General features: G+C 70.0%; 44 protein-coding genes, 3 tRNA genes and 2 pseudogenes (1 of these 49 running past the window's edge). 20 read left to right on the forward strand and 29 right to left on the reverse strand.

The genetic code is table 11. The features are described from left to right. Positions 1 to 668: the 3' portion of a sensor histidine kinase gene (locus DW296_RS06345; protein ID WP_240743015.1), read on the forward strand. It extends 601 nt beyond the left edge of the window; 668 of the gene's 1269 nt are visible here — the last part of the coding sequence; the start codon falls outside the window, past its left edge; the stop codon is at positions 666 to 668. Then, positions 665 to 1333, forward strand: a complete 669-nt coding sequence (locus DW296_RS06350; RefSeq protein WP_136051546.1) for a response regulator — start codon at positions 665 to 667, stop codon at positions 1331 to 1333. Before DW296_RS06345 ends, DW296_RS06350 begins: the two co-directional genes overlap by 4 nt. A gap of 7 nt (positions 1334 to 1340) precedes the next feature. On the opposite strand, the gene DW296_RS06355 is transcribed toward DW296_RS06350, so the two are convergent. The 4 genes from DW296_RS06355 to DW296_RS06370 all read right to left on the reverse strand — a co-directional run bounded on the left by DW296_RS06355 (position 1341) and on the right by DW296_RS06370 (position 4478). Further along, a complete protein-coding gene (locus tag DW296_RS06355) occupies positions 1341 to 2294 on the reverse strand; it encodes an aldo/keto reductase (RefSeq protein WP_136051584.1) in 954 nt (317 codons plus the stop codon). A gap of 281 nt (positions 2295 to 2575) precedes the next feature. Beyond that, complete coding sequence (locus DW296_RS06360; RefSeq protein WP_136051547.1) at positions 2576 to 2962, reverse strand: hypothetical protein; 387 nt, start codon at positions 2960 to 2962, stop codon at positions 2576 to 2578. A 450-nt stretch (positions 2963 to 3412) separates the two neighbouring features. Further along, a tRNA-Thr gene (locus DW296_RS06365) sits at positions 3413 to 3485 on the reverse strand. A gap of 42 nt (positions 3486 to 3527) precedes the next feature. Continuing rightward, a complete protein-coding gene (locus tag DW296_RS06370; RefSeq protein WP_136051548.1) occupies positions 3528 to 4478 on the reverse strand; it encodes a DsbA family protein in 951 nt (316 codons plus the stop codon). A gap of 228 nt (positions 4479 to 4706) precedes the next feature. Here DW296_RS06370 and DW296_RS06375 point away from each other — a divergent pair, with 228 nt between their 5' ends. Both DW296_RS06375 and DW296_RS06380 read left to right on the forward strand, forming a co-directional pair. After that, positions 4707 to 5810: an ABC transporter ATP-binding protein gene (locus DW296_RS06375; RefSeq protein ID WP_060921924.1), complete on the forward strand. Its 1104-nt coding sequence runs from the start codon at positions 4707 to 4709 to the stop codon at positions 5808 to 5810. A gap of 77 nt (positions 5811 to 5887) precedes the next feature. Next, on the forward strand, positions 5888 to 7189 hold the full coding sequence (locus DW296_RS06380; protein WP_025104313.1) for a DUF4032 domain-containing protein: 1302 nt from the start codon (positions 5888 to 5890) through the stop codon (positions 7187 to 7189). 36 nt (positions 7190 to 7225) lie between these two features. Here the strand turns inward: DW296_RS06380 and DW296_RS06385 are convergent, their stop codons facing one another. The 5 genes from DW296_RS06385 to DW296_RS06405 form a co-directional block, all read right to left on the reverse strand. Next, a complete protein-coding gene (locus tag DW296_RS06385; protein ID WP_060921926.1) occupies positions 7226 to 7867 on the reverse strand; it encodes an NAD(P)-dependent oxidoreductase in 642 nt (213 codons plus the stop codon). A gap of 14 nt (positions 7868 to 7881) precedes the next feature. Then, positions 7882 to 8886, reverse strand: coding sequence for a 23S rRNA (guanosine(2251)-2'-O)-methyltransferase RlmB (rlmB, locus tag DW296_RS06390; protein WP_136051549.1), 1005 nt, complete (start codon positions 8884 to 8886; stop codon positions 7882 to 7884). Beyond that, a complete protein-coding gene (gene cysS / locus DW296_RS06395; protein WP_136051550.1) occupies positions 8879 to 10285 on the reverse strand; it encodes a cysteine--tRNA ligase in 1407 nt (468 codons plus the stop codon). Before cysS ends, rlmB begins: the two co-directional genes overlap by 8 nt. A 9-nt stretch (positions 10286 to 10294) precedes the next feature. Continuing rightward, a complete protein-coding gene (gene ispD, locus DW296_RS06400; protein ID WP_136051551.1) occupies positions 10295 to 11542 on the reverse strand; it encodes a 2-C-methyl-D-erythritol 4-phosphate cytidylyltransferase in 1248 nt (415 codons plus the stop codon). 68 nt (positions 11543 to 11610) lie between these two features. Further along, positions 11611 to 12093, reverse strand: coding sequence for a CarD family transcriptional regulator (locus DW296_RS06405; protein ID WP_045255828.1), 483 nt, complete (start codon positions 12091 to 12093; stop codon positions 11611 to 11613). Positions 12094 to 12227: 134 nt separating this feature from the next. Here DW296_RS06405 and DW296_RS06410 point away from each other — a divergent pair, with 134 nt between their 5' ends. Continuing rightward, the gene (locus DW296_RS06410) at positions 12228 to 12698 is read left to right on the forward strand and encodes a DNA modification methylase (RefSeq protein WP_136051552.1); all 471 of its coding nucleotides are present in this window, start codon (positions 12228 to 12230) and stop codon (positions 12696 to 12698) included. 58 nt (positions 12699 to 12756) lie between these two features. Here the strand turns inward: DW296_RS06410 and DW296_RS06415 are convergent, their stop codons facing one another. Next, positions 12757 to 13440 carry a response regulator transcription factor gene (locus DW296_RS06415; protein WP_060921932.1) on the reverse strand — a complete coding sequence of 228 codons (684 nt, stop codon included), beginning with the start codon at positions 13438 to 13440 and terminating at the stop codon, positions 12757 to 12759. Beyond that, positions 13437 to 14661: pseudogene (locus DW296_RS06420) on the reverse strand (sensor histidine kinase). The gene DW296_RS06415 and the pseudogene DW296_RS06420 overlap by 4 nt, the downstream one beginning before the upstream one ends. 214 nt (positions 14662 to 14875) lie before the next feature. On the opposite strand from DW296_RS06420, the gene phoU reads away from it, so the two are divergent. Then, positions 14876 to 15574, forward strand: coding sequence for a phosphate signaling complex protein PhoU (gene phoU / locus DW296_RS06425; RefSeq protein ID WP_025104304.1), 699 nt, complete (start codon positions 14876 to 14878; stop codon positions 15572 to 15574). A 79-nt stretch (positions 15575 to 15653) separates the two neighbouring features. On the opposite strand, the gene DW296_RS06430 is transcribed toward phoU, so the two are convergent. After that, positions 15654 to 16403 (reverse strand): phosphoglyceromutase, encoded by a 750-nt coding sequence (locus DW296_RS06430; RefSeq protein WP_136051553.1) that lies wholly within the window; start codon positions 16401 to 16403, stop codon positions 15654 to 15656. Between the two features lie 59 nt (positions 16404 to 16462). On the opposite strand from DW296_RS06430, the gene DW296_RS06435 reads away from it, so the two are divergent. Together DW296_RS06435 and DW296_RS06440 are read left to right on the forward strand one after the other, a co-directional pair. Beyond that, positions 16463 to 17284, forward strand: coding sequence for a class I SAM-dependent methyltransferase (locus DW296_RS06435; RefSeq protein ID WP_136051554.1), 822 nt, complete (start codon positions 16463 to 16465; stop codon positions 17282 to 17284). Positions 17285 to 17424: 140 nt separating this feature from the next. Then, a complete protein-coding gene (locus DW296_RS06440) occupies positions 17425 to 18942 on the forward strand; it encodes an amino acid permease (protein ID WP_136051555.1) in 1518 nt (505 codons plus the stop codon). A gap of 12 nt (positions 18943 to 18954) precedes the next feature. Here the strand turns inward: DW296_RS06440 and ygfZ are convergent, their stop codons facing one another. The 3 genes from ygfZ to DW296_RS06455 form a co-directional block, all read right to left on the reverse strand. Then, positions 18955 to 20070: a CAF17-like 4Fe-4S cluster assembly/insertion protein YgfZ gene (gene ygfZ / locus DW296_RS06445; protein ID WP_136051556.1), complete on the reverse strand. Its 1116-nt coding sequence runs from the start codon at positions 20068 to 20070 to the stop codon at positions 18955 to 18957. 12 nt (positions 20071 to 20082) lie between these two features. Then, the gene (locus tag DW296_RS06450; protein WP_136051557.1) at positions 20083 to 20685 is read right to left on the reverse strand and encodes an FABP family protein; all 603 of its coding nucleotides are present in this window, start codon (positions 20683 to 20685) and stop codon (positions 20083 to 20085) included. Positions 20686 to 20832: 147 nt separating this feature from the next. Then, positions 20833 to 21123, reverse strand: a complete 291-nt coding sequence (locus DW296_RS06455) for a hypothetical protein (RefSeq protein ID WP_168428992.1) — start codon at positions 21121 to 21123, stop codon at positions 20833 to 20835. A gap of 74 nt (positions 21124 to 21197) precedes the next feature. Here DW296_RS06455 and DW296_RS06460 point away from each other — a divergent pair, with 74 nt between their 5' ends. The 8 genes and pseudogenes from DW296_RS06460 (at position 21198) to DW296_RS06495 (ending at position 30471) form a co-directional block, all read left to right on the forward strand. Beyond that, positions 21198 to 21881, forward strand: coding sequence for a winged helix-turn-helix transcriptional regulator (locus DW296_RS06460; protein ID WP_025104297.1), 684 nt, complete (start codon positions 21198 to 21200; stop codon positions 21879 to 21881). 45 nt (positions 21882 to 21926) lie between these two features. After that, positions 21927 to 24095, forward strand: coding sequence for an RNA degradosome polyphosphate kinase (locus tag DW296_RS06465; protein ID WP_136051559.1), 2169 nt, complete (start codon positions 21927 to 21929; stop codon positions 24093 to 24095). Continuing rightward, positions 24092 to 25078 (forward strand): NUDIX hydrolase, encoded by a 987-nt coding sequence (locus DW296_RS06470; RefSeq protein ID WP_136051560.1) that lies wholly within the window; start codon positions 24092 to 24094, stop codon positions 25076 to 25078. The genes DW296_RS06465 and DW296_RS06470 overlap by 4 nt, the downstream gene beginning before the upstream one ends. A 213-nt stretch (positions 25079 to 25291) precedes the next feature. Continuing rightward, positions 25292 to 26394: pseudogene (locus DW296_RS06475) on the forward strand (phosphate ABC transporter substrate-binding protein PstS). A gap of 107 nt (positions 26395 to 26501) precedes the next feature. After that, the gene (gene pstC / locus DW296_RS06480) at positions 26502 to 27485 is read left to right on the forward strand and encodes a phosphate ABC transporter permease subunit PstC (RefSeq protein ID WP_071328849.1); all 984 of its coding nucleotides are present in this window, start codon (positions 26502 to 26504) and stop codon (positions 27483 to 27485) included. Position 27486: 1 nt separating this feature from the next. Continuing rightward, entirely contained in the window at positions 27487 to 28584 is a 1098-nt protein-coding gene (gene pstA / locus DW296_RS06485; protein ID WP_136051561.1) for a phosphate ABC transporter permease PstA, read from the forward strand. A gap of 28 nt (positions 28585 to 28612) precedes the next feature. After that, positions 28613 to 29392: a phosphate ABC transporter ATP-binding protein PstB gene (gene pstB, locus DW296_RS06490; RefSeq protein ID WP_025104291.1), complete on the forward strand. Its 780-nt coding sequence runs from the start codon at positions 28613 to 28615 to the stop codon at positions 29390 to 29392. A 266-nt stretch (positions 29393 to 29658) separates the two neighbouring features. Beyond that, positions 29659 to 30471: a hypothetical protein gene (locus DW296_RS06495; RefSeq protein ID WP_136051562.1), complete on the forward strand. Its 813-nt coding sequence runs from the start codon at positions 29659 to 29661 to the stop codon at positions 30469 to 30471. 117 nt (positions 30472 to 30588) lie between these two features. On the opposite strand, the gene DW296_RS06500 is transcribed toward DW296_RS06495, so the two are convergent. From DW296_RS06500 to DW296_RS06520, 5 genes are all read right to left on the reverse strand, one after another. After that, complete coding sequence (locus DW296_RS06500; RefSeq protein WP_136051563.1) at positions 30589 to 31473, reverse strand: aminodeoxychorismate lyase; 885 nt, start codon at positions 31471 to 31473, stop codon at positions 30589 to 30591. A 166-nt stretch (positions 31474 to 31639) separates the two neighbouring features. After that, positions 31640 to 32269 (reverse strand): DNA-directed RNA polymerase subunit beta, encoded by a 630-nt coding sequence (locus DW296_RS06505; RefSeq protein ID WP_136051564.1) that lies wholly within the window; start codon positions 32267 to 32269, stop codon positions 31640 to 31642. 29 nt (positions 32270 to 32298) lie between these two features. Next, the gene (locus DW296_RS06510) at positions 32299 to 33075 is read right to left on the reverse strand and encodes an anti-sigma factor (RefSeq protein ID WP_136051565.1); all 777 of its coding nucleotides are present in this window, start codon (positions 33073 to 33075) and stop codon (positions 32299 to 32301) included. Further along, positions 33072 to 33674 carry an ECF RNA polymerase sigma factor SigK gene (gene sigK, locus DW296_RS06515; protein ID WP_177173817.1) on the reverse strand — a complete coding sequence of 201 codons (603 nt, stop codon included), beginning with the start codon at positions 33672 to 33674 and terminating at the stop codon, positions 33072 to 33074. Before sigK ends, DW296_RS06510 begins: the two co-directional genes overlap by 4 nt. Before the next feature lie 31 nt (positions 33675 to 33705). Further along, a complete protein-coding gene (locus DW296_RS06520; protein WP_136051566.1) occupies positions 33706 to 35421 on the reverse strand; it encodes a cytochrome c biogenesis protein DipZ in 1716 nt (571 codons plus the stop codon). Between the two features lie 167 nt (positions 35422 to 35588). Between DW296_RS06520 and DW296_RS06525 the strand changes: the two genes are divergently transcribed. Both DW296_RS06525 and DW296_RS06530 read left to right on the forward strand, forming a co-directional pair. Next, entirely contained in the window at positions 35589 to 36248 is a 660-nt protein-coding gene (locus DW296_RS06525) for a fasciclin domain-containing protein (RefSeq protein ID WP_136051567.1), read from the forward strand. 135 nt (positions 36249 to 36383) lie between these two features. Further along, positions 36384 to 36456 (forward strand) — tRNA-Lys (locus DW296_RS06530). A gap of 8 nt (positions 36457 to 36464) precedes the next feature. Here DW296_RS06530 and DW296_RS06535 read toward each other — a convergent pair. Beyond that, on the reverse strand, positions 36465 to 36929 hold the full coding sequence (locus tag DW296_RS06535) for a hypothetical protein (protein WP_136051568.1): 465 nt from the start codon (positions 36927 to 36929) through the stop codon (positions 36465 to 36467). A 157-nt stretch (positions 36930 to 37086) separates the two neighbouring features. Between DW296_RS06535 and DW296_RS06540 the strand changes: the two genes are divergently transcribed. Continuing rightward, positions 37087 to 37632 (forward strand): type 1 glutamine amidotransferase domain-containing protein, encoded by a 546-nt coding sequence (locus tag DW296_RS06540; protein WP_136051569.1) that lies wholly within the window; start codon positions 37087 to 37089, stop codon positions 37630 to 37632. 3 nt (positions 37633 to 37635) lie between these two features. Here DW296_RS06540 and DW296_RS06545 read toward each other — a convergent pair whose 3' ends face one another. Next, positions 37636 to 38154 (reverse strand): CGNR zinc finger domain-containing protein, encoded by a 519-nt coding sequence (locus DW296_RS06545; protein ID WP_136051570.1) that lies wholly within the window; start codon positions 38152 to 38154, stop codon positions 37636 to 37638. 25 nt (positions 38155 to 38179) lie between these two features. Between DW296_RS06545 and DW296_RS06550 the strand changes: the two genes are divergently transcribed. Continuing rightward, positions 38180 to 38398 carry a hypothetical protein gene (locus DW296_RS06550; protein WP_136051571.1) on the forward strand — a complete coding sequence of 73 codons (219 nt, stop codon included), beginning with the start codon at positions 38180 to 38182 and terminating at the stop codon, positions 38396 to 38398. Here DW296_RS06550 and DW296_RS06555 read toward each other — a convergent pair. The 7 genes from DW296_RS06555 to topA form a co-directional block, all read right to left on the reverse strand. Then, entirely contained in the window at positions 38379 to 38912 is a 534-nt protein-coding gene (locus DW296_RS06555; RefSeq protein ID WP_136051572.1) for a DUF1697 domain-containing protein, read from the reverse strand. The two genes, DW296_RS06550 and DW296_RS06555, sit on opposite strands and share 20 nt — an antisense overlap. Continuing rightward, entirely contained in the window at positions 38909 to 39490 is a 582-nt protein-coding gene (locus tag DW296_RS06560) for an isochorismatase family protein (RefSeq protein WP_136051573.1), read from the reverse strand. Before DW296_RS06560 ends, DW296_RS06555 begins: the two co-directional genes overlap by 4 nt. Before the next feature lie 78 nt (positions 39491 to 39568). After that, positions 39569 to 39641 (reverse strand) — tRNA-Thr (locus DW296_RS06565). 69 nt (positions 39642 to 39710) lie between these two features. After that, on the reverse strand, positions 39711 to 41264 hold the full coding sequence (locus DW296_RS06570; protein ID WP_205807862.1) for an alpha/beta hydrolase: 1554 nt from the start codon (positions 41262 to 41264) through the stop codon (positions 39711 to 39713). Continuing rightward, a complete protein-coding gene (locus DW296_RS06575; protein ID WP_136051574.1) occupies positions 41261 to 42418 on the reverse strand; it encodes a DNA polymerase III subunit delta' in 1158 nt (385 codons plus the stop codon). Before DW296_RS06575 ends, DW296_RS06570 begins: the two co-directional genes overlap by 4 nt. Before the next feature lie 86 nt (positions 42419 to 42504). Beyond that, entirely contained in the window at positions 42505 to 43134 is a 630-nt protein-coding gene (gene tmk, locus DW296_RS06580) for a dTMP kinase (RefSeq protein WP_136051575.1), read from the reverse strand. Further along, positions 43131 to 46001: a type I DNA topoisomerase gene (topA, locus tag DW296_RS06585; RefSeq protein WP_136051576.1), complete on the reverse strand. Its 2871-nt coding sequence runs from the start codon at positions 45999 to 46001 to the stop codon at positions 43131 to 43133. The genes tmk and topA overlap by 4 nt, the downstream gene beginning before the upstream one ends. Positions 46002 to 46326 lie beyond the last annotated feature (325 nt).

The following is a 46326-nucleotide window of genomic DNA, read 5'->3' on the forward strand; positions in this document are numbered from 1 at the left end:
TGGAGCGGGACCAGCAGGCGCAGCTCGCCGCGGCGGCGGAGCGGGCACGGATCGCGCGGGAGATGCACGACATCGTGTCGCACTCCCTCACCGTGGTCGTGGCACTGTCCGAAGGGGCGGCCGCAACCCCGGACCGTGAGCAGGCGCGTGCGGCGGCCACCTCCGCGGCGGACACCGCCCGCAGCGCGCTCACGCAGATGCGGGCGATGCTCGGCGTGCTGCGAGACGACGACGCCCCGCTCCTCCTCGCGCCGGTCTCCCCCGCCTCCCCACAGGAGACCGTCGCGGCGGCGCAGCGGACCGGCTATCCGGTCACCCTCGCCACGGCGGGTCACGCGGAGGTGTCGTCCGACGTCGCCCACGCGCTCGGCCGGATCGTGCAGGAGGGGCTGACGAACGCGATGCGGCACGCACCGACCGCTTCGTCCGCGTCCGTGCGCCTGGAGTATGCGCCCGCTACCGTGGTCATCGAGATCGTCAACGACGGTGTCACGGGTTCTCCCCGAGAAGGGGGTTTCGGCCTCCGGGGTCTCCTGGAGCGTGCCGCCCACGTGCGCGGCACACTGGAGTCGCGGCCGGACGGGTCAGGCCGATGGATCCTCCGTGCCGTCCTACCGACATCGTCCGAGGCTCCGGCCGTGACGCCGAGCGGAGAGAGGAAGACATGACTTCGCCCATCCGTGTGCTCCTGGTCGACGATCAGGAGCTGATCCGCCTCGGGTTCCGCATGGTGCTGGAGGCGGAACCCGACATCGTCGTGATCGGGGAGGCGGGGGACGGGAAGGCGGCGATCGCGCAGAGCGCCGCACTCGCCCCCGACCTCGTGCTCATGGACATCCGGATGCCGGAGCTCGACGGGATCGCGGCGACGACCGCCATCGTCGGCGCTCATCCCGAGACGAAGGTGCTCGTCCTCACGACCTTCGATCTGGACGAGTACGCCTTCGGCGCGATCCGGGCCGGTGCCAGCGGGTTCCTCCTGAAAGACGCCCAGCGTCAGGAGATGCTCTCCGCCGTCCGTGCCGTCCACCGCGGAGACGCCGCGCTGGCGCCGCGGGTGACCCGCGTGCTGCTGGAGCACGTCGGCTCGCAGCTCGGAACCAGCGCTCTCGACGAGGTCGACGACGCCGGGTACCGCTCCCTGACCGAACGCGAGCGCGAGGTGTTCATCGCGCTCGGCCGAGGGCTCACCAACGCCGAGATCGCGACGTCCCTCTACGTCGGCGAGTCCACGGTGAAGACGCACGTCGGGCGCATCCTGGCCAAGCTCGGGGCGCGAGACCGGATCCATGCCGTGATCCTCGCGCACCGGCTCGGTCTCGTCGGTCGGTGAGAGCGGGTCAGCCCTGCGCCGGCGTCCAGGCCGAGACGCGGTTCAGGCGCTCGACCTCCTCGGTCGACAGCTCCAGCCGCGCTCCGGCGAGCAGATCCGGCACCTGATCCACCGTCCGGGCGCTCGCGATGGGGGCGACCACGGTCGGCTGCGCGCGCAGCCAGGCCAGGGCCGTCGCGGCGACCGAGGCGCCGTGCGCTCCGCCGATCTCGTCGAGCGCGTCGATGATCCGAAGTCCCGCCTCGGTGGCGTACTTCGCGGCACCGGTCGCTCGCGGGGACTCCGCTCCCTCGGCGTCCGTCGAGCGGTACTTGCCGGTGAGGAAGCCGCTCGCCAGCGCGTAGTACGGCACGAGGCTCAGCCCGAACTCCTCGGCGACGGGGATGATGGTGTCCTCGACGTCGTTACGGTGCACGAGGTTGTAGTGCGGCTGAACGGCGACCGGTCGCGCGACGCCGAGGCGGTCCGCGATGTCGATCCACTGACGGATGCGGTCGGCCGTGTAGTTCGACACCGCCACGTGCCGCACGAGCCCGTCCGTGACGAGGGCGCCGAACGCCTCGACCGTCTCCTCCAGCGGCACGGACTCGTCATCGAAGTGGGCGTAGTAGAGGTCGATCTCGTCCACTCCGAGGCGAGCGAGCGACGCCTCGGCCGCACGACGGACGTTTCCGGCCGACAGACCGCGGAAGGCCGGGTGCTGGCTGACCTTGGTTGCGACGACGACACCCTGGGGCCGCCGCGACGCGAGCCATGCCCCGATGATCGTCTCGCTCTCGCCGCCCTCGTTGCCGGGAACCCACGCACTGTAGGAGTCCGCCGTGTCGATGAAGTCGCCGCCGCCTTCGACGAAGGCGTCGAGGACGGCGAAGGAGGCGTCACGGTCGGCGGTCCAGCCGAACACGTTGCCGCCGAGGGCGAGAGGGAAGACGTCGAGGTCACTGGAGCCGATGCGGGTCATACCGGTGACAACCGCTGCGAGCGGCGCGAACATTCCCGGAGGCGGAACACGGAGATGCGCAGGTGGCCGGGGCGGGGTGCCGACCACCTGCACCCCAGTAACATAACACCCTCCGAAGTGATACGCGATATGCGGGGCGCTTCGTCGACGAGCAGATCGCCGCGCTCCGAGGCATAAGACGGACTCGCGTCAGCAGGCGGCGCTGTCGACGCCGGATTCCTCAGGGGTTTGTGCGGCTCTTTGGGAGTCTGAGCTCGATCGATAAGGGAGTGGCAGCGTGACTATCCCAGCCGACTGTTTCTGGCATCCGGGTGAGCGATAGTCGGTTCCTCATCTTTCGATTTAGCGCGCTCGGCAGCCTCCGCGATGGCCCCCTCAGCCATGGAACGGAGCTTTGCTGAGTCATCTGGCGCCCGCAGCCACTGCGCGACGACGCGCTCGACGGTGGCGTGCATCTTCCCTGCAAAGAATGCGTATCCCAACTCTCCCAAGTCGCCAGGCTCACTCTGGTCGATGTCCCAGAGAACGCTCTGTAGCTCGGATGTTCCTGCCTCCGCTGACTGCGTGAGCTCTACGGAGAAGATCGCTCTGGCCGCGCTGAGGCCGGCCCTGTCTTCGATCGTTGCGGCGGGCTCGCCCGTCCAGCGCCGCGCCGACCACTCAAACACCAGCCGAGCCAGCCTTCGCCGCTCATCACGTGACGCGGCAGCAGTATTGCTTCGTGGATCTCCTTGGTCAGCCGATTTGAGCCCCGAGTAACGAACAACGCCACAATCGCAACAGCTAGTGAGGCAACACCAAGCAATATCGGTACGACAACATTGGATATCCAGTCGAACCACGTTGGGTCAGGCGTCATGTCCCGCACTCTAGCGGGGGCCGACCTGATGGATGACCGCGTGGAACCCTCCACTCACGACGGGTACGAATGGAAGCCCTCGCTCGTCGCCTGTGCCACGCGCACTTTCAGGCCACGTGGAATGCGGACGGACTCGGCAGCACGGGCGAGTCACGTTCGGGCCATCGACCCGGGCGCGGTCACCGCTCGATTCCGATACGGGTGAGCCAGCTTGTGAAAGAAGGTCCGGCGTCGCTTGCTCACGCAAGCTACCCGAGAGAGCCGACTACGGGACTCGAACCCGTAACCCCCGTATTACAAGTACGGTGCGCTACCAATTGCGCCAAGTCGGCGGATGCCATCACAGCTTAGCGATGGCAGGGACGCGCGGCGGACTACTCCGCCGGCGCCGAGGTGGCCGTCGGGGTCGGCGTCGGAGTCGCCGACTCGTAGTAGGCCTCGCTGGCGACCGACATGACGAACGTCGACAGCTCCTGCGGGTCGTCCAGCGCGCCGACGTAGGCCTCGCCGTTCACGACGATCATCGGTGCGGCCGTGAGCACGAGGTCGTCGGAGCCGGGGAGCGGCCCCTCGAGCGCGCGGGTCGTCGCCTCCTTCGCCCAGCTGACGTAGTCGCCGTCCTGGATGCAGGAGCGCACGGTCTTGGCGTTGTCCACGCCGACGGCACCCGCGAGGTTGGCGAGCTCCTCGTCGGACATCCCGTCGCTGCCCACATCGGGCTGGTCGTCGAGGAGGTCGTGGTTGAACGCGTAGAACTGGTCCGGCGAGTGCGTCGCCACGCAGGCGGCCGCGGCGGCGGAACGCAGCGAGTACTTGGTGCCGTTGGAGCTCGCGGTGAGCAGAGCGACCGGGTGGTAGCTGACGGTCGCGGCGCCGTCCTCGATCCACTGGGCGAGCAGACGGGCGTTGGCACGCTCGAACTTGCCCGCGTCGGGCGAGAGGTAGTCGACGTAGACGTGCACCTCGACGGCGCCGGCCGCGGACGGCTCCGGTGACGGCGTCTCGCTGGCGCCGGCTTCGCTGGGCTCGGGGTCCGGCGTGGGGGACGCGGTGCCGGCGATCGCAGCGGAGGCGATGTCGGTCACCACCACGCCGTCGGCCTCCATGCCGCTCGGGCTGAGCTGCGGCTTGGACGTCTGCGAGGTCACGGCGAGCGTCACGGCGGTCCCGATCGCACCGACCGCGATGATCGCGACCGCACCGATGATGATCCGTCGCATGAGACGCGCCCGCGACTGCTGGGCATGCACCTTCTGTGCCTTCTCCCGCACGGCCTCACGCGAATTGCGAGGGGCGGGGACGTTCGGCGTTTCGTCGCTCGACATCGTTCCTCTTGAGTCTCAGGGGGTCCGGGTTGGCCCCGACCACCGTCGGGCGGTGATCGCCGCTGCGCACGGCCGGTTTCGATGCTAACCAGTGAGGCTGAGAAATACCCAGGTGCGGCCGTTCGTGCCATACTGATCCCGACCCGATGGAGGGTCACGGCGGGTCGCTCCGCCGCTTCATTCACTACGGATCGTCCGGCACGTACCTGCCGGTGAAGGAGAAACACGATGGCATCTGTGACTTTCGACGAGGCCACCCGCCTGTACCCCGGCGGCACCCGTCCGGCTGTCGACAAGCTCAACCTCGAGGTGGGAGACGGCGAGTTCCTCGTCCTGGTCGGTCCCTCCGGTTGCGGTAAGTCCACCTCCCTCCGCATGCTCGCCGGCCTCGAAGAGGTCAACTCCGGCCGCATCCTCATCGGCGACCGCGACGTCACCGACGTGCCGCCGAAGGACCGCGACATCGCGATGGTGTTCCAGAACTACGCGCTGTACCCGCACATGACCGTCGCCGAGAACATGGGCTTCGCGCTCAAGATCGCCGGCGTCGGCAAGGAGGAGCGCGCCGCGCGTGTCCTCGAGGCTGCGAAGCTCCTCGACCTGGAGCAGTACCTCACCCGCAAGCCGAAGGCCCTCTCCGGTGGTCAGCGTCAGCGTGTCGCCATGGGTCGCGCGATCGTCCGTCAGCCGCAGGTCTTCCTCATGGACGAGCCGCTGTCGAACCTCGACGCGAAGCTCCGTGTCCAGACCCGTACGCAGATCGCGTCGCTGCAGCGTCGTCTCGGCGTCACCACGGTCTACGTCACGCACGACCAGACCGAGGCGCTCACCATGGGTGACCGCATCGCCGTGCTCAAGGACGGTCTGCTCCAGCAGGTCGGCTCGCCGCGCGACCTGTACGAGAAGCCGGAGAACGTCTTCGTCGCCGGCTTCATCGGCTCGCCCGCGATGAACCTGTTCTCGGCCGACCTGGCCGACGGCGGCGTGCGCTTCGGTACCGAGATCGTCCCGCTCGACCGCGACACCGTCGGCCGCGCCAACGGCTCGCAGGTCACGGTCGGCGTCCGCCCCGAGGACATCACCGTCGGCCCGGCCGACGGCCAGGGCCTGTCGGTCGTCGTCGACCTCGTCGAGGAGCTCGGCGCCGACGGCTACCTCTACGGCCACACGGAGATCAACGGCAAGCGCACGGACCTCGTCGCCCGCGTCGACGGCCGCAACCACCCGAACGCCGGGGAGACCGTCACCCTTGCCGCGAACCCGGGTCACGTGCACGCGTTCGACCTCGAGTCGGGCGACCGCCTGAACGACAAGCCGGTCGTCTCGGCCTGATCGGACACTCCACCGCGGCGCGGGCTGACTTCGGTCGCCCGCGCCGCGTCGTTTCCCCGGCACCCTCAGGAGCCCCCATGCAGGAATCCCTCCGGATCACCGCCAAGACGGTCGACCCCGGTCTGCTCGCTCTGCCCTGGTCGACGCCTCTGGAGAAGTGGCCGTCCGAGCACATCGTCTCCCTCCCCAAGGGCCTCTCGCGCCACCTCGTCCGCTTCGCCGACCTCTCGGGTCGCGTCGTGGCCGTCAAGGAGACGACGACCGAGATGGCCCGCCGGGAGTACGAGATGCTCGGCAACCTGTCGCGACTCGACGTGCCGTGCGTGGAGCGCGTCGCGGTGATCGCGGGGCGCACCGACTCGTCGGGGGCGCCGCTCCCCGCGGCACTGGTCACCTCGCATCTGCGCTTCTCGATGCCGTACCGGGCCCTCTTCACCCGGGTGCTCCGCCCGGACACGGCCACGCGCCTCGTCGACGCGCTCGCCCTGCTGCTCGTGCGTCTGCACAACGTGGGCTTCTACTGGGGAGACGTCTCGCTCTCGAACACGCTGTTCCGCCGGGACGCCGGGGCGTTCGCGGCGTACCTCGTCGACGCGGAGACCGGAGAGCTGCATGAGGAAGGCCTGACGGACGGACAGCGCGCCTATGACCTGGACCTCGCCCGCACGAACATCGCCGGCGAGATCATGGACCTCGCCGCGGGCGGTCGCCTGGAGCACGGCGTCGACGCCGTCGCCATCGCGGACGGCATCGTGTCCTCCTACCGGTCGCTGTGGGCCGAGCTCACCGCGCAAGAATCCTTCTCCGCCGCCGAGACCTGGCGCATCACGGAACGCGTCGAGCGGCTGAACGCCCTCGGCTTCGACATCGACGAGATGTCGATGTCGACGACCGCCGACGGCACCGTGGTGGAGATCCAGCCGAAGGTCGTCGATGCCGGGCACCACCAGCGCCGGCTCATCCGTCTCACCGGCCTCGACGTCGAGGAGAACCAGGCCCGGCGGCTCCTCAACGACCTCGACGAGTTCCGTGCCCGCTCCACCAAGCAGTGGGCGGACGAGGAGATGTACGCGCACGAGTGGCTCACGCGCGTCTTCGAGCCCGTCGTGCGAGCCATCCCCTATGACCTGCGCGCCAAGCTGGAGCCGGCCGAGGTGTTCCACCAGGTGCTCGAGCACCGCTGGTACCTGTCGCAGGCGCAGGGACGCTCTGTCGCCCTCGCGGAGGTGCTGACGAGCTACATCAACGACGTGCTCCGCCACCGGCGCGACGAGGCCACCATCATGGGGCCGCCGACCGAGACGATGGGCCTCCCCGTCGTCACCGGCACGCTGGCGCTCGGCGACGACGACGAGGTGGACTGGCGGGACCTCGTCTGAGACCGTGCCCGCCGGTCGGCGCCGCGCCCGACGGCGTCAGTAGCCGACGGTGAACCGCTCGCGGTGGTGGTTGCCCTGCTCGATCTCGTCGACGATCGCGACGGCGAAGTCCGCACCGGAGATGTACGACTTCCCGTCCTCGTCGCGGACGAGCACGTCACCACCGTCCCGGTAGTGTCCGGTGCGCTCCCCCTCGGCCCATGGCCCGAAGACCTCGGCCGGGTGCACGAAGAACCAGTCCAGGCTCTCCGCGGTGCGCTCCAGGAGCGCGAGCGAGTCGATGCCGACCTGCGCCTCGTGCTTGTACTCCTCGGGGAACCCCTGATCGAACAGTCGGGGGCCACCGGGCGCGACGAGGCTGCCGCCCGCGCCGCCCACGACCCCGAGCCGGGTCTCGGTGCCGTCGAGCAGCGCGACCACGTTCGTCAGCGCCTCGAGGACACGGTCCTCCATGTCGCCGCGCGGCGAGAGCGCGGAGACCACGGCATCGGCCCCCGCGAACGCCTCGGTCAGCGTCGCGGGGTCGAGCGCGGACCCTTGCACATAGGCCGCACCCGCGACCGGATCCGCCGGAGTCGAACGCGAGATGGCGACGACCGCGTGATCACGGCTCACCGCCTCCGCAACGATGTGGCGTCCGGCGTAGCCGGTTCCTCCCAGGACGATGATGCGGGCCATGGTGTTCCTCTCGGTCAGCCCGCGGCGCGGACGGTCGCGACCTGGTAGAGCGCGACCGAGGCCGCGATGCCGGCGTTCAGCGACTCGGTCGCCGCGGAGATGGGGATGGAGACGATCTGGTCGCAGGTCTCGGTCACGAGGCGGGACAGACCCTTGCCCTCCGAGCCCACGACGATGACGACGGGGCGGTCCGCCAGCTCCAGCGCCGGCAGCGAGACGTCGCCGTCGCCGTCGAGTCCGAGCACGAACACGCCCTGCTTCTTGAACTCCTTGAGCTGCGTGGTGAGGTTCGAGGCCAGCGCGACCGGGATGCGGGCCGCCGCGCCCGCACTCGTCTTCCACGCCGCGGAGTTCACACCGGCGGAACGGCGCTGGGGCAGGATGATGCCGTGGCCTCCGAACGCCGCCGTCGAGCGGATGATCGCACCGAGGTTGCGGGGGTCCGTGATGCCGTCGAGAGCGACGAACAGCGGCGTCTCACCGCGGTCGATGACCTCTTCCAGGAGGTCCTGCGGGTGGGCGTACTCGTACGGCGGCACCTTGAGGGCCACACCCTGGTGCACGCCGTCGAAGCCGGCCATGCGGTCGAGTTCCTGACGGGTGACCTCGAGCACCGGGATGTCGCGGTGGGTCGCGATCGACAGCATCTCCTTGACGCGGTCGTCCATCTCGACACGCTGCGCGATGTACATCGCGGTCGCGGGGATCTTCGCGCGCAGGGCCTCGAGCACCGAGTTGCGCCCGGTGACCGTCTCGGTGTCGTTGGTGTTGTCCTTCGACCGGGCGTTGCGGTTCGGGTTGCCCCCGGAGGCGGGACGCCCTCCGGGCTTGCCCTTGCCACCGGCGGCGGCGAAGCGCTCGGCCGCGGCCTTGCGCTTGCCGGCGGGGTGCCACGCGCGGTCCTCCGCCTTCGGCGTGGGGCCGCGCCCCTCGAGCGCCTTGCGCCCGAGACCGCCGGTGCCCTTGGTCGGGCCCTTCTTGTTTCCCTTGCTCGCGCCGGGGCGCCCTGGCTTAGCCATCGATACTCCAATGAGTTCCGGCCGGAGTGTCCTCCAGCGTGATTCCTGCGGCGGCGATCGCGTCTCGGATGCGATCCGCCGCCGCCCAGTCCTTCTCCGCGCGCGCGGTGGCGCGCTGCGCGATCATCTCCTGCACCAGCGCGTCGAGCGCCGCTGCCTGCGCATCCCCGGCCTTCCGGAATCCCGCGTCCTCCACGAGGCCGAGCACACCGGTCATGGCGAGCACCGCCCGCGCCGCGTCCAGAGCCGCCGCGGTGTCCCCCGCGTCCAGAGCCGAGTTCCCGGCCCGCACGCTCTCGTGCACGACGGCCAACGCCTGGGGCACGCCGAGGTCGTCGTCCATCGCCTCGACGAAAGCGCCGGGCAGGCTCTGCGCGTCACCGCCGCCGAGCCCTTGATCGGTCCCCCGGAATGCGCGATCGAGGAACGAGCGGATGCGGCCGAGCGCCGCCTCCGCCTCGGTCCAGGACGATTCCGAGAGATCGAGGCTCGACCGGTAGTGCGCAGCGGCGAGGGCGTAGCGCACCACGAGCGGGTCGCGCTCGGCGAGCACATCCCGCGCGAGGGTGAAGTTGCCGAGGGACTTCGACATCTTCTGGCCGTCGACGGTCACGAGACCGTTGTGCACCCAGTAGCGGGCGAAGCCGTCACCCGCGGCCGTCGACTGCGCCAGTTCGTTCTCATGATGAGGGAACCGCAGATCCAGACCGCCGCCGTGGATGTCGAACTCCGCGCCGAGGTAACGCTTCGCCATGGCCGAGCACTCGATGTGCCAGCCCGGACGCCCCGGCCCCCACGGCGACGCCCAGGTCGCATCGGCGGGCTCGTCGGGCTTGGCTCCCTTCCACAGGGCGAAGTCCTGGGGGTTGCGCTTGCCGCGCGGGTCGGCGTCCTGTGCCGCCTCCATCGCGTCCACCGACTGATGGGTGAGATCGCCGTAGGACGGCCAGGAGCGCACATCGAAGTAGACGTCCCCTGATCCGTCGGGAGCGGGGTATGCGTGGCCCCGGTCGATGAGCAGCGCGATGAGCTCCTGCATCTGCGGGACGGAGGCCGTGGCGCGGGGCTCGTACGTGGGCGGCAGGATGCCGATGCCGGCGTAGGCCGCGGCGAACTCCTGCTCCATCCGGTAGGCGAGCGCCCACCACGGTTCGGAATCCGTGGCGTTCGCGAGCACCTTGTCGTCGATGTCGGTGACGTTGCGCACGAAGGTCACGCGGCCGTGCGTGCGGGTGAGCCAACGGCGCAGGAGGTCGAAGCTCAGAGCCGCCCGGACGTGGCCGATGTGCGGGCCGGACTGCACCGTGGGTCCGCAGACATACATCGTGATGTTCTCGGGATCGAGAGGCACGAAGTCGCGCAGCAGCTGTGCGCGGGTGTCGTAGAGGCGGAGAGTCACCGCTCAAGCCTACTCGGCGGGCGCTGAGAGACCCTGCTCCGGTCGCGGGATGACGACCGCGACGGCCGTGACCGCGATCCCCTCGCCCCGCCCGGGGAAGCCGAGCCCGTCCGTCGTGGTTGCCGTCACCGCCACCGGAGCGCCCCCGAGCGCCGCCGACAGAGCCGCCTCGGCCTCCATTCGTCGTCCGCTGAACCGCGGACGATTCCCTTGGAACTGCACGGACACGTTGCCGATCGCGAAGCCCGCCTCCGCCAGGAGCTCCGCGGTGCGGGAGAGGAAGACGTCGGCATGCGCCCCCTCATACTCCGGATGGGCGGTGCCGAAGTGCTCGCCGATGTCGCCGAGCCCGGCGGCGCCGAGCAGGGCGTCGACGATCGCGTGGGCGACCGCGTCCCCGTCCGAATGCCCGGAGAGCGCGGCCTCCCCCGGCCATTCCAGCCCGGCGAGCCACAGCGACCCGTCGCCGCCGAACGCATGGACGTCCGTGCCGATGCCCACGCGGGGTCCGAGCCCGGTGACCGCCGACGTACGCGGCACAGCGGAGGGCGAGTCGGGCGCGGTCGCGACGAGGAGGCGGGCCCGCTCCAGATCGGCAGGGGTGGTGATCTTGAACGAACGCTCGGATCCGGGGACCAGGCGCACCGGGTGCCCCGCCGCCGCGAAGAGCGCGGCGTCGTCGGTGTACTCGGCGCCCTGGGCCGCCGCCTCCGCGTAAGCCGCTTCCAGCGGTCCACGCGGGAAACCCTGCGGCGTCTGCGCGGCCGCGAGCTCCGCACGATCCACGGTGCCCACGACGAGACCGTCCGCGACCCGCTTGAGCGTGTCAACGACCGGCAGGCTCGGCACGGCGCCGGCGTCGCCGATCACGGCAGCCGCCACGGCGTCGATCACCTCGGGCGGGGTCAGCGCGCGCGCGGCGTCATGCACGAGCACTGTGCGCACGTCCCCCCACAGCGCCGCGAGTCCGGCCGCGACGGATTCCTGTCTCGTCACGCCTCCTGTGACCACGCGGCCCAGGTCGGCACGATCGCCGGCGGCCGCGAGCAGCTCGGTCTGCGCGTCGCCCTCGTAGCCCGCGGGGGCGACGACGACGACCTGCAGGGGTGCCGCAGCGAACACGCCGTCGAGGGCGTGCCGCAGGATGGTCCGTCCGTCGATGCCGACGAAGGCCTTGGGTGCACCCGCCTCGAGGCGGGTGCCGGAACCGGCGGCGACGACGATGATCGCGGTGTGCGGGACGGGGAGGATGCTCACAGCTTCACGTTACCCGCGGGAACGACGAAAGGCGGGTGCCGCAGCACCCGCCTTTCGTCGTTGACGTCTCAGGACGCGAGGACCTCGTCGAGCAGCGCGCCCGCCTTGTCCTCGTCGATCTTCTCGGCCAGTGCCAGCTCCGAGATGAGGATCTGCCGGGCCTTGGCCAGCATCCGCTTCTCGCCCGCGGACAGGCCGCGGTCCTGGTCGCGACGCCAGAGGTCGCGCACGACCTCGCTCACCTTGATGACGTCGCCGGACGCGAGCTTCTCCAGGTTCGCCTTGTACCGGCGCGACCAGTTGGTGGGCTCCTCGGTGAACGGCGCACGCAGCACCTCGAACACATGGTCGAGGCCCTCCTTGCCGATCACGTCGCGAACGCCGACGAGGTCGACGTTCTCGGCCGGGACCTCGATGATGAGATCGCCCTGCGTGACGTTGAGCTTCAGGTACTTCTTCGCCTCGCCCTTGATGATGCGCTCCTTGACCTCGATGATGGTCGCAGCGCCATGGTGCGGATAGACGACGGTCTCGCCAACCTCAAAAAGCATAAAAACATGTCCTTTCGGCAACCTCAAGGATACCACAGGGGATATGCGCTAAGGTTCGCGCTTCCCGTTCCCAGCGGTCCCTCGACTTACCCATAGAATGGGGAGGGATATCCCGTCGGACCTCAGGAGGACCCGTGAAATCGCGCCTTGTCGCGTCTGCCGCCATCAGCGCCCTCGTTCTGCTCGGCGCGACCGGGTGCACGTTCATCACGCCGCAGTCGACGAAGATCGAGTACGCAGCCTCCGACGGCGTGAACGTCTCGGATCAGGACGGCCCCATCGCCGTCCGCAACGCCCTGATCATCGCCAACGAGGACGGCACTGTCGGCAACTTCGTCGGCGCCGTGGTCAACCCGTCGCAGGACCGCGCCACCCTCACCGTCTCGCTGGAGGGCGGCGATCCCTTCACGATCACCGTGCCGGCCGGCGGGACCATCAGCTTCGGCGCCGACGAAGAGCCTGTGGAGATCACGGGGCTCGACACCAAGCCCGGTGCCACCGTCGCGATGCACTTCCAGTCCGGCGACTCCGCCGGTGTGACGACCGAGATCCCGGTCCTCGACGGCACCCTGCCGTACTACTCGGATCTCGCTCCTCAGGACTGAGTCCCCAGACAGACGCGAGAGGCCGGCACCCGTGGGTGCCGGCCTCTCGCGTCTGTCATCAGCCCTCGAAGCGATACCCCAGGCCGCGGACGGTCACGAGCATCACCGGCTCGCTGGGGTTCTCCTCGATCCGCGAACGGATGCGCTTGATGTGCACGTCGAGCGTCTTGGTGTCGCCGAAGTAGTCGCTCCCCCACACGCGGTCGATCAGCTGGCCCCGCGTGAGCACGCGTCCCGAGTTGCGCATCAGCACCTCCAGGAGCTCGAACTCCTTCAACGGCATGTTGATCTGCTCGCCGGCGACAGCCACCGTGTGCCGATCGATGTCGAGCGAGACGCGCCCGCCCTCCAGCACCCGCTCGTCGAGCTCGCCCTCGGCCTGCACGACCCGCCGCAGCACCGCCCGCATCCGCGCGAGCAGCTCCCGCGAGGAGTAGGGCTTGGTGATGTAGTCGTCCGCGCCGAGCTCGAGCCCCACGACGATGTCGACCTCGGAGTCCTTCGCCGTGAGCATGATGATGGGCACGGCCGACGTGGACCGGATCTGCCGGCACACCTCGGTCCCCGGCATGCCGGGCAGCATGAGGTCGAGCAGCACGATGTCGGCACCGCGCTCCCGGAAGGCCGTCAGCGCTCCCGGACCGTCCTCCGCGATCTCCACCTCATAGCCCTCGCGGCGGAGCAGGTAGGCGAGCGGGTCGGCGAGGTCGGGCTCGTCTTCGACGAGAAGGATGCGGGTCATGCGGTCTCTCCATTTCGGACGCGCGTCGCCCCGGTCGTGGGGGCGGCCTTGCGCGTGCGCTTCTTCTTGTTCTTCTTGCCCTGTCCGGCGTTCGCGGGAGCATCGATGCGGGGCAGACGGATGGTGAACGTGGACCCGCGGCCGGGGCGCGACCACAGCCGCACCTCTCCCCCGTGCCGCTGGGTGGCGTGCTTGACGATGGACAGTCCGAGACCCGTGCCGCCGGTGCGCCGGGAGCGGGCCTCATCCGCGCGATAGAACCGCTCGAAGATGCGCTCGCGGTCGGCCTCGGCGATCCCGATGCCCTGGTCGGAGACGGCGATCTCCACGACGTCGTCGTCGGCCTTCACGCCGACACCGACCCGGGAGCCGCGGGGCGAGTAGACGATGGCGTTGGCGATGAGGTTGCCGACGGCCTCGATGAGGATCTGCGCGTCGCCGCGGACCCACACGCCGCGGTCGCCGCCACGGGCGAGCTCGACACCCGCGGAGTCGGCCTGCACGACGTGGGCTTCGATCGAGGAGGCGATGACCTCGTCGATCGAGACGGGGGCGACCTCGGTCAGCCCGTCCTCCGCCTGCAGCCGGGACAGACTCATGATGCGTCCGGTGAGCTGACCGAGGCGGCCCGCCTCCGCCGAGATCCGGGACGCGAATGCCCGCACCTGGGCGGGGTCGTCGGCGGCGGACTCGATGGCCTCGGCGAGCAGGCTCACGGCCCCGACGGGCGTCTTGAGCTCGTGACTCGTGTTGGCCACGAAGTCCCGGCGCATCTGGTCCAGGCGCTCCTGCTCGGTCACGTCGCGGATGATGAGGAGCACGAGGCGCGTGCCGATCGCGCTCGCCCTGGCCGACACCAGGCGGGGGTCGAGGCTGAGACCGCCGCGGGTGATCCGCAGGGACTCGGTCGCGGTCTCCCCCCGTCGAGCGGACGCCCCGCACGAGCTGCCGGAGCTCCGGGTTCTCGAGCGTCGATCCGACCTCGATCCCGAACCGCGCGGCGGCCTTCGACGTGGCGAGCACCAGCCCGGAGACATCGACGACGCACGCGGCGTCGTCCATGCTGCGCAGCACGTCGGTGATCCCGGTCGGGATCGTCATCGACGTCTCCTCCTCCGCCCGCGCCCGCGCCCGATACGCCCAGACGACGAGGAGCGAGAGGCCCACCCCGATCGCCAACCCGATGGCGAGGGAGGACAGCGCGAGCTGCGGCAGGGTCATGACTCCAGCGTAGAGCGCGTTCACCGTCGATCCGGCGGGTTTCCGCGCCATCCCGGGGAGCGGAGACGTACTATTCACTCGCCGGGCACCGTTCGTTAACCTTCGGAGCAGACAATCGCTTCAGGCCTGCGCGCGCGCAGTCCTCACCCCTGCGGACGCCCCGCCGCCCCGCGCTGGACCGTCAGCCGGATCCGAACGAAAGGTTGCGCCCACCATGCGCGAAGTCTTCCACCAGTCCCTCGAGGACCTGCAGTCCCGCCTCGTCGAGATCGCCGAGCTCGTCACGGTCTCCATCGACAAAGCCACCCGCGCCTTCGCCACGAGCGACGTCGCCCTGGCCGAGGAGGTCATCGCCGACGACGCCAAGATCGACGAGCTCGCGGTGGCGCTGGACGAGCAGGCCATCGAGATCCTCGCCCGCCAGCAGCCGGTCGCGCGCGACCTCCGCATCGTCGTCACCGCACTCCGCGTCAGCGCGTCCCTGGAGCGGATGGGCGACATGTCCGAGCACATCGCCCAGCTCGCCCGCCTGCGGTTCCCGGAGCGCGCGATCCCGAAGGGACTCAAGGGCACGTTCGTGAAGATGGGCGAGCTCGACGTGGAGATCTCCCGCACGCTCACGGAGCTCCTCCGCACCCAGGACCTGAAGTTCGCGGATGCCATCCGCAACGCCGATGACGACGTCGATGAGCTGCACGCCAGCGTCTTCGAGAAGGTGCTCAGCGACAACTGGAAGGGCGAGGCCGTCGCCACGGTCGATGCGACGCTCGCCAGCCGGTACCACGAGCGCTTCGCGGACCACGCGGTCGCCGTCGCCAAGAAGGTCGTCTACCTCGCGACGGGCGACTGGCACGTCGAGGAGGAGGACATCGCCCTCGCGGTGGAGCAGCAGGAGCAGCTCGGCCACGCCTGACGAGACCCCGCCTCATCGCCGAGACCCCCTGCTGCAGTCGCCTGCGGCAGGGGGTCTCGACGTGAAACCGGGGTCTCGGTTACTTCTTGCCCTGGGCGGCCACGGCCGCGGCACCGGCGGCGGCGGCCTCCGGGTCGAGGTACCGGCCGGGACCGGTCGGCGCGTTGTTCTCGTCGAGCTCGTACACCAGCGGAATGCCGGTCGGGATGTTCAGGCCGGCGATGTCGTCGTCGCTGATGCCCTCGAGGTGCTTGACGAGGCCCCGCAGCGAGTTGCCGTGCGCCGTCACGAGCACGGTCTTGCCGGCTTCGAGGTCGGGAACGATCTCCGCGTCCCAGTAGGGCAGAAGGCGGTCGATGACGAGCTTCAGCGACTCCGTGCGCGGCGCCTCGCCGTCGATGCCCTCGTAGCGGGCGTCACCGACCTGGCTGAACTCGCTCGCGTCGTCCAGCGGGGGCGGCGGCACGTCGAACGAGCGGCGCCACAGCTGGAACTGCTCCGGGCCGAACTCCTCGAGCGTCTGCGCCTTGTCCTTGCCCTGCAGCGCCCCGTAGTGGCGCTCGTTGAGCCGCCACGAGCGCTTCACCGGGATCCACAGCCGGTCGGCGGCATCCAGCGCGATGTCGGCGGTCTGGATCGCCCGGCTCAGCAGGGACGTGTGCAGCACGTCGGGCAGGATGCCGGACTCGGCGAGCAGCTCACCGCCGCGACGGGCCTCGCCCTTGCCCTGCGCGGTCAGGCGGACATCCACCCAGCCGGTGAAGAGGTTCAGTTCGTTCCACTCGCTCTGGCCGTGGCGGAGCAGGATCAGGGTGCGCTTCGCAGTCATGTCGTCAGTTTATCCGGGGCGCGGAGCGGGCACAGCGGCGGAGGAGGGAGGATGGACGCATGGCGTCATCTCCCCTCGGTCGGCCGACCCGCGGCACGACAGGGACGAACCGGCTGCGTCGGAACGACCGGTGGATCGCCGCCTCCCCCGCCTTCCGACGCGCGGCCGACCCCCTCGTCGTCGACCTCGGCTTCGGAGCGAGCGGGGTCACCGCGTTCGAGCTGGCCGCCCGACTGCGACGCGTGCGGCCGGATGCGGAGGTGCGCGGCCTGGAGCTCGACCCGGACCGGGTGGCCACCGCGGAGCAGCAGCTCGTCGAGGTCCAGGCCGGCCGCACGCCCTTCCCTGCCGATCTCCGCGTCTCCTTCGCTCGCGGCGGGTTCGAGGTGCCGCTCCCGGGCGGTCGCCGGCCCGCCGTCATCCGGGCGATGAACGTCTTGCGGCAGTACGACGAGGCCGAAGTCGGGGGCGCGTGGCGCACGATGACCGGCCGGCTCGCTCCGGACGGGCTGCTCGTGGAGGGGACGTGCGACGAGATCGGACGCGTCGCGAGCTGGGTGGACGTGGATCCCCTGGGCACTCCGGTCCGCTTCACGGTGTCCCTCCGGCTTCGTGAGCTCGAGGTCCCGAGCATCGTGGCGGAGCGGCTGCCCAAGGCACTCATCCACCGCAACGTCCCCGGCGAGCGCATCCACGCACTGCTGGTCGATCTGGACCGGGAGTGGGAGCGCGCCGCTCCCCTGTCGACGTTCGGAGCCACGCAGCGCTTCCTTGCCGCGGTGGCCGCGTTGCGTGACCAGGGCTGGCCTGTGCAGGGCGGGCGGAGCCGGTGGCGGCTGGGCGAGCTCACCCTGCCGTGGAGCGCCGTGGCACCGGCCTGACGGTACGTCGCCCCGGCGGCCCTGCTGTATTCCGGTGCGCACCTCACCACGGGCCTGCGCACCGCTAGCGTCGTACGCGGCGGGCCGTACCGACGCGTGCGCCGACTCGATCGCCATGCGTTCCCAGGGCAGGAGAGGCGATGACGACCGAGAACGCGAAGGCGGAAGGATCCGCGGAGGCGCAGGAGAACGAACGCGAACGACTCGGCGACGTCCTGACGTCGGCGCAGGACTTCGCCCACGAGCAGTCCGGCTACCGGACGGCCTTGAAGGCGCGGCACCTGCAGATGATCGCCCTCGGCGGCGCGATCGGGACCGGGCTGTTCATGGGGGCGGGCGGACGCCTGAACGCCGCAGGACCCCTGCTGGCCGTCTCCTACCTGGTGTGCGGGGTGTTCGCCTTCTTCATCCTCCGCGCCCTCGGAGAGCTCGTCATCCACCGCCCCTCCTCCGGATCGTTCATCTCGTACGCGCGGGAGTTCTACGGCGAGAAGCTGGCCTTCGCCGCCGGCTGGCTGTACCTGCTGAACTGGGGCATGACGGCGATCGTCGACTCCACCGCCGTGGCACTCTACGTCCACTACTGGTCGGCGTTCCGCGTCGTCCCCCAGTGGCTGCTCGCGCTGATCGCCCTGGTTGTCGTCGTCGGCCTCAACCTCGTCTCGGTCCGGCTGTTCGGCGAGATGGAGTTCTGGTTCGCGCTCGTGAAGGTCGCCGCGCTCGCCCTCTTCCTCGTGATCGGCGTGGTGTTCCTCGCGGCCGGCTGGCAGACGGACCAGGGACCGACGGGAGTCGCGATGCTCGCCGCCCACGGAGGCTTCGCGCCGGAAGGGGTGCTCCCCGCCGTGATCGTGATGCAGGGGGTCGTCTTCGCCTACGCCTCCATCGAGCTGGTCGGCACCGCCGCGGGCGAGACGGAGAACCCGGAGAAGGTGATGCCCCGGGCCGTCAACTCGGTGATCCTGCGCATCGCCGTGTTCTACGTCGGGTCGGTGCTGCTGCTCGCCCTCCTGCTCCCGTACACGGTGTACCGGGCCGGGGAGAGCCCGTTCGTGACGTTCTTCTCGCACGTGGGAGGGCCGAATGTGGGGGCGGTGGCCGGCAGCGCCATGAACTTCATCGTGATCACCGCCGCGGTCTCGGGGCTGAACGCCGGCCTGTACTCGACGGGGCGGGTCTTCCGCTCGCTCGCGGCCTCCGGTGCCGCACCACGCGCGACCGGCCGGATGAGCCGTCGCGGTGTGCCCGTCGTGGGCATCCTCGTCACCGCCGTGTTCGCCCTCGCCGGTGTCCTGCTGAACGCGGTGGTTCCGGGACAGGCCTTCGAGATCGTGCTCAACATGTCCGCGCTGGGGATCATCGCGGCCTGGGCGACCATCATCCTGTGCCAGCTCCGGCTGTACCGGCTGTCGCGACGCGGACTCGTCGAACGACCGTCGTTCCGCCTCTTCGGCGCGCCCTACACCTCGTACCTGACGCTCGCGTTCCTCGGGTCCGTCGTCGTGCTCATGGCCTTCGACTATCCGACGGGCACCTGGACGGTCGCCAGCCTCGGCGTGCTGATCCCTGCGCTCATCGGCGGCTGGTTCCTGGCCCGGGGACGGATCGCGGAACTCGCCGGGAAGCGCTCGACGGCCGGACCGGGAGTCGAGGTCTGACGGACGTGCGACTCAGGCGCCGGTGTCGCGAGGATCGGGCGCCGTCGGGCGGCGGGACAGCCGCGTCAACCGCGGGATGTCCGCGGTGGCGCCGGCATCGGCCGGGACGATGATCTGCTGGGACGCGGCGATGTCGATCCCCTCGGCCCGGACGACGAGGTCGCCGACGGGAGCGCGGCGGGACAGGAGGGCGAGGGCGATCGGCCCATCCTCGTGATGCCGCGCGGACGAGGTGATGTGCCCGACCTCGTCATCACCCGCGAACACGGGGGCTCCGGGTTCCGGCAGCACGGCGTCGCTGCCGTCGAGCTGGAGCAGGGCGAGCCGTCGCGGCGGATGGCCAAGGTTATGCACCTTCGCGACGGTCTCCTGCCCGCGGTAGCAGCCCTTGTTCAGGTGCACGGCGCTGCGGAGCCAGTCCGACTCGTGCGGCAGCGACCGCTCATCCACCTCGGCCGCCCACCGCGGACGCCAGGCGGCGATGCGCAGCGCTTCGGCGGCGAGGAGACCGGCGGCATCCTCCCGATCGAACTCCGCGGTGAGCACGCGCGCCGCCGTCTCCGGCACGATTCCGATCCGCCAGGCGAGGTCAGCTCCGGGGTGCGCGGCCACATCCGCGTACTGATGGCCACCGACGGCGACGTGCTGCCACGGGTCGACCCAGATCCGCGCATCCTCCAGGCCGCGCACGCGCTCGGCCGCGGGTCCGCCGTCGACGAATCCGAGCAGCGCGAGGTCGGGGCGCAGCTCGACCGTGGCCTGGGTGCGGAACTTCATCCGCGTCAGCCAGGTCGCGAGCCCCTCCGCGTCATCCGCGTCCGCCAGGAGCCAGGTCGAGGTGCCGTCGTCGAGGACGCCCGCGGCGTGCTCGACGCGCCCCTGCGGATCGAGGACGAGGAGCTCGGTGCTCTCCCCCGCCTGCAGTCGACCCACCGCCTGCGACGTGATGGAGTCGAGCCAGGGAAGGCGTTCGGGGCCCGAGACCTCGATGACCGCGCGGTCGTCGAGGGGCGCGATCGCCGTTCCGGCCGCGAGACGGCGCTGCTCGCGGAACGGGTCGCCGAAGTGGGCGATGCCGCGCTCCCCCGCGGTCGCGCCGGGGACGCCGTCGAAGACGCTGCTGCTCACGGTGTGCTCCGTTCAGACGCGGGCGAGCCGCGCCGAGGCGTGCGCCCGCAGAGGTGTGCCGAGGGCGGCGATGTCCCACGCCCAGAGCAGGTGCCCGTCGACGAGTCCGTACATCCGCGAGGCGGAGCCGTAGTCCTTGGCGCCCGCACCGCGCACGATCGCGTCCGACGTGAGGTCGACCCGGGGTCCGTTGATCTCGCCGAGGTAGTACTCGAGCATGCCGTCCGAGCGCGCCAGCGACACCTCGAGCGGGAACGCGCCGTTGGCGGACCGCAGAGCCTCCACGTCATCGACCGTGCGGGTGACGGGCGTCGCCGTCGGCGGCAGCAGCGCCGGTCCCGCGTCGGTCGCCGCGGCCGGACGCGCCAGCCGCCAGAAACCGGACTCGGCGGTCAGCGGGACGGCGGGCGCACCCTCGTCACCGACGAAGGTCGCCGTGGCCGCGTAGTTCAGGAACGGTCCGCCATCGTGGCTGAAGCTGACGCGATGCGTGAACTCGCCCTGCAGACGCTCCTCGCCGACCGGGTAGTCGATCACCCCGGACCCCTCCCACACGCCGATCAGCCACGCCAGCGGGGCGAGGTCGGCGGGAAGGTCGGTGGGGAGTTCGATCATGTCGTCAGCGCTGGCCGCGGAAGAGGTTGCGCAGCACCACGGCCGACACGAAAACGATCGCGAGGCTCGCCAGGCCGAGCAGGCCGATGAAGAAGATTTCGAGCGCCATGATGTCCATGACCTCCACCTTACCCCCGGCGATCCGGGTCAGGAGGGGATGAGGGCGGCCAGGCCGAAGCCGACCGAGATGATCCCCATCAGCAGCAACGAACCGGTCACACTGCTCGCGACGCGGAAGATGAAGCCCTGCGTGCGGCCGTACCAGAGCTGCACGGCGAAGGACAGGAGCACGACCGCCCCGAAGCCCACCAGCATCCAGGGGATGCGCCACTCCTCGGGAGCGAAGATCCCGATGACGATGCTGCCGACGAACGCGGTCGCCCAGACGGCGATGACGCCGGTGAAGGCGTTGCGGGGCGCGAGTGCCGGTTCTGACATGTCTCCATTCTTGCGCATCGGTGGCCGCTATCATGGCGGCACGGCGTCGATCCCCCCGCCGGTGAGGAGTGCGCGTGGCCCTGGTGCTGGTTCTGACCAATGCTCCGCTCTCGGAGCAGGTGCTGCCCGCCCTCGAGCTGCTGAGCCATCGCACGCGGCAGATCCCGGCGGAGCCGGCGCAGCTGATCAATGCCCCGGAGTACGACATCGTGATCGTCGACGGCCGTCACGACCTCGTCGGGGCGAAGTCGCTGTGCCGACTGCTGCGGGCTACCGGGCAGGACGCGCCGCTCCTGCTGGTCGTGACCGAGGGCGGCATGAGCGCCCTGTCCGGCGAATGGGGCATCGACGACGTCCTGCTGGCGACGGCCGGCCCGGCGGAGATCGACGCGCGCGTGCGCCTCGCCCTCGCCCGGCGGGACGAGGTCGCGGAACCGGCGCGGGTGCAGGCCTCTGGCGTCACGATCGACGAGCAGTCCTACTCGGCGAAGCTGCACGGCCGACCGCTGGATCTCACCTACAAGGAGTTCCAGCTCCTGCACTTCCTCGCCACCCATCCCTCGCGGGTGTTCACCCGCGAGCAGCTGCTCAGCGAGGTGTGGGGGTACGACTACTTCGGCGGCACCAGGACCGTCGACGTGCACGTGCGACGGCTGCGCGCCAAGCTCGGCGATCAGGAGCAGATCATCGGCACCGTGCGCAACGTCGGGTACCGCTTCAACGTCTACGAGGACGACAGCCTGGTCGGCTCGCGCTGACCGCCGTTCACACGCCCGACACCTGCCGGTGCTTAGATGTACCCCATGATCGATCCCGCACTCGCCGACGCCGGACTCGGTGACGCCGAAGACGACGACTTCGACGACGCCGTCGAGGCGCCGGACTCGCAGCTCCCCGACCATCGCTACCTGGACCGCGAGCTGAGCTGGCTCGCGTTCAACCAGCGGGTGCTCGAACTCGCGGAGGATCCGACGCTGCCCGAGCTGGAGCGGGCGAATTTCCTGGCGATCTTCGCCAGCAACCTCGACGAGTTCTTCATGGTGCGCGTGGCCGGTCTCAAGCGGCGCATCATGACCGGTCTCGCCGTGCCGACCAACATCGGGCGCTCGCCCGTCGACGCCCTCGCCGACATCTCGCGGGAGGCGCACGCGCTCCAGCTCCGCCACGCGGACGCCTGGACGAAGCTCGTCCGTCCGGCTCTCGCCGATTCCGGCATCGAGATCACGGAGTGGTCGGACCTCACCGACGACGAGCGCAGGGCACTGTCGGACTACTTCGGAGCGCAGGTCTTCCCGGTGCTGATGCCGCTGGCGGTCGACCCGGCGCATCCGTTCCCCTACATCTCCGGACTCTCCCTGAACCTCGCCATCCGCATCCGCAACGCGAGGACCGGCCGCCAGGAGTTCGCGCGCCTCAAAGTGCCGCCCATGCTCCCCCGCTTCGTCGAGGTCCCGGGCGGCGGGGAGATCAAGCGTTTCCTGCGGCTGGAGGAACTCATCGCCAACCACCTCGGCGACCTCTTCCCCGGCATGGAGGTGCTGGACCACCACGCGTTCCGCCTCACCCGCAACGAGGATGTGGAGATCGAGGAGGACGAGAGCGAGAACCTCATCCAGGCGCTCGAGGCCGAGCTGCTGCGTCGTCGGTTCGGTCCGCCCATCCGGCTCGAGATCACCGACGACATGGACGATGTCACCATGGACCTGCTGGTCCGGGAACTCGACATCACCGACCTCGAGGTCTACCGCCTGCCTGGACCGCTCGACCTCCGCGGACTGTTCGACCTGTCGCGGATCGACCGTCCGGACCTGCGGTATCCGCCGCACCTGCCCACCACCGCCGTCGCCTTCCAGCCCGCGGGGTCGAGCAACCGAGCCGATATCTTCAAGGCGATCCGCAAGTCCGACGTCCTCGTGCACCACCCGTACGAGTCGTTCACCACGAGCGTGCAGGCGTTCCTCGAGCAGGCCGCCCGCGACCCGCACGTGCTCGCCATCAAGCAGACGCTGTACCGGACCTCCGGTGACAGTCCCATCGTGCAGGCGCTCATCGACGCGGCCGAGGCCGGCAAGCAGGTGCTCGCCCTCGTCGAGGTGAAGGCGCGATTCGACGAGGCCAACAACATCGTGTGGGCGCGCAAGCTGGAGAAGGCCGGCGTGCACGTGGTGTACGGCCTCGTCGGGCTCAAGACCCACTGCAAGCTCGCCCTCGTCATCCGCGAGGAGGACGGCAGGCTCCAGCACTACTCGCACGTCGGCACGGGCAACTACAACCCGAAGACCAGCCGCATCTATGAGGACTTCGGACTGTTCACCGCCGACGCCCAGGTGGGCAAGGACCTCACCCGGCTGTTCAACGAGCTCAGCGGCTACGCCATCGAGAAGAAGTTCAAGCGCCTCCTCGTCGCGCCGCTGCACCTCCGCAAGGGTCTCGTCCGGCTGATCGACGCCGAACGTCGGATCGCCGAAGCGGGCAAGCCGGCGCACATCCGCATCAAGGTCAACTCGATGGTCGACGAGGAGATCATCGACGCGCTCTATCGCGCGAGTGCCGCGGGGGTGAAGGTCGACGTGTGGGTGCGCGGCATCTGCAGCCTGCGGACCGATCTCGACGGGATCAGCGACAACATCACGGTCCGCAGCATCCTCGGCCGCTACCTCGAGCACTCCCGCATCTTCACGTTCGAGAACGACGGCGACCCCCAGGTGTACATCGGCAGCGCCGACATGATGCACCGCAACCTCGACCGCCGCGTCGAGGCCCTGGTCCGCGTCACGGATCCCGCGCATCTCAAGGAGCTCACCGCCTTCTTCGACCTGGCGATGGATGACCGGACCTCATCGTGGCACCTCGGCCGCGACGGCGTCTGGGAGCGCCACGCCGTGGACGCCGACGGCAAGCCGCTCGTCGACCTGCAGGATAAGACCATGGGGATGATCCAGCGACGTCGTCGGGCGCGGGCGGTTCGATGACGGCGCGGCAGGTCCAGCTCCCGCCGTCCGCGGCCGAGGCGAAGTGGGCGGACAAGGCCGTGTACGCGGCCGGTGCCGTCGTGTGGCGTCTGGTCGACGGCAAGCTGCGGATCCTGCTCATCCACCGCACGAAGTACCGCGACGTCACCCTGCCGAAGGGGAAGGTCGACCCGGGCGAGATGCTCGCGGAGACCGCCGTGCGCGAGGTGCACGAGGAGACCGGCATCCGGGTGGCGCTCGGCGTACCGGTCGGGATCAGCCGCTACCACCTCGCGTCCCGCAAGCAGAAGGTCGTCCACTACTGGGCGGCCGAGGCGACGGACGCCGCGATCCGCGCCTCGACCTTCGTGCCCAACCGCGAGATCGCCGCCCTCGAGTGGGTCAGCGTGAAGAAGGCCCGTGCCGCGCTGAGCTACCCCGTGGATCTGGAGATCCTGGATGCGTTCGCGGCGCTGGTGGACGACGGCGTGCTGCGGACCTTCCCGGTGATCGCACTGCGGCACGCGAAGGCCCTGCCCCGCTCGGAGTGGGACAAGGCGGACGCCGCGCGGCCGCTCTCCGACCGCGGGAAGCGTCAGGCCAAGGCCATCGTCGGGCCGCTCCGCGCGTTCGGGGTGCGCAAGATCGTCACCAGCGACGCGGTGCGCTGCGTGCAGACCGTCACGCCGCTCGCCAAGGCCCTGGACCGCAAGCCGGTACTCACCGAGAAGATCAGCCAGGACGCCTGGGAGGACGGCGTCGCCGACCTCCGCTCCGTCGTCGGCCGCCGCATCCGCGCCGGCAAGCCCGCCGTGCTCTGCAGCCACGGCCCCGTCCTGCCTGCGCTCCTCTCGGAGATCGCCCTCGCGACCGGCACCGTGCACGGCTCGTACGTCGGCAGCGCCGCCGATCTGGAGACCGGCGCGTTCTCCGTGGTGCACGTCTCGGCGACCAACCCCGGCTCCGGCATCATCTCGATCGAGACCCACGCGCCGAAGGTCTGACCACGTTCGAGTCGCGCACTTCGCTGCATCTGGGCCGGAAATGGCGCAAAGTGGGCGATTCGAAAGGGCGCGCGGTGACAGGGGCCGGCTCCAGAGAGTCGCCGGTCGTTCACCTGCCGTTCACCTGCGCGGGAGAGTCTCGTTAACCGTCGCCCCTAGCGTCACTGTGTGCCCTGCACCGGGCCCCACCCCTCCAAGATCGAAGGATCCACAGTGAAGATCTCCCGAATCGCACGAATCGGCGCCATCGGCGCCGTCGCCGCTCTCGCCCTCGCCGGCTGTGCCGCGAACGAAGGCGGAGCCGGCGGCTCCAGCGAAGAGCCCTCGGAGTCCACGCTCTCCGGCACGATCGACGCGACCGGCGCCTCCTCGCAGACCGCAGCCCAGGAGGCCTGGGTCGCCGCCTTCCAGACCGCCCACCCCGACGTGACGGTCAACTACGAGCCCACCGGCTCCGGCACCGGCCGCGAGAACTTCCTCGAGGGCGGCAGCAACTTCATCGGCTCGGACCGCGCGTTCAACGACGAGGAGCTCGCCGCCGGCGGCTTCGGCGCCTGCACCACCGACGACATCGTCGAGGTCCCCCTCTACATCTCTCCCGTCGCCGTCGCCTTCAACCTCGAGGGCTCGACACGCTGAACCTCGACGCCGCCACGATCGCGGGCATCTTCGCCGGCACGATCACCAACTGGAACGACGAGGCCATCGCCGCCCTGAACGACGGCGTCGAGCTCCCCGACCTGGCGATCTCGCCGGTGCACCGCTCCGACCCCTCCGGCACGCAGGAGACCTTCGCCAAGTACCTCAGCGCGACGGCTCCCGACGTCTGGACCTACGAGGTCTCCGACGAGTGGCCGATCCAGGGTGGCGAGGCCGCTCAGGGCACCTCGGGCGTGAAGCAGGCCCTCACCGCCGGCAACGGTGCGATCGGCTTCCTCGACGCCTCCCAGGCGGACGGCCTCGGCCAGGTGGCCGTGGGCGTCGGCGAGGACTTCGTCTCCTACTCGGCCGAGGCCGCGGCGAAGCTCGTCGAGGGCTCGCCGCTCGCCGAGGGCCGCGGCGAGGGCGACCTCGTCTTCGACGTCGACCCGGCCGCCGCCGCGGACGGCGCCTACCCGATCGCGCTGGTCAGCTACCTCATCGGCTGCGAGCAGTACGAGGACAGCAACGTCGCGGAGCTCGTGAAGGAGTACTTCACGTACATCGCGAGCGCCGAGGGCCAGGACGCGGCTGCCGAGAACGCCGGCAGCGCCCCGATCTCGGACGGCCTGCGCGAGCAGGTCCAGGCCGCGATCGACCTCATCCAGGTCGGCTGATCCTGCCGATCCACTGACGACGGTGCCCCCGCGTCCCCGAGCGGGCGCGGGGGCTCCGCCAGGTCAGCACCCGATCCATCTCCACCCGGCCCGAAAACAGGGAGATCATGAGCACGACCGCGCAGGAGCCGACAACGGCACCGGCACCGACACCGGCGCCGCCCACACCGATCAAGGCCAAGCAGCGCCTCGGCGACCGGGTCTTCTCCGGTACCGCGCTGGCGGCCGGCATCATCATCCTGGTCGTGCTGGCGCTCGTCGCGGCCTTCCTCATCATCCAGAGCCTGCCGGCTTTCCAGCTCGACACCACCGACAACCACATCCTCCGGGGCGAGTCGTTCTGGGTGTACGTGTGGCCGCTCGTCTTCGGCACCCTCTGGGCCTCCTTCATCGCCCTGCTGATCGCCGCCCCGATCGCCATCGGCATCGCGCTCTTCATCTCGCACTACGCCCACCGCCGGCTCGCGTCGTTCCTCGGCTACATCATCGATCTGCTCGCCGCGGTGCCCTCCGTGGTGTTCGGACTCTGGGGCGGCCTCGTGCTCGCCCCCATGCTCCAGCCGATCTACGTGTGGCTCAACGAGAACGCCTCGTGGGTGCCGTTCTTCGGCGGTCAGGTCTCCGCGACGGGCAAGACCATCCTCACCGCCGCCCTCGTCCTCGCCGTGATGTGCATCCCGATCATGACCGCCATCTGCCGCGAGGTCTTCCTGCAGACCCCGAAGCTCCACGAGGAGGCGGCCCTCGCCCTCGGCTCCACGCGCTGGGAGATGGTCCGCATGGCCGTGCTCCCCTTCGCGCGCGGCGGCATGGTGTCGGCGGCGATGCTGGCCCTCGGCCGCGCGCTCGGCGAGACGATGGCGGTGACGATGGTGCTCTCCCCGTCGGCGGTCGTCAGCTTCCTCGTGCTCACCGCCACCAACCCCACGCCGATCCCCGCGAACATCGCGCTCGCCTTCCCGGAGGCGCACGGCACCGGCGTGAACACGCTGATCGCGACCGGCCTCATCCTCTTCGTCGTGACCTTCGCGGTCAACGCGCTGGCGCGCTGGATCGTCGCCCGCCGCGCCGAGTTCTCGGGAGCGAACTGACATGACCGCCCTCACCAGCGCTCCGCCCGCCGCGAGCACCACCGCGCTCACCTCAGGCCGCCTGCCGAAATGGGCGCCCTGGGCCCTCCTCGGCGTCTCGTTCGTCGTCTCCGCCGCAGTGTTCGGCGTCGCCGCTGCCGGCTCCGACACCCCGCTCGCCGATTTCAACATCGCGGGCACCGTCATCGTCGGCATCCTGCTCTACATGGTGATCATCACGGTGATCTCGTCCATCGCCGAGAGCCGTCGCAAGGCCGTCGACCGCCTGATGACGGCCCTCGTCGCCACGGCCTTCCTCATCGCCCTGCTGCCGCTGATCTCCCTGCTGTGGACCGTGGTGGCGAACGGCGTCGAACGGTTCGACGCCGAGTTCTTCACGTACTCGATGCGCAACGTCGTCGGCGACGGCGGCGGTATCGTGCACGCCATCTGGGGCACGGTCCTCATCACGCTGACGGCCACCATTATCTCGGTGCCGGTCGGTCTGATGACCTCGATCTACCTCGTCGAGTACGGCCGCGGCAAGATCGCCAAGGCCATCACATTCTTCGTCGACGTGATGACGGGCATCCCCTCGATCGTCGCGGGTCTGTTCATCTACGCGGTGTTCGCCCTCCTGATCCGTCCCGGCATCTCGATGGGCTTCATGGGCGCTCTCGCCCTCGCCGTGCTGATGACGCCGGTCGTCGTCCGAGGTAGCGAGGAGCTGCTCCGGATCGTCCCGAACGAGCTGCGCGAGGCCTCCTACGCTCTGGGCGTGCCGAAGTGGCTCACGATCCTCAAGGTCGTCCTGCCCACCTCGATCGCCGGCATCATGACCTCGGTCATGCTCGCCATCTCCCGTGTGATCGGCGAGACCGCCCCGCTGCTGCTCACCGCCGGTTTCACGCAGAGCCTCAACACGAACATCTTCGACGGTCAGATGATGACCCTCCCGGTGTTCGCCTACAACCAGTACATGAACCAGGGCACGAACCCGGACGCCGCCGTCGCGCGCGCCTGGGCCGCAGCTCTCACCCTCATCCTCATCGTCATGGTGCTGAACCTGCTCGCCCGCCTGATCGCGAAGCTGTTCGCCCCGAAGGTCAACGGCCGCTGAGGCCCGACCACTCAGAATAGGAATCCACGTGTCCAAGAGCATCGAAGTCAACGACCTCAACGTCTACTACGGCAACTTCCTCGCGGTCGAAGGCGTCTCCCTCGACATCCAGCCGCGCAGCGTCACGGCCTTCATCGGCCCGTCGGGCTGCGGCAAGTCCACCTTCCTCCGCACCCTCAACCGCATGCACGAGGTCATCCCCGGTGCCCGCGTGGAGGGTGAGGTGCTGCTCGACGGCAAGGACCTCTACGGCGCCGGCGTCGACCCGGTGCTCGTGCGTCGCCAGGTCGGCATGGTGTTCCAGCGGCCGAACCCGTTCCCCACGATGTCGATCAAGGAGAACGTTCTCGCGGGTGTGAAGCTCAACAACAAGCGGATGTCGAAGAGCGAACAGGACGACCTCGTCGAGAAGTCCCTCACCGGTGCGAACCTGTGGAATGAGGTCAAGGACCGCCTCGACCGTCCGGGCTCCGGGCTCTCGGGTGGCCAGCAGCAGCGTCTCTGCATCGCCCGCGCGATCGCCGTCTCCCCGGAAGTGCTGCTGATGGACGAGCCGTGCTCCGCCCTCGACCCCATCTCGACCTACGCCATCGAGGAGCTGATCGGCGAGCTCAAGAACGAGTTCACGATCGTGATCGTGACGCACAACATGCAGCAGGCGAGCCGGGTCTCGGACAAGACCGCGTTCTTCAACATCGCCGGCACCGGCAAGCCCGGCAAGCTCATCGAGTACGACGACACCACGAGTATCTTCACCACCCCGTCGGTGCAGGCGACCGAGGACTACGTCTCCGGCCGCTTCGGCTGACCTGCACTCTCTTCGGTCTTCGGGCCCGGACGCCTCGCGTCCGGGCCCGTTCTCGTCACTCCGTCTCTCCCCGGGCACAACTTCGGATATGCCGTGCGACACGCCGGCACCCGCCCCAGGGCCGCGGCGCGTCCCCTTCGGTCTCCGAAGCCGTGCACGGGTCGTAAGTCCTGCACCGACGGGGCAGTGAGGAGGATCGTCCACAGAGGGCGGACTCTGAGGTCGAGACCGGGCGGAGAGACCGAGGCTGCGCGAATGATGGCGGGATGTGCACGGGGCGAGGGACGCAGGTGTGGACGTATGCCGCGCTCCGCGCCCGGCACGGACGACGGCAGATCGAGCGTCAGGTGCGCGGCGGCACCCTCGTCAAGGTGCGGCGCGGGGTCTACGCGACGGCCGCCGCGTGCGTGGAGGTCATGACCGCTGCTGCTCACGGCGGAGTCCTCGGCTGCGAGTCCGCGGCGCGGCACCTCGGGATCTGGGGGCTCGACGAGCCGGCTCTGCACGTCTGGATGCACCACGACCGCCATCAGTATCCGCACGAGGACTGCGACTGCGTGACGCACTGGGATGCTGCGACGTCCGGCAGTGCCTTCGAGCAGCCGGGGGTGCCCCTCGTACTCCGGCAAATCTACGGCTGCCGCGGGGCGGAGGCGTTCTTCGTCGCTCTGGAGTCCGCCCGGCGGCTCGGACTCATCGACGCGGTCGGGCTGCGCCGTCTCGGTGACCGGCTCGGGCCCGAGGGCCGCGACCTCATCGCCTTCTCGCGGGCCGACGCCGACAGCGGGCTGGAATCCTTGGTGCGGCTGAGGGTCCGACGCCACGGGTGGCGCGTGCGGACACAGGTCGGCGTGGTCGGGACGGGCCGGGTGGAACTCCTTATCGATGACTGGCTCATCATCGAGACGGACGGACGCGCCAACCACGAGGAGAGCTCTCTCCGGCACCGCGATCTGGTCCGCGATGCGACCGCCGCCGGCTGGGGCCACCCCACTCTCCGCTTCGACTACGCGATGGTCCTCCACGACTGGCCCCTCGTCGAGCGCGCCATCGTCGAGACCATGCGCCGCCGCCCCTGACCCCGCCGGCCCTGTGCCGTGCACGGCTTCGGAGATCATCGACGACACGCCGGTGTCGGGGCCGGGCCAGGGCGTGTCGTCCGGCATCTCCGAAGTCGTGCCCGGGGACCCGAGGACTCAGTCGCGCGGGGAGAGGAGGTAGGCGTTGAGGTCGTCTGTGAGGGCGGTGTCGACGGGGACCGGCGTGCCGTCGATCGCGGTGATGGCGGTGGCGAGACGGACGCTCGACACGAGCCATGCGGCGTCGGCCCGCGTCAGATCGGCGGCGGGGATGCGGTCGTAGCCGACCTCGAAGCCGCGCGCGAGGAGGTGGTCGTAGACGCTGAGCTGCGTGGTGCCGTGCAGGATCCCGCCGTTCGGGGCCGGCGTCGTGAAACTGTCGCCGAAGCGCAGGATGAGCGAGGCCGTCGGAGCCTCCAGCACGAAGCCGTCGCTCGACAGGAAGATCGCGTCGTCGGCTCCGCGGCGCTTGGCCTCGCGCAAGGCCGCCATGTTCACGGCGTAGGACAGCGTCTTGGCTCCGAGCAGCAGCCAGGGTGCCCGTTCCGCGGCGCCGAGGTCGTATCCGCGGTCGAGGGTCACGACCTTGACGCCGTTCCGCCGTACCGCGGCGAAGTCCGCCGCCGGAGCCGCGGTGACCCACGCGGTGGGCGTCGGCCCGTGCTCGACGCCGCGGCTGAGGATCAGCTTGATGACCGACTCCCCCGCCCCGAGCTGTGCGGCGGCCTGCTGGATCGCCTGCCGCCACTGCTCCTGGTTCGGCACCGGGAGGTCGCAGAGTCGCGCCGAGTGCGCAAGGCGTTCCAGATGCGGGACGACCTCCTGCGCATGTCCGTCGACGACGCCGATGGACTCGAACACGCCGTCGCCCCGTTGCGTGCTCAGCTCCCCGACGCTGAGGGCGGGGGCCGCGGCGTCCACCTGAGTGAACGTGTCGGCGTAGTCGGCACGCTGCTCGTCGGCGGCGACGGGATCGATCATGAGGGCGAAGCGACGGGTCATGTCACGAGCCTAGGCCGCCGGGAATACCCACCGCGTCCTCGCGTTACACTGGAGTGGCCGGGCCGCATAACCCCGGGCTCCAATTTTCGCCGCTGCGAGCGGCCTTCCGCCGAGAGGCGTTCTTGCGGCCCGGTCTTTCTCTGTCCGGACGCTGTCCCTCTCGGACTCAGGCCAGGGCGCCGGTGCGCCACAGGGCCGCCGACGCCGCGAGGTCCTGGGCATAGCTGCTCAGCCGCAGCGCCCGCGTGGTGAGCTCGCTGGCCCGGGTGGGCTCCGTGGGCTCGTAGTCGTCGGCGGTGTGCGTCGCCCCCGAGGCCTGGACGCGGCAGAACGCCGCCGCGCGCTCCAGCGCCACGGCGAAGTCGCCGCGGAAGGCGCCGCGCAGGATCGTGTCGATGAGCGCCACGAGCTCGTCCGGGCTCGCCGGCACCGGCGCCCCGGCGACCACGGCGTCGGCCGACGGCAGCTCGACCCGTCCCCGGTCGTAGAGCAGGGCCGCGGTGCGCGGATCGCCGTGGATCGCGAGCTGGAGCACGTACAGCCGCCACAGCGACCCGGGGAGGGTGCGCGACGGCGCCTTGGACCACAGCTCCGCGATCTCGTCGATGCCGTGCTCGCTCGTGAAGGCGATCAGCCGCTCGACGCTCGCCCCGCTCTCGTCCTCCCGCACGCGGGTCAGCAGTGCGGAGGCGGTGGCGTGTGCGACGCGCGTCTCCTCGGCGGGATCATGGGCGCCGACGATGTTGTCGAAGGCGCTCGTCGGACGGCGCACGGGGCGATGGTGCTGCTCGGGCATCCCTCCAGGGTACGCCCCGCCTCGGACGCTCAGGCCGTCGGGATGACGATCACCGGGTCGGTCGTGGGGAGGCCGGACGGCGATCCGCCCTCCTGCTCGACCGTCACCGCGATGGCGTCGCCGGCCTGCATCTCGCCCTCGAGGAGCGCGGTGGCCTCCCCGCCGTCGACGTCGAACACACCCGCGGCGATGGGGTCTTCGCCGCGGACGAACCACAGCTCGTAGGTCTTCCCATCGGCCACCTCGGGCAGCCCGTCCGTGACGAGCACGGCCTTGCCGACCGAGCCCGACCAGTGCGCCGTCGCCGTCGCACCGTCGTCGAGCTCGACCGTCGCCTTCTGCGCGTCGCCCGCGGATTCGATCTCCTGCAGCGCGACGACGCTCGCCGGGCGGTTCAGCTGGTCGTTCAGGGCGACCGCTCCGATGCCGACGCCCACCAAGAGCGCGAGGCACGCGGCGAGCGCGAACGCGAGCCGGGTCCAGCGGCGAGCCGGACCGGGAGAGGCGGCGCCGGAGGCAGGGCTCTCGTCCGCGGGTCCTTCGGGCTCGGAGGCGGAGGCGGGCTCGGGGGCATCGCTCTGCGAAGTCTGGGCGATCTGCGCGAGCAGAGCCGCACGGATGCCGGCGGGTGGGGCGACCGGAGTCGCGCCGTCCGCGAGGAGAGCGGCCGTCTCAGTGTCGGTGTCGTCCTGCGCCGCCCACTCCGGGTGCTCGGCGAGGGCACGGCGGTACCGGCGCTCGTCTTCCGCCGACAGCGCGTGGAGCGCGGCACCTGCCGCGAGTTCTGCGAAGTCCTTCTCGTTCATGCCGTCACCCCCATCGCCGTGCGGAGCCGGGTCAGCCCGTCTCTCATCCGTGTCTTGATCGTTCCGAGTGGCGCTCCCACGAGCGCCGCGATCTCGTTCTGACTGTAACCGCCGTAGTAGGCGAGGACGAGCGCCTCCCGCTGCGCCTCCGGAAGCCCGGTCAGCGCCGCGACGACCCGCTCTCCTTCGATCCCCAGCTCGACCCGTTCCGCCACGCTGTCGTGCGCGACGCCGAGGTCCTTGAAGCCCGCGCGCACGTCCCGGTCCGCACTCGACTGCGAAGCCCGCACCCGATCCACGGCCCGGCGATGCGCGATGGTCATCACCCAGGTTCGTCCCTGTCCCTTGTTCGGAGCGAACCGGGAAGCGGATTGCCAGATCTCGAGGAAGACCTCCTGGAGCACTTCCTCGCTCTGCGCGCGGTTCACGAGCACGCGGAGGATGAGACCGAAGACACGGGAGGAGAGGGAGTCGTACAGCGCCGCGAAGGCAGCCTGATCACCGGAGGCGACGCGGACGAGGAGGTCGGCGACAGCATCCTGCGGCGCCGCCCCGTCCTCGGGGACGTCCATCCCATCGATGACCATCTCCATAAGCATGCCGTATCTCCGCCCTCTTCCCGTGCAGCCGTCACCCGAATGTGAACGAATAGACCTCGACGCCGGCAGGGACCTCGAGCGTGAACGTGCCCTTCGCGATGTCGTCCTGCTCGAGCAGCCCGTAGGAACGCGGCGTGCCGTCGATCCGGATCGTCTGCGCGTTGCCGTCCGCGTCCCGGACCACGACCTCTCCCGATCCCGCGACGACCATGCGCACCTCGGCCGCCCGATAGTGCAGGCGGATCCGGCCGTCGTCGTCTCCGGCCGGTGTGACGTACTGCGTGTCCACGGTCCAATCGCCGTCCAGCGCGAAGCTGTCGTCGGGCTGGTCCTCGGGGAAGCGGAAGCTGCCGTCGCCGCGGCGGTACTCGTCGCCGCCGCCGTAGTTGACGTCCTTCGAGGAGCCGAGGAAGGTCTCCCGGGTCGTGGCTCCCACCTCGGGGGTCTCGTCCTTCACGTCCGTGGCGGCGGGCAGCTCGACGTCGGGGTCGGCATCCTGCAGCAGCTCCCGGATCATCGCCTCCGTCGCGGCGTAGTTGCCCTCGCCGAAGGAGATGTGGCGGACGGTCCCCTCCGCGTCGATGAGGTAGTGCGCGGGCCAGTACCGGTTGCGGTAGTTGGTCCAGGTCGAGAGGGTGTTGTCGAGGGCGACGGGGTACTCGATGCCGAAGTCGCGCGCGCCGGCGGCGACGTTCCCCGGATCCTTCTCGAACGCGTACTCGGGCGAGTGGACGCCGATCACCTGCAGCCCGGCGTCCCGGTAGGTCTCATCCCAGGCCACGACGTGCGGGATCGAGCGCTGGCAGTTGATGCACGAGTACGCCCAGAAATCGATGAGGACGACCTGTCCGCGCAGGTCCTTCAGGTCGATCGCCTCCCCGTCCGGGGTGTTGAGCCACTGCTGGATCCCCTTGATGGACGGCGCCGTACCGCAAGACTCCAGCTCGGTCGCGCCGTTCGTGCACTTGTCGAGGTCCTTGTTCTCGTCATTGACCAGGCCGCCGAGGTCCAGGGCGTCCTGCACCTGCTCGGAGTCGGCGATCTGCTCCTGCAGCGGCGCGGTGTAGTCCGGCAGCAGCCGCTGCAGCGCCTGTGGCACGTTGAACACGAGACCCACGGCGAGCGCGATCATCGCCACACCGGCGGCGATCCGGAGCGCCCGCTCCTTCGTCCGGAAGGCTCGGATGCGCTCGATGACGCTGCGTCCCGCGAGCGCGAAGACCAGCAGGGGCACCGCGACGCCGATCGCGAAGGAGACGGTGAGCAGCACGGTGCCTACACCGATCTGTCCCGTGGACCCGGCGACGATGATGGCCGCGAGGACCGGGCCCGCGCACGGGACGAACACGGCCCCGAGGGCGAGGCCGACGCCGAAGCCGTTGCCGCGGTTCTTCACCTCGCGCTGTCCGAAGCGCTGGAAGGGCCGCTCCAGGATGTGCTGGAACCGCGGCACGATGAGTCCCACCCCGATGACGACCAGCACGGCGATGCCGACCCAGCGGATGATGTCCTGCGGCAGGTTCAGCAGGCCCAGCAGGAGCGACCCGGCGAGCGTCACGAGCGTGAAGCTCAGCACGAGGCCGGCGATGACGAAGTAGGGGCGGCTGCGCTTCGCCGGCACCGCCTCCCCCTCGTAGGACGCCGACTGGGCACCGCCGGTGAGGAAGATCACCGGGAGCACGGGCAGGATGCACGGCGAGATGCCGGTGATGAGCCCGCCGAGCAGGCCGATGATGATCAGGTCCATGAGGTCCTCGTCTCTGTCGGGGGCTGTTCGCGCCGACCCCCCGCAGCGGATTGGATCGGATCCGATTTCGGAGAATCTCGAAATTCCTCCCATCCGATCCGCGGAGGCTTCCGAACAGCCCTCGACGCCACGGAGAGGCCGTGGCCGGAGTTTCGAAGGAGCTCGACATGTTCAGCACCAAGAAGAAGGTCACCGCAGCAGTCACCCTGGGTCTGGCGAGCGCATTCCTGCTCTCGGCATGTTCCATGGGCAGCGGAACGAGCACGGAGGAGTCGTCGGAGCCGACGACGCCGGAGACGTCGGAGTCGACGCCGATGGAGATGGACCCCGCCGCGAACCTCGTCGGCCCGGGCTGCGCGGCCTACGCGGAAGAGGTCCCGGATGGCGCCGGTTCCATCCAGGGCATGTCCCAGGACCCGGTGGCGGTCGCCGCCTCGAACAACCCCATGCTGACGACGCTGGTGTCGGCGGTCAGCGGTGAGCTGAACCCCGACGTGAACCTCGTCGACACGCTCAACGGCGACGAGTTCACCGTGTTCGCCCCGGTCGACGACGCCTTCGCGAAGATCGACGCCGCGACCATCGAGACGCTGAAGACCGACAGCGACCTGCTGACCTCGATCCTCACGTACCACGTGGTCCCCGGCCAGATCGAGCCGTCCGACATCGAGGGCATGCACACCACCGTCCAGGGCGCCGACCTCGAGGTGACCGGCAGTGGTGACGAGTGGATGGTCAACGACGCCAACGTCATCTGCGGCGGCGTGCAGACCGCGAACGCGACCGTGTACCTCATCGACTCGGTCCTGATGCCCCCGGCTGAGTAAGCCAGGGATGGTGCCGGCGACCCGACCGGCACACGGCCTCCCCTGTTGTCAGGAGGGACACGGGGCAGGTGAAGGGGACGTCGGCGGCTGTGGCGCCGACGGCCCCTCGTCGTGCGCCCCCTAGACTGGGAGCACGGGCCTCTAGCTCAGTTGGCAGAGCATCGGACTTTTAATCCGCGGGTCGTGGGTTCGAGCCCCACGGGGCCCACCGCATCCTCAGTCGTCGCCGCCGGCGTTCCCGGCGAGCAGGTCGTCGCGGATCCCGGCGACGCCGTCCGGCAGCGTCTCGCCGTGCATCACGAAGTCCGGGGCCTCGGGGCTCCCCCCGATGCCGCAGACGGCGACATTGTCCTGACCATCGATCGTCTCCGGGACGGCCACGAACCACACCGCCGACTGTTCCAGCCACTCGGTGGTCGCCATGTCGGCGAAGAACGTGGCGTTCGGCGAGATCGTACGGATCTTCTCGGTGCAGAGGGAGACGAGCTGCCCCTTCGCGAAGGCGCCGGCAGCCGGCGGCGAGGACGTCTCCGTGGGCGTCGGGGCCGTGGTCGGCACGGGCGAGGACGACGGCGTCTCCGAAGGGGTGGAGGTCACGGTCGGCGTCGGTTCCGGAGCCGGCGTGCAGCCAGCGAGGACGACCAGGACCGGCAGGAGGAGGAGAGCGGGGCGGAGGCGCATGTCTGGATCGTATCGAGTCGCCGATGCCATTCCCGCCAGCGCGGCCGCTCTGTATCACCGACGCCTGCGGCTGGCCACCCCCTGGCGAGGCCCCGAGCCCTGCGAGAGGGTCGAGGAGTCCCCGGAACAGGGCGACTTCCCACCGAAAGGACGGACCATGACTCTCACCGGAAACCGCGTGGCATTCCTGGCGACGGACGGCTTCGAGGACAGCGAGCTCACGAGCCCCTGGGAGGCGGTGACGACGGAGGGCGCGAGCGCCACGCTCATCGCCCCGGACGGAGCAGCGATCACCGGCAAGAACGGTCACGAACAGGCCGTCGACCTGAAGGCCGCGGACGCCAGCGCCGACCAGTTCGATGCGCTCGTGCTGCCCGGCGGCGTGGTGAACGCGGATCACCTCCGCATGGATCAGGCCTCCATCGATCTGGCCCGCGCGTTCTTCGAGCAGCACAAGCCCGTGGGCGTCATCTGTCACGGTGCCTGGATCCTCATCGAGGCCGGCGTCGTGGACGGCCGGACGATCACGAGCTACCCGAGCCTGAAGACCGACCTCCGCAACGCCGGCGCGAGCTGGGTGAACGAGGAGGTCGTGGTCGACGAGGGGCTCGTGTCGAGCCGCACCCCCGATGACCTCCCCGCGTTCAACGCCAAGCTCGTCGAGGAGATCGGCGAGGGCAAGCACGCAGGGCAGACCGCCTGACGCTCAGCTCACGCGCGCCCGATGGCGCCGCACGGCCGCCCGGTTCGCGCACCTCACGGAGCAGAACCGCTGGCGGCCGTTGCGCGTCACGTCCGCGACGACGTTGGTGCACGGCGGCGCGTCGCAGCGCCCGAGTCGGTTCATCCCCCGGGTCACGAGGTGCAGCGCCGTGCCGAGGTTGATGATCGCGCGCAGCACGAAGGGCAGCGAGCGCACGTCGTCCCGGTAGTGCAGGTGCCAGCCCTCGTCGTCGTGGTTGGTCAGCCGGGGATAGGCGCCCGCGATGGCGAGCTGGTCGTTGAGCAGGGCGGCTCGCGCATCGGCGTCCGGTTCGTCCACGATGGCCAGCCAGTCGTCGATCACGGCGCGCACCTGCGCGTGGTCGTCGGGGGCCGGCGGAAACGTCTGCGTCATCCCCAGCGCGAGCGTGCGCTCCTCGATCCCCGCGCGGTCGTCCGGCCAGTCGTTCGCAAGGGAGGCGGCGAGGAGCACCGCATACTCGCCGTAAGGGTTGAGATGCATAAGACCATTACATCACGCTGGTCCCATGACCTCCTCCGACACCCTCCCGATCCCCCGGCTCGCCTCCCCCGCCGACACCCACGAGCACGCCTGGCTCGTGGAGTCGCGCCATCCCACCAGCGAGGGCGTCGTGCTGTACGTCCGGTGCGCGGACTGCGACTCCCGTCGGGTCGACCTCGCCCCGCATACCCCGATGCCGCCGACCGCGCTGAGCCGGGCCGTCGTCACGCCGTCAGCGCGATGAGCTTCCGCACCGTGCGCAGGTTGCGCGCCGTGCCGGGAACCCCGAGCGCCCGGTCGAGCACGGCTTTCGTGAGCTTGGTCGTGTGCACCCCGCCGGGGGCGTAGTCGATCCACAGATCGTGTCCGACCAGAGCGAGACGCTCTCCCGGCACCAGGCGCTCGTGCAGGGCCTCGAGGGCGTCGGCGGCGGGAGCGCCCTCGAGGAACATCGCGTGCACGAGCTTCAGATCCCCTTCCGGGAAGGGCTGGGCCGCCTCGGACTCGGTGAGCTCGGCGTGCGTGCGGTGGATGACCGGAGTGTCGACACCGAACTCCGCCACGATCAGCGCGCGCACCGTCGCGCAGGATGCCGCCGGGTCACGGGGCGTCGCGCAGAGGACGTTGCCGCTCGCGATGTAGGTGGAGACGTCCTGCAGGTCGGTCTCGGCGGCGAGGACTTCCCGCAGCCGGGCCATGGGTACGCTGCTGCGTCCGCTGACGTTGACCGCGCGGAGGAGGAGGACGCTACGACTCACGCCTCCGCGCTCGCGAGGAGCTCTGCACCGGCATGCGCGAGCTCGGCGAGGGCCGCGGCGCTGGGTTCGGGGGCGACTCCGGCGATCAGGTCCGTGAGCACACGGACGTGGACGCCGTGGGCGATCGCATCGAGCGCGGAGGCCCGGACGCAGTGGTCGGTCGCGATGCCGACGACGTCGGCCGTCACGACGCCGGCCGCGCTCAGCACCGCGGCGACCGTTGCACCGTCGTCGGTCACTCCCTCGAACATCGAGTAGGCAGGGCGGCCCTGGCCCTTGCGCACGTGATGGGTGACGCCGTCCGTCACGAACAGCGGGTCGTAGTCGGCTCCCGCGGTGCCGGCGACGCAGTGCACCGGCCACGAGTCGGTGTAGTCGGGAATGGCGGAGAAGTGGCCGCCGTTGTCGCCGTCGGCATCGTGCCAGTCGCGGGAGGCCACGACGACCTCGTAGTCGTGGGCGTGGGACGCGAGGTAGGCGGAGACGGCGGCGGCCACCGCGTCACCGCCCGGGACCGCGAGGGCGCCACCCTCGGTGAAGTCGTTCTGCACGTCGACGATGAGAAGCGCTCTGCTCATGCTCCGAGCGTACGCCCCGCGGCCGGGCCCGGAGACGAGGAAACCCCCGGGACCACGAGGGTTCCGGGGGTTTTCCTGAGCCGCTTGTCAGAATCGAACTGACGACCTTTTCATTACGAGTGAAATGCTCTGCCGACTGAGCTAAAGCGGCGTGCGACGCGTGAGCGGCGCGATCACCGATATTACCCTGTCTCGCGCTCGCTCGCGAATCGAGGCGCGATCACTCGCAGCGCAGGCCGTCTTCCGGCACCACATCATCGAGGAGGAACGCCTCCACCGCCTCGTCGACGCAGACGTTGCCCTTGTTGTAACCGGTGTGACCCTCGCCCACGCGGGTGATGAGGACGCCCTCGGAGAGCTGATCGGCGAGCGACTCCGACCACTCGTACGGGGTCGCAGGATCGTTGGTGGTGCCCACGACGACGATGGGACCCGCGCCTTCCGCGGTGATCTTCTCGCGGGTCCCGGTGGGCGGATACGGCCACACCTCGCACGGGTCGGGTCCCGACCAGTACGGCGCGATGGTCGGCGCCCCGTCCGCGATCTTCTTCTCGGTGGCCGCCTCGGCCGCAGGGTCGTCCTCGACCGGGTAGTCCATGCAGTTGTACGCACGGAAGGCCTCGGTCGAGTTGTCGATGTACGTGCCGTTCTCCCGGCCGTTGTAGAAGTCGGCGAGGCGGAAGGCCGTCGACGGGTCGCCCTGCAGCGCCTCGTCCAGCGCCTGGGTCAGGATCTCCCAGCTGTCCTCCGAGTACAGGGCAGCGATGATCGCCGTCATCAGGGCGTCGGCACCCATGAGTCGGCCGTCGCCGTTCTTCAGCGGCGTGCGGTCTGCGCTCGCCAGCAGCGCGCCGAGGTCGGCCATCGCCTCGTCCACCGTGCCGTTGAAGGGGCACGAGCCGGAGTCGAGGCAGTTCTGCATGTAGGCCCGCAGCGCCGACTCGAAGCCGAGCGCCTGCGTGGCGCCGACCTCGAGGCCGGGGACCGAGGGATCGATCGCCCCGTCGAGCACGAGTCGTCCGGCCTTCTCCGGGTAGAGCTTGGCGTAGGTCGCGCCCAGGAACGTGCCGTACGAGTACCCGAGGTAGTTGAGCTCCTTGTCGCCCAGGACGGCACGGAGGAGGTCCATGTCGCGGGCGGCGTTGACCGTGGTGATGTACGGCAGGATCCCCTCGCTGTTGGCGTCGCACGCCTCGCCGAAGGCGCGGGCCGAGTCGAGCAGCTCGGACTCCCACTCCGGGGTGCCCCGCGGCGCGGAGGGGATGCCGTAGAGGTACTCGTCCATCTCCTTCGCGTCGTAGCAGGTGACCGCGGTGGAGGCGCCCACCCCCCGGGGGTCGAAGCCGATGACGTCGTAGTTCTCGATGAGCGCCGGACCGACCGCGTAGTCGAGGCTGCCCTGGATGAGGTCGACGCCGCTGGAACCGGGGCCGCCGGGGTTCGTGAGCAGCGAGCCGATCGCCTCGCCCTCGGCTCGGTGCCGCACCACGGCGAGTTCGATCTCTCCCGCTGCGGGGTCCTCCCAGTCGAGCGGCGCAGTGACGGTCGTGCAGTCGAAGCCCGGACCGCACTCGGTCCAGTCCAGCCCCTGGGAGTAGAAGGGAAGCAGATCTTCCGCGACGCCCTCGGTGTCCGGGGTCTTCTCCACGGCCGGCTTCGAGGACTGCTCCGGGATCATGGCGTACAGGCATCCGGAGAGCGCGACAGAAGCCGCAGCGAGACCGGCGACGATGGCCGCGGTGCGACGGAGGCGGGACAGGGATCGAGTCTTCACGGTTTCCTCCCGCTCGTGACGGTCACGAGCAAACTCTCGAGCGCGAGCAGCGGGGCGACGTTGCGCTCCAGCGCCTCACGGGTCTCGGCCAGGTGGTCGAGCACGACGAGCGTACGCTCCACACTCCAGGCGGCGGCGAGGCCGGCCACCTCGGTGTGCAGTTCACGGTTGATGAGATCGTCGCCGCGACCGTACTGCAGCATCACGACGTCGCGGAAGAGCGACTGCAGGTCGGTGAGGACCCGGTCGATGCCGTCCCGCAGACTCCGCGTCGCCCGCTTCTTCTGATCGTCCTCCAGCGCCGACACCTGGGCGCGCAGCGCCGGAGGCACCGCCTGCCCCTCGGCGACCCCGACGGTGCGCAGGAGCGCGGCACGTTCCGCCGCGTCCCGCTCGGCGGTGAGCGCCTTGGCGTCTTCCGTCGCCGCCTGGATGATGCGCCCGGCGACCTCGACCGCGTCGTTGACTCCGCGCACCCCGATCACGGCGCGCAGCGTCTCGTCGCGGCGGCGACGTGCGGCATCGTCGGTGGCGAGACGCTGGGCCATGCCGATGTGACGCTGCGCGTGTCGGGCGGCCTGCTCGGCGACCACCTCGTCCACTCCCGTGCGGAGACTGATCAGGCGGGAGACGTCTGCAACGTCGGGCTCGCGGAGACGGAGCGACCGCACGCGCGACCGGATCGTGGGGAGGAGGTCGGCCTCACTGGGCGCACAGAGGATCCAGACGGTTTGCTCCGGCGGCTCCTCCAGCGCCTTGAGCAGCACGTTCGAGGTGCGCTCCACCATCCGGTCGGCGTCTTCGACGACGATGACCCGATAGCGGCCGGCGGACGGGGCGAAGTAGGAGCGCTCGACGAGGGCGCGCGCCTCGGCGATGGTGATGATCACCTTGTCGGTGCGCAGCGCCGTCACATCGGGATGCGTGCCCGCGAGGACCTGCCGCATCGTGGCCTCGTCGTCCGGCCCCTCGGCGATGAGCGCGGCGGCGAAGGCGTAGGCGAGTGTCGAGCGGCCGGACCCCGGAGGGCCGGTGATCAGCCAGGCGTGCGAGAGCGCGGCGGGATCGGACGCGGCGGCGCGCAGCGTCTCGACGGCGGCCTCCTGCCCCCAGACGTCGGCCCAGGGAAAAGGCGGGGCGAGGGTCGAGGGCATGCACTCAGCCTAATCGCGACCGCCGACGCTCCCACCACCCGCCGGTGGCTGGGTATCCCGTCGGACGAGGCCTTCCCTGTGGAGGATCAGTCGAACAGTGCGGAGACGCGGGCGCGGATGCGTTCGGCGATGCGCTCGGGCGACGCCGCGGCGTCGATCACGAGGAACCGGGCGGGCTCCGCACGGGCCAGTTCGAGGTAGGCGTCCCGCACGCGGGCGTGGAAGGCCTCCTTCTCGGCCTCCAGCCGATCGAACGGCTTGTCGGCCGAGTCGAGGCGCGTGCGCGCCGTGGCCGGATCGAGATCGAGGAGCACGGTGAGATCCGGAAGAGCCCCTTCCGCAGCCCACAGCGACAGATCGCGGATCTCCGTGGCATCGAGGACGCGCCCGGCGCCCTGATACGCCACCGAGGAGTCGAGGTAGCGGTCCTGCAGCACGATCTCGCCGCGAGCGAGTGCGGGGCGCACCACCGTCGCGACGTGGTGAGCGCGATCGGCGGCGTAGAGCAGCGCCTCCGCGCGCGGCGCGATGTCGCCGCGGTGGTGGAGCACGATGTCGCGGATGAGCTGCCCGACCTCGGAGCCACCCGGCTCCCGGGTGCGGACGACTGTCCGACCGCTCTGCTCGAGCCAGGTGGCGAGGAGGTTCGACTGGGTCGTCTTCCCGGAGCCGTCCCCGCCCTCCAGCGTGATCCAGAGGCCGGGGCCTGCGGTCACGAGTCCGCCTTCTCTGCCGCCTTCGCCGCCGCGTTCGCGGCCCGGGTCGCCGCCGCCTTCTTGGCCGCCGCCGAGCGGGCTGCCGACGTGGTCGACGTCTTCGCCGCCGTGGACTTCTTCGCCGTGGAGGCCTTCGCCGGCGCCTTCTTGGCAGGGGCCTTCTTGGCAGGGGCCTTCTTGGCCGGAGCCTTCTTCGCGGGAGTCTTCTTCGCCGCTCCTCGCTTGGGCGCCGGACCCTTGGCGCGCTTGTCCGCGAGCATCTGCACGGCGATCTCGAACGTGATGTCGTCCGGGGTCTGTCCGCGCGGGATGGTGACATTCGTCTCGCCGTCGGTGACGTACGGGCCGAAGCGGCCGTCGCGCACGCGGATGGGCTTACCGCTCACCGGGTCGGCCTCGAACTCGGCCAGCGCGCTCGACGCCCGACGGGCGCCGTACTTGGGCTGCTGGTAGATCTCCAGCGCCTGTTCCAGCGTGACGTCGAAGATCTGCGACTCGCTCTCCAGCGACCGGGAGTCGGCGCCCTTCTTCAGGTAGGGACCGAAGCGGCCGTTCTGCGCGGTGATCTCGTCCCCCGTCTCCGGGTCGACGCCGACCACGCGCGGCAGGCTCAGCAGCTGCAGCGCGGTGTCGAGATCGATCGTGTCCACCGACATCGAGCGGAACAGCGAGGCGGTGCGGGGCTTGGGCGCCGCTTCCTTCTTCGCGCCGCGCTTGGGCTTGGGGGCCTCGACGACCTCACCGGTGGCCTCGTCGACGGCGGCATCGTCGGAGACCGGATCGTTCTCCTGCACGTAGGGACCGAAGCGTCCGTCCTTGACGACGACGACCTTGCCGTTCTCCGGGTTCACCCCGAGGACACGGTCGCCGGCGACCGGCGCGTCGATGAGCTCCTGGGCCTTCTCCGCCGTGAGTTCGTCGGGCGCGAGATCTTCGGGGACATTGACGATGCGCGGCTTGGCCTCCGGATCCTCCGGGTCCGCCACCTCGAGGTAGGGGCCGTACTTGCCGAACCGGAGGGTCGCGGTGTCGGTGATCCGCGTCGAGTTCAGCGCCCGGGCGTCGATCTCCCCGAGGTTGTCGACGACCTGGCGAAGACCCACATGCGAGTCGGAGCCGAAGTAGAACGACTTCAGCCATTCCACGCGGTTCTGCTCGCCGCGTGCGATGGTGTCGAGGTCGTCCTCGAGCGCCGCGGTGAAGTCATAGTCGACGAGCTCGGCGAAGTGCTCCTCGAGCAGACGCACCACGCTGAATGCGAGCCACGTCGGCACGAGGGCCTGGCCGCGCTTGACCGCGTACCCGCGGTCGAGGATGGTCTCCGGGATCGTGGCGAAGGTCGAGGGACGGCCGATGCCCTTCTCCTCGAGCACCTTCACCAGGGAGGCCTCGGTGTAGCGGGGCTTCGGCGTGGTGCGGTGCCCCTTCGCCTCCGCGGCGGACACCGCCAGCTCATCGCCGACGGAGACCGCGGGCAGGGACTGGTTCTCCGCGGCGTCGGCGTCGCTGCGCTTCTCGTCGCGACCCTCCTCGTAGGCCTCGAGGAAGCCCTTGAACGTGTAGACCGTGCCGGAGGCGGTGAACTCCGCGGTCTGGCCGTCCGCCTCGACCGCGATGGTGACGGTCGTCGTCTCGTACTTGGCGTCCGACATCTGGCTGGCGACGGTGCGCTTCCAGATCAGGTCGTACAGCCGCTGCTCCTCGCGGTCGAGCTCGCCGGACAGCGAGGACGGCGTGCGGAAGTTCTCCCCCGAGGGGCGGATCGCCTCGTGCGCCTCCTGCGCGTTCTTGCTCTTCGACTTGTAGACGCGCGGCTTGAGCGGCACGGCGTTGTCGCCGTAGAGAGCAACGGCCTGACTCCGGGCCGCCTGCACCGCCTGGGTGCTCAGCGCCGTGGAGTCGGTACGCATATAGGTGATGTACCCCTTCTCGTAGAGGCGCTGGGCGACGCTCATCGCCTGCTTCGCGCTCATCGAGAGCTTGCGGCCCGCCTCCTGCTGCATGGTGGAGGTCGTGAAGGGCGCGTAGGGGCTGCGGGTTCCCGGCTTGGCCTCGACCTTGGTGACGGTTCCCGCCCCTGCCGCATCGACGGCGCGCGCAAGGGCAGCCGCCTTCGCCTCGTCGAGGACCACGACCGCCTTCTTGAGCTTTCCGGCGTCGTCGAAGTCGGAGCCGCGGGCGAGCTGGCCGCCGTCCACGCGCACCAGGCGGATGCGGAAGGACGTGCCGGTCGCGGCCGCGTCGGCATCGACGTCCCAGTACTCCGCGGAGACGAAGGCCATGCGCTCGCGCTCGCGGTCGACGATGAGGCGGGTGGCTGCGGACTGCACCCGGCCGGCCGAGATCCCGGTCTTGACCTTGTACCAGAGCACGGGCGAGACGTCCCACCCGTAGAGGCGGTCGAGGATGCGCCGGGTCTCCTGCGCGTCGACGAGGGCGTGGTCGAGTTCACGGGTGTTGCCCACCGCGGCCTGGATCGCGTCCTTGGTGATCTCGTGGAAGACCATGCGCTTGACCGGCACCTTGGGCTTGAGCGTCTCCAGCAGGTGCCAGGCGATCGCCTCGCCCTCGCGGTCCTCATCAGTGGCGAGCAGGACCTCGTCGGCGTGCTTGAGCGCGCGCTTGAGCTCGGCGACCGTCTTGGTCTTGCGGTCCGAGACCACGTAGTAGGGGTCGAAGCCGTTGTCGATGTCGATGGAGTACTTGCCGTACGCCTTCTTGTCCTCGGCCGGGATGTCCTTCTTGTCGGCGAGATCGCGGATGTGGCCGACGGAGCTGAGCACCTCGTAACCGTCGCCGAGGTATCCCTGAATAGACCGCATCTTCGTCGGGGACTCGACGATGACGAGCTTCTTGCCTTCAGCCAAGGGGCGTCCTTTCTTCGAAGCACACCATACACACCGCTATCAGGGGTCGTTCACAGCGGGCGAGGGGTAGAGCCGCCGTCATGGTTCCTCGGGTGGCCCGGCACGAGCGCGGGAGACGGCAGCGAGTCCAGCGTACGCCGCCTCCACCGACACGGTCGCCACATACCCTTCCAGCGAACAGCTCGTCAGGGCCGCCCCGCTCGCCGCCGCGACCCTGGCGGCCAACGCACAGGGCTCGTCCGCCGTCGGCACCGCGCGAGAGGTAGCCCTCCGTGAGACCGGATCCCTCTTCGAGCATCGGCTTCCAGCGGTTCCGAGTGGTGCC

The organism is Microbacterium sp. K36, assembly GCF_004794355.1.
Lineage (GTDB): Bacteria > Actinomycetota > Actinomycetes > Actinomycetales > Microbacteriaceae > Microbacterium > Microbacterium paraoxydans_D.

Coding starts and splice junctions, on each gene's coding strand:
- DW296_RS06560 (WP_136051573.1), bottom strand. CDS start 39,490: ATGAGCAGAGCGCTTCTCATCGTCGACGTGCAGAACGACTTCACCGAG.
- phoU (WP_025104304.1), top strand. CDS start 14,876: ATGCGCGAAGTCTTCCACCAGTCCCTCGAGGACCTGCAGTCCCGCCTC.
- DW296_RS06545 (WP_136051570.1), bottom strand. CDS start 38,154: ATGCATCTCAACCCTTACGGCGAGTATGCGGTGCTCCTCGCCGCCTCC.
- DW296_RS06535 (WP_136051568.1), bottom strand. CDS start 36,929: ATGCGCCTCCGCCCCGCTCTCCTCCTCCTGCCGGTCCTGGTCGTCCTC.
- pstC (WP_071328849.1), top strand. CDS start 26,502: ATGAGCACGACCGCGCAGGAGCCGACAACGGCACCGGCACCGACACCG.
- DW296_RS06500 (WP_136051563.1), bottom strand. CDS start 31,473: ATGACCCGTCGCTTCGCCCTCATGATCGATCCCGTCGCCGCCGACGAG.
- DW296_RS06575 (WP_136051574.1), bottom strand. CDS start 42,418: ATGCCCTCGACCCTCGCCCCGCCTTTTCCCTGGGCCGACGTCTGGGGG.
- DW296_RS06435 (WP_136051554.1), top strand. CDS start 16,463: ATGGCGTCATCTCCCCTCGGTCGGCCGACCCGCGGCACGACAGGGACG.
- DW296_RS06355 (WP_136051584.1), bottom strand. CDS start 2,294: ATGACCCGCATCGGCTCCAGTGACCTCGACGTCTTCCCTCTCGCCCTC.
- DW296_RS06455 (WP_168428992.1), bottom strand. CDS start 21,123: ATGTCAGAACCGGCACTCGCGCCCCGCAACGCCTTCACCGGCGTCATC.
- DW296_RS06405 (WP_045255828.1), bottom strand. CDS start 12,093: ATGCTTTTTGAGGTTGGCGAGACCGTCGTCTATCCGCACCATGGCGCT.
- DW296_RS06520 (WP_136051566.1), bottom strand. CDS start 35,421: ATGGACCTGATCATCATCGGCCTGCTCGGCGGGCTCATCACCGGCATC.
- DW296_RS06550 (WP_136051571.1), top strand. CDS start 38,180: ATGACCTCCTCCGACACCCTCCCGATCCCCCGGCTCGCCTCCCCCGCC.
- DW296_RS06495 (WP_136051562.1), top strand. CDS start 29,659: ATGTGCACGGGGCGAGGGACGCAGGTGTGGACGTATGCCGCGCTCCGC.
- DW296_RS06380 (WP_025104313.1), top strand. CDS start 5,888: ATGCAGGAATCCCTCCGGATCACCGCCAAGACGGTCGACCCCGGTCTG.
- DW296_RS06350 (WP_136051546.1), top strand. CDS start 665: ATGACTTCGCCCATCCGTGTGCTCCTGGTCGACGATCAGGAGCTGATC.
- DW296_RS06385 (WP_060921926.1), bottom strand. CDS start 7,867: ATGGCCCGCATCATCGTCCTGGGAGGAACCGGCTACGCCGGACGCCAC.
- DW296_RS06470 (WP_136051560.1), top strand. CDS start 24,092: ATGACGGCGCGGCAGGTCCAGCTCCCGCCGTCCGCGGCCGAGGCGAAG.
- DW296_RS06375 (WP_060921924.1), top strand. CDS start 4,707: ATGGCATCTGTGACTTTCGACGAGGCCACCCGCCTGTACCCCGGCGGC.
- DW296_RS06370 (WP_136051548.1), bottom strand. CDS start 4,478: ATGTCGAGCGACGAAACGCCGAACGTCCCCGCCCCTCGCAATTCGCGT.
- DW296_RS06540 (WP_136051569.1), top strand. CDS start 37,087: ATGACTCTCACCGGAAACCGCGTGGCATTCCTGGCGACGGACGGCTTC.
- DW296_RS06415 (WP_060921932.1), bottom strand. CDS start 13,440: ATGACCCGCATCCTTCTCGTCGAAGACGAGCCCGACCTCGCCGACCCG.
- DW296_RS06505 (WP_136051564.1), bottom strand. CDS start 32,269: ATGCCCGAGCAGCACCATCGCCCCGTGCGCCGTCCGACGAGCGCCTTC.
- DW296_RS06510 (WP_136051565.1), bottom strand. CDS start 33,075: ATGAACGAGAAGGACTTCGCAGAACTCGCGGCAGGTGCCGCGCTCCAC.
- DW296_RS06430 (WP_136051553.1), bottom strand. CDS start 16,403: ATGACTGCGAAGCGCACCCTGATCCTGCTCCGCCACGGCCAGAGCGAG.
- DW296_RS06450 (WP_136051557.1), bottom strand. CDS start 20,685: ATGATCGAACTCCCCACCGACCTTCCCGCCGACCTCGCCCCGCTGGCG.
- pstA (WP_136051561.1), top strand. CDS start 27,487: ATGACCGCCCTCACCAGCGCTCCGCCCGCCGCGAGCACCACCGCGCTC.
- DW296_RS06440 (WP_136051555.1), top strand. CDS start 17,425: ATGACGACCGAGAACGCGAAGGCGGAAGGATCCGCGGAGGCGCAGGAG.
- sigK (WP_177173817.1), bottom strand. CDS start 33,674: ATGCTTATGGAGATGGTCATCGATGGGATGGACGTCCCCGAGGACGGG.
- DW296_RS06525 (WP_136051567.1), top strand. CDS start 35,589: ATGTTCAGCACCAAGAAGAAGGTCACCGCAGCAGTCACCCTGGGTCTG.
- DW296_RS06465 (WP_136051559.1), top strand. CDS start 21,927: ATGATCGATCCCGCACTCGCCGACGCCGGACTCGGTGACGCCGAAGAC.
- rlmB (WP_136051549.1), bottom strand. CDS start 8,886: ATGGCTAAGCCAGGGCGCCCCGGCGCGAGCAAGGGAAACAAGAAGGGC.